The sequence below is a fragment of the Macrococcus bovicus genome, assembly GCF_004359575.1.
GTDB classification, from domain to species: Bacteria; Bacillota; Bacilli; order Staphylococcales; family Staphylococcaceae; genus Macrococcus; species Macrococcus bovicus.
In genome coordinates, this window is sequence record NZ_SCWF01000012.1 from 1 (window position 1) to 57,671 (window position 57,671).

The window sequence follows — 57,671 nt, forward strand, 5'->3', positions numbered from 1 at the left end:
TGGTGACTACATTATATAAGAGAGCTTCTTTTTTTGCACTTAAAAACGGAAATTCCTCAATGGAATTTCCGTTTTTCTTTCGAGTCATTATATAAATCGTAGATTTAGTTATTTATGTCCCAGACTCCTTTGAACAATCTAAAAATAAATTACTTTAGCCATCTCTAATAAATAGATTTAATCAAAATTTCTTGAAAGTTGCGAAGTTACTTTCTTTGTAGTCTCCATTACTTTAAATAGTTGTTTTGAAACTTCTTCTACATCATACCCTTGTCGTTTTTCATCTTGTTTATTTAGCATCCATACTAAATTTCTTACTTGTTGCCACAATAAAAAAATATCATCTTGTAAATTAGTATCTATAGCAATAAATTCCTCACTATTTATAATACGATCTAAGTTTATTGGTACTTCTAATAAATCTATATACTGGTTACTAAAAGTGCTTTTATTTAAAGGATTAAGCTCTAGAGGTTTTACATAATCAGCTAGCTTCACATATTCATTATATCTAACATAAAAATCACTAATTCTTACTACATTTGTATACACAGAATAATAGATTTTCTTCGCCATATCATTCTTTCTAGCGTTCTGTTCCGACTTATAGAGTAAGAGTGCATTATCTCCAGCTACCTTAGCTCCTAAATATGAACCTCCGACAGTACTAAATAAAGCTATAATACTGATGATTACTGTTATCCCTTTTTCATTTACAGCTATATCGTCCATATTAAAAATTGACCCAAAACCAATAAGTAATAGCATCAGGATTATTAATAGAAAAATTGTAAATAACAGCATTTTATTTCTCTTCAAAGTATCACCATCCAATGAATTTAATATAACAAAATTTTTCGTCAATTTGCTAAAAGATACTGATGTTCTAAAATATTATAAAAAACCTCTCTAATCAGAGAGGTTTAATTTTACTGTTTTTTTGGTGTTTAGCTTTATTCTTCTTATTATATCTTTTAATTTGATGTTCTAGCTTCTTTATGGAAGAAATTTCTGGTTTAACTTCAACAATAACTTTACTTTTTAATGCAAAATGTTCTTTAAGTGTTATAGCCATAATTTTACCTCATTTTTATTTTTTTTAGATAACACAAAATAAAAATTTCAAAAAAACATCAAAATAAGGATTAAAACGCCTGTTTTGAAGCCTAGAAATTGCCGTTTTTTTAGCGAATTATTCTACTTTTTTTAATTGCTTACTCTGAATTTTTTTCGAGCGAATTTTGTATGAGTTTGGGGAGGGCGCCGTTGTTTCGGCTTGGTTTCCTAGAAATTTAGTAAGGGGGGTATTAAATAAGTCATTGAGTCAATAGTATTACTTTAAAATTATAGTTTGTGTATGAATTTTAATCATTCATTATTCTAGAAGAAATATATTTTTATAATACGCCTATGCCCTGGCCATACCTTACTCACGATCATGCTCATGCCTGGGCATTACACCTTACTCATGCCCAGGCTCATACCTGGCATCACACCTTACTCATGCCCAGGCTCATACCTGGCACTACACCTTACTCATGCCCAGGCTCATACCTGGCACTACACCTTACTCATGCGTGTGCCTATGCCCTCGGCACTGCACCCTACTCATGCCTGTGCCTATGCCTTGGCATCACACCTTACTCATGCCCAGGCTCACACCTGGCATCATACCTTACTCATGCTTGTGCCTATGCCCTCGGCACCACACCTTACTCATGCCTGTGCCTATGCCTTGGCTCTTTAACTTCTTTTTCATTCATTACTGTATTTTGTGGAGTTGGTACGATTGCCAGGTTATTCATTACTTCACCTCCTCATTCATAGAAAAACATAGCAAATTAGTTAAAAAAAATTTCGTCTATTGTGATTTTCGGAAAAGCTTCTTTTCTAAGTAAATCTCTAAATATTAACATTTCGCTGTTTTTAAACGAGGTTTTTCCGTTCTCTTTCATACGATAAGCTTGAACTGAGATATTATAAACCTTAGCCATATCTTCTTGTGTCATTCCTAACATTTTTCTATATCCTACGACTTTTAACATTAACTCACCTCCAAAACATAGTAAAACATAACTTACAAAAATATTATATTATCTCTTTTGTTTATAGTCAATTAAAACATAGAAAAACATAACTATTTGTTATATAATTTTATTGAGGTGGTATGATGGATAAAAAAGAAGTTGGAAAGTCTATTAGAACTATAAGAGAAAATTTAGGTTTAACAATGGCTCAATTTGGAGAGAAAATAGATGGTGTTAAATCTGGAGTAGTTTCAAATTGGGAAAATGGAAAACAATTACCCAATAAAAAAAGATTAAAAATTATAGCTGATATTGGCGGTATCTCTGTAGAAGATTTACTATATTCTAACGAAAGATTCAAAGATAGATTTAAGAGATTGAGGAATCAAAGCAAATTAACAGCTTCTGAGTTATCTACGTTATTAGATATTGATGAGAAAGAGATAGATTATATTGAGAATAATATGTTACCTTTCATAAAGAATGATCTTATTAATAGTGCAGCTGAAATATTTGGTGTACCCTCTTCATATTTGCTAGGAGTAGATAACAATTTCTTTCAAATAGATGAAAATATTGAAAATTACTTAAAAGATTACTTTTTTATACATCGTCGCAAAGAACTTTTTGCATCTTACATCTCAGATGAGGATATTTTAAAAGCTTATTTTCAATCCTTAAAATTAGCTGCTTTATATCAACCTTATCTTCTTAACAATAATAGCTATGATGGTAAGACTTTGAATGAAAAGTTAGATAGTTTATGCAAAGAAGCCACCGCTTCTGTAATCACTAATGAAGATTATACAAATATCGGTTCTATAAATAAGACAATTTCTTCACTTGAAAACTTATTAGGTGAATTAGAGGCTTACTTTTATGATGGTCGCCATGTTTCGAAAGAGTCACTTATTGTTTACAATCTTCGAGAAAATGCAGATGAAAAATTATATAACGATTTAAAGAGTATTATTAACGAATCAATTTCTAAAGTTAATCTAATTAAAAAATATTATAAAGAATAAGCATCGGAATATTGTTCCGTCCCTACCTATAGGCTCTATAACTAACAGTTACAGGGATCACGATCTTAAATATATAGAAGATAAGGAGGCTCAATATGAAGCGGATAGATCAACAGTTAAATCGTCCTGGCATTGAAATATTTAATCAATCATCACAACTAAACAACAGTCGTTCTGACTTTCCTGTTAAGCTAAGTCTTTTTGTTATGGACTTTTTTAACCGCTTCTAATGGTGTGAATATAAAGCACTACCTACAAGCGTATTTATAACTACACTTGTTAAAAGGGGTCGGCATTTCACCGCTCCCCTCTGTAGCATCATCACTTTTAAAAGTTGATCTGCTCAATGTTCAAATTTGAGCCTTATCATCTTCTATACTGTCAGTCATTTTAGACTAATAGCTCTATAACCAATAGTTATAATGCTCTCACATTTAAGGGCTGTCACTCTAAGATAATCACGCGGGCCATGGTGTCGGTTAACCTATTTTTATATCCAATTGAACTTAAAGCTAAATTAACCTGAGTGCGATATTAACGGACTCAGCCACTAGAAGTAATGTTTCGGATGTATCAGCTGAATATTGCTCCTATCAGATCAGCATCAGTTATCATTTTTTCACTACTGTTATTCAATCAGTCAAACTATTAACGATCTGACCGCTTCTATCGTGGCCAGGCATACTATATAAGGTGGTGTCATATATGTGGAGTGAGAAGTTTACTAATAAAGATGGTCAAGAGCAGTACCGCTTCTATGAGAAGTACAAGGACCCGTTAACGGACAAGTGGAAGCGTGTCAGTGTTGTAATGAACAAGGACACTAAGCCATCTCAGAGAGAGGCTAAAAAGCAGTTAGAAGAGAAGATAAAGAATAAGTTAGATGACAAGACACCTATCTCATTGAAGTCATTGACGTTTCACCAGGCATGTGATGAGTGGTTTGAACGCTACAAAATAATATCGGGGTCTAAGCAGTCCACCATCATAACCAAATATCATCGAGTAGATCATATCAAGCGAAGCATAGACAGCGATATATTAGTTAAGAGCATGAACGCTACCACCTTTCAGCATCTAATAGATAACCTGATAAATGATAATATATGCTATAAAGGCGTCAAGGACTCTATGAGCATCATTAAGAATATAATGAAGTACCTACAGAAGAAATATAAGCTGGCTGATATATCTTATCTTGATGATGTACAGATACCTAAACAGGCAAAGACTCGAGAAGAAGTTAAAGCTAAAAGAGAGAACTATCTCGAAATGAACGAGATCATGCTGATAGTTGATAAGCTGAACGATATGGCCAGCAAGAAGAGAGCTGGAAGCTATATCCGCTCTAATATGATGAGTGCTTATATAGTGGAGTTCATGGCTCTAAATGGCATGCGTATAGGTGAACTGTTAGCTATACAGCCCGAAAATATCGACTTTGAAGCTCAGACACTGGAGATTGATGGAACGATTCACTGGATTCAAGGTGAAGACGGACACGGCACCAAGGACACGACAAAGACAGAGGCATCCTACAGAACTATCTCGCTGACAAGTAGAAGCTGTGACATATTGCGTAAGGTCATGTTAGAGAACAAGAAAGCTATACAGTGGGAGAATGAATATACAGATAGAGGGTTTATCTTTACTAATCACTTTGGCAATCCTATGGGTCTTTCTTCTATAAACCGTAACATCAAGCTGGCTATTGAAGATATTAAGGATGACCAGGGCAAGCGACTGATCACCAAACATGTAACCACTCACACGTTACGACATAGCCATATTTCTTTATTAAGTCAGCTGGGTATATCACTACGGGCCATAATGGATAGAGTTGGCCACACTGACCATAAGACCACATTACAGATATATAGCCATATGACTGAGCAGATGGATAAGGATATGATGACTAAGCTGGAAGCGGTCAGCAATTAGAAAATACTTTAAGTCCATAATCGGACGTAACTATAAAATAAGGAGATGAAGACATGACAGATCCAATTACATTCATATTGACTAGTATCATCATGCTTACAATGTTTGTTGTATTGTTTGCCATTACAGATAGGGCGTTAAATCATTTCTCAAAGGAAAAACACCCCTTTGATTTAAAATTTGCTGTTATAAATGGAATTATAGTAATGATTTTCTATTATATTTTTAGTAGATATCTATAGCTTAAATACTTTTGAATTTAATTTCTAAAGGTCCGGAACTGTGTTCCTATCCTTCATATAAGGGAGTAATAGCTGTTTACTCCTTCTTATATTAATACGCTCAAATATGAGCCTATTCTAGTCCTCTATCAATCGTCCAGGTTATGCGTAAGGATTGTTTACGCTGATCTGCTCTGTACCAGGTAGATGCTATCCTATTTTAGGACTGCACAACTCTTAAAAATCACATGATTATCTCTCAGCGTATCCAGTAGTTAAACAAGTTTGCCCTTTTTCTGCCCTTTTTGATATCAAAAATCACTAAAAAGAATCCTCTAACGCTTATCGTTAAAGGATTCTTTGAATTTTAATTATTATTCACTCGCAATAAAGGAATCATGCACGCGTTTCCAGAAAGGAAATGGACGGAAACGGGCAAATCTTATTTTTTCGTCTGCCACCCGGTACTGGATGGACTTAATACCTTGATGTTCACTTGTGATGTGATCAATCGTCAGCATAAATTTCCCTTTATTCACCGGGGTGACTTGAAGTGTATGATGCTTCGGCAGGATCAGCGGACTGCCGACTGTCCGGAACACGCGGTTGTTGATGGAAGCGATCTCCGTCATCTGCATCGCTTCCAGTGACGGATGCATCAGCGCACCGCCCAGCGCTTTATTATACGCTGTAGACCCGCTAGGCGTGGACAGACAGAGTCCGTCTCCTCTGAAACGTTCAAAGTGCTGGCCACGAATATCCACATCAACGACCAGTGTCGCACCGTTATGGGTTTTGATAGTCGCTTCATTCAGAGCGAGAAATCGTGTTTCGCGTCCCTGTTCGTAACGCACGATTGTTTCAATGAGCGGATACTCTATGCGCAGCATCGGTTCATTCTTGATGGCGATGATCAGCTTTTCGACTTCATGCGGCAGCCAGTCTGCATAGAAACCCAGATGACCTGTGTGAATACCGACGAAGCTGCAGTCATCCAGCCGATGACTGTATGTATGGAAAGCCTGGAGAAGCGTCCCGTCGCCTCCGACAGAAATGACGATGTCCGGCTCCTCAGTATCCTGAATCATATCGAAGTCCTTCATATAACTCATCATCTTCTGTTTAAGGGCATCACTTTTTGAATCGCCTTTAGATAATATCGCAAATTTCATATGCGTTCTCCTTATCGTTCACTTCGTTGTTCGGTATAGAACTTCTGCGCTTCAATAATCTCTTCCCGGATCTCAGACATCTCCTGGTCGAGCAGATAGGCCGCCTCTGCCGCGTTTTCAAGACGCGTCTGAATCTGCGGCGGATAATCACCGTCGTATTTGTAACGGAGCGTGTGTTCAATCGTCGCCCAGAAATTCATGGCCAGTGTGCGTATCTGTATCTCCGCCAGAATAAATTTCTGGCCTTCAAGCGTCTCGATCGGATAGCGGATGATGACATGATAGGAACGATAGCCGCTTTCCTTTGTCTCCTTGATGTAATCCCGCTCCTCAACCACTTCAAAATCTTTGCGGTCACGCAGCAGCTGAACGACTGTGTCAATGTCGTCAACGAACTGACACATCATTCTGAGACCCGCGATATCATACATTTCCTCAGACAGTTTATCGAATGGAATTCCCCTTTGGTTGGCCTTTTCGATGATACTCGGAATCGGCTTCACCCGACCTGTCACAAATTCTATCGGTGAAGAAAGCCCTGCTGACTGATACTGCTTGCGGATCCCTTTTAACTTCATTTTAAGTTCATCTATCGCCTGTTTATAAGGCGCTAAAAATATGTCCCATTGATTCATACGGACTCACCCCTTTATAACGCGAATACCTCTTCTACTTTCTCGGTAAATGCTTTGCCGTAGTTATGGTTATCTTTAATATTGTCGAGTAATAATTCAAATTCCTCAGCGAAACGGATCAGTTCAATCGTTCCGTATAAATACCAGTCTTTGTCCTTGTACTGGCTCATCATCTCCCACGTCTCTTCTACGAAACGGAGATGCTGGTAACGTGCGCCATCATCCAGCTGATAGACGAACTGAAAATGATCGCTGTCTGTAATCATCTGACCGGTCGCTGTCAGCTCGAGTGGCTCCTCTGCAGTAAAGACATGGACCTGATCATCCACTAACTTGATTTCATTAACATGTAAATTCATTATAATCTCTCCTTTGACAAACATATTTTATCACAAAAAAGCGCTTCAATATAGAGAATCCCTCTGACTTTACTTCAAATAGATTGTCCGCCATAATAAGTGTTGGAGGGGATAACGTGGAAGAATTAGAAATTGAATTCAAGAATTTAATCGACTACCCTGTATACGACCGGCTACGCAATACTTATTTTAAAGAAGCGGCAGTGATCACTCAGACGAACTTTTATATAGACAACGCCCATGAAGAGATTGCGGCAGCACGCATTGCGCTTCGTATTCGCGATACAGGTGACAGTCTGATGATGACACTGAAAATCCCGCAGGAAATCGGTAACATGGAATATCACGGCGAGATTCATCCTGCGATTCTCGATGAAGAGCATATCGATGAAAATCAGCTGCCTGAGAATATCAGACAGCAGCTGGAATCACATGGTATTGCGCTGGACTCTCTCTCTATCGTCGGTGCATTGTCGACAGAACGACGCGAGATTCCTTATGACGGCGGCCTGCTTGTACTCGATGCCAGCCATTACCTGGATACAGAGGATTTCGAGCTAGAATATGAGGTGTCAGACTACGAGAGCGGCTTAGAGAAGTTTGAGACTTTTCTCTCACAGCAAGGCATCCAGTCCAAGAAACCCCTCAATAAAATTCAGCGCTTCTACGCCAGACATAAAGCGCTTACAAGCAAATCACTTTCATAATTCCATATAAGTGATATATTAGAGTAAAGGACGAAAAATATGGTTACACCTTATGAAGCAATCGGGCAGGATACTCTTGAAGCCGTCATCGATCGCTTCTACTCTTATGTAGAAGACGATACAAGAATCAATCATCTTTTCCCAGGTGACTTTACCGAGACCGCCCGCAAACAGAAGCAGTTTTTAACACAGTTTTTAGGAGGACCTTCTCTTTATACAGCAGAGCACGGTCATCCTATGCTCAGAATGCGCCATCTTCCTTTTAAAATCACGACATTCGAACGTGATGCCTGGATCGACGATATGACCCGTGCACTGCATGATTTCGATATGGACAGTGAACTCAGAACATTTATATTGGAGCGTCTCAAAATGACTGCCACACATATGGTGAATTCTGAAGAATAAACGCAGGTGATTGCATGAAACCTTTACAGCTTATTGAATGCCAGACGAATATTCCACTGCAGCCGTTAAAGAAGATTGAGATCTACTCTTTTTTCGATCCCTTCTGCAAGGACAGCTGGGAACTGAAGTCTATCCTTCGTAAACTGCAAATTGAATATAACCCGTATATAGAGATCAAGCATATCTTACTGCCGACATTGCGCATCCTGACAAAATGCCAGGCACAGAGCACGACGGAAGATGATAATATCGCACTCGCCTATAAGGCCGCTGAACTCCAGGGACGTAAGAAAGCTGCTATGTTTCTGCGCTACCTGCAGAATGAGACCATGACGAAAAATGATATTATCACGCGCGAGCTTTTGATGCAGTCAGCAGCGAAGGCACAGCTGGATCTTGATACTTTTGCTGAGGACATCAGAAGTATTCATGTCACGAACTCGCTGAAAGTCGACCAGCATATCGCCCGTGAGATGGAAGTGACGATGTCTCCGACGCTTGTTTTCTTCAATGAGAATTATGAGGATGACGGACTGAAAGTAGAAGGCGTCCAGCCGTATGCCATTTATACGTATATCATCAATGAACTCATTGAAATGGACATCGAGAAAGAGCTGCCACCTACCATCTATGATTATATCGCGCAAAATGAACTCGTCAGTGAGACAGAGCTTGATATCATTTATGAATGGCCGAAGAAGATACTGGACCGTGAACTGAAGAAGCTGAAGTTAATGAGTTTGATCGAAGAAGTCAATTATAATGACAACAAATACTGGCGTAAAACAGAGTGATCATCCCGTGTGATGGTCACTCTTTTCTTATTTATGGAATTGTTTGAATATGAGTGGTGCTTTATATGATGTATCGTCCCGCAGATCCCGTTTGCGGGACGTTGCTTACAGGATGCGCTGCGGTTTCACCGTGTATCGTCCCGCAGATCCTGTTTGCGGGACGTTGCTTTACAGGATGCGCTGCGGTTTCACTGGGTATCGTCCCGCAGATCCTGTTTGCGGGACGTTGCTTACAGGATGCGCTGCGGATTCACTGGGTATCGTCCCGCAGATGCCGTTTGCGGGACGTTGCTCAGGCTATCGCTCTCTCTATCCCTTTCTTCCTTAAAAAAAGACAAAAAAAATACCGTGTCTGTATACACGGTATTTTTAACAAAGGGGATGGGAGAAATTTTCACTCAAACAAAGGGGTATGTTTGGTATGTGATAAATTTCATATTGGTAATATATCATGATTTTCATATCATCGCAATAATATATATCCAACTTCACATTATTGTCATAATGAAAGCGTTTTATTAACTGTTATACATTTTTTTGATTAATTTTTCAAACTCATCTAAGCGTGTTTCAAAGACTTTGCAGGCCTGTTCTATAGGTTCGCTCGTCGTCATATCAACACCCGCCTTCTTCAATACCTCGATCGGATAATCTGAGCTGCCGGCTTTCAGGAACTCATTTATATAACGCTCGACTGCCGGCTTTCCTTCAGAGAGAATCTGATTGCTTAAGGCTAATGCCGCACTGTAGCCTGTCGCATACTGATACACATAGTAGTTGTAGTAGAAGTGCGGGATACGGCTCCACTCTTTAGAGATATTGTCGTCTGTTTCCACCGCATCGCCGTAATACTTCTGATTCAGCTTGCCATATTCCGCATTCAGACGTTCTCCGGTCAATGGCTCATTATTCTGGGCAAGTGTATGGATCAAGTGCTCGAATTCAGCGAACATGGTCTGTCTGAAGACGGTCCCTTTAAAGCCTTCCAGCTGATAGTTAAGTAAATATAATTTTTTCTTCTCATCTGTCAGCTTCTGATACATATGATGGGCGAGCAGCGCTTCATTACAAGTTGAGGCCACTTCAGCGACAAAGATCGAGTAGCCAGACATATTGGACGGCTGATTTTTTCTTGAGAAATAACTGTGAGCTGAATGACCGAACTCATGGGTTAGTGTAAAGGTATTGTTCACCGTATCTGTCCAGTTCATCAGAATGAATGGATTCGTGCCATATGAACCAGATGAATACGCACCGCTTCGTTTTCCTTTATTCTCATAGACATCGACCCAGCGATTGTTCAGGCCCTCCTCGATAACAGCTGTATACTCCTCACCCATCGGTTCAAGTGATTCAAGTACCCATTTCTTCGCTTCTTCATAAGTCACTTCAAATTTCTCATCCTGTACGAGCGGTGTGTACATATCGTACATCTTCATCTCTTCCAAGCCGAGCAGTTCCTTACGCAGCTTCGTATAGCGATGTAAGAGCGGCAGATGTTCATGAATCGTCTTGATCAGATTATCATAGACCGCCTCAGGAATATCATTGTTGCTCAGCGCCTGCTGCCGCGGCGAATCATAGTGTCTCACTTTACTTGAGAATACCGCGGCTTTCACTTTACCGCTCAATGTCTGCGACAAGGTATTATTGAACTGGCCATAGGCACGGTACACTTCATTATATGCATTTTCGCGGAGTACGCGGTCTTCTGACTCCAAATATTTGCTGTACGTCCCTTGTGATAAAGGATGCATCTGCCCGTCTTTATCCGCGACATCTTCAAATTTCAGGTCAGCATTGTTGAACATACCGAATACATTACTCGGAGTAGACAGCGCCTCACTCGCCTCAGCTAAAATCTTTTCTTCCTTATCAGACAGGACGTGCGCTTTCTTTTTCATGATACGCTCCAGATCAAACTTGTAGCGCTCAAGCTCCGGCTTCTCCTCTATAAAGCTGGCGATTGTCTTTTCGTCGATCGTCATCAGCTCCGGCAGCATAAAACTCCAGGCGCTGGATAACTTGGCAGCAAGTGAGGCCGCACGCTGTTCCATCCCTGCATAATGGGCATCAGATGTATCCTGATCATGCTTTAAGTGTGCATATGTATAGACCTTGCCTAATTGCTCATCAATCTCACTATCCAGTAGGAGCGCCTGATATAATGTCTCCGCACTGTCTCCGAGGTGGCCCTTGACTTCTTCCTCGCGCCCGATGTAACTTTCCGTCTCTTTCAATGCGGCTTCAAAAGCGGCATCGTCTTTAAAGATAGTGGTTAAATCCCATGTGTTTTCTAATTTCTGTTCTGCTCTAGTGATTAGTTCAGCCATATAATTCCCTCCAAAAAATAGATTATTTTAATTTTCTCACTTTTCAGTCATTAATGCACGCATAAATTCTTATAAGCGGCTAAATACTGTGCGACGAGGTCAGCTGCCAGCTCATGCTCAGTAAAATGCGTATGCACACCGTAATAATCCAGCTGCTCCGCAAATCGTTCCACTGAATAGGTCTTCTTCTTCAGCATCAGAAGCAGGACACTCTGCCAGGTGATGGGATGCGTCCTTATATAGAACTGAAGCGGCACCACAATGCCGATAGATAACGGCAAAGTCCGGTGATTGATGCCCAGCTGATAGAGGGCGCTCAGTGTCGGTTCCCTTATATCCTTCATCTGCAGACAGCGTCTGATGAAACTGTTCTGCAGTGCTCTTGTTATACGATAAGATTGTCTGACAACGGCTCTTTCACGCGTGAACGACTCAAAACCTGTCACCTTATATCGTTCATATGTCACAGCAAGTGTCGGCGTGACATCACACAGCTGATAGCAATAGAACTGATCCTCACTCTTATGGTAGCTGAAGAGCTGCATGCGCTCAGTCGTGACGAGCGAGCGCTGAAATGCTGTCAGCTTCAGGGCCCCGCCTGTCCGCGATAAAGCCTCGTCATCTGTTATCCAGATGACAGCCATATTCAATTGTCTGTACCCCGCGCTCCTGCGTAATATGGCATCGACCGGAATGACAGACAGCTGCAGCTCGACGGCAAGTGTCCTGTCTACCAGGATATCCGGTATCTGTTCGATCTCACTCAGAAAATATTCCATACTGACCTGATGCTCTCTCGCCATATCATAGAGATGATGCTTCCCCTGCAGATGTGCGGGTGATTCTGTCTTATAGCTTGATTTATGACAGTCAATCACACGCTGATGCGAGAAATGTGCAATCTTATAGCGACCCTGCTTTAAGGTCACGGGTTTCAGACATACCGGACAGCGATAGCGAATCTTTAGATCAGCCTGATGTGCATGCGTATAGATGCCCGCTTCTGTGACAGCGATCAACATAAAAACACCCCCTACTTAATAATCGTAGAGAGTGGACATTTTTATTTTTAAAGTTTCTGTAGTTTGTGTAAATTATACTGAGAAATAATGTCTCACTTGACGACGCACATTATAACTCATAATGACTTTACCGTATTCCTCAAGCATCGGATGATTCATCTTAGAAGGATTCGCGTACTCAAACAGATGCGCCACATAGTTGTCCATCGCGTCTTCTGTAGCCCGGTTGTCAAAATGAACATAATAATAATATTTGTTGTCATACATATAGAGCAAGTCTTCCATATCCACTTCCATGCTGTCCGCATGACTGAACTGAATGACTTCTTCCAGGCTGCGGAACTCTGCGACTAATTCACGGCTTTCCTTACGTGTATTTGTTTCTGATGCTCTGTCCAGTAAATCCGCTACGCCGTGGTTATGTTCCAGCGCTTTATTCAAGTATTCATTGACCTGATATTCAAGCTGATCAGCTGTCTCTTCTTCAGGAGGGTGCAGGAAATCATCATGCTTTGACTTCGTCACAACGAATTCGATCCCTTTGTCGAAAGCATGTACCTGAATCCATAGAGGACCTTCGACCGTAAACTCCTCTTCTTCATTGATTTCTTCCATCATGGACCAGAAGAATTCTTCCCCTTTACGACGGTTCATCCACAGGTCATCCTGCCTGAAACCTCGTTCTTCAATATCACGATAAGTCAGATAAAATTTAATCGTTGACTCGTTAATGCGTTCTATTCTCATCCCAATACCTCCTTACCGATGAGTAGTATCATTATTGTATTATACTCACCGGTAAAAACCTAACAATTTGATTAAAAAAAGCTACCTCCAAAGAGGCAGCTTAGTCAACCATACGTTGAGCTTCAAGAAGCTGGAATGTACGGACTTTACGTGGTAGGAAACGACGAATCTCATCTTCGTTATAGCCAACTTGCAGACGTTTTTCGTCCAGGATGATCGGACGACGAAGGAGTCCCGGGTTGTCCTGGATAATCTGATAAAGTTCCTGCAGCGGCAGCGCATCGATATCGACATTTAATTTCTGGAACGTTTTAGAACGTGTTGAGATAATCTCGTCTGTTCCGTCTTCTGTCATGCGTAAAATTGCTTTTATTTCGTCAATGGATAAATTTTCTGAGAAAATATTGCGCTCCGTATACGGAATATCATGTTCTTGTAACCATGCTTTCGCTTTACGGCAAGATGTGCAACTAGGTGAAGTAAATAATGTTACCATACATCTCACACTCCTAATAGTTTTAATTGAGATTAGTGATGAATCATTTAATTCTCTATTCCCTCGTGTCAAGTCATTAAACCTGATACCAGAAATTCCATCTGCTAACCTTATGACTTTATTATAATGAAAGAAAATGAGAATTAAATGAGAAAAATGAATTAATTTTCATTTTTCAATAATTTTTCGCAAAGTCGTCATATTTAACGTCAGGCTGAAATAGTGTACAATATAACAAACACCTTGAAAAGGAGCCTCGCTATGGAAACTTTATTTTCAGGCATTCAACCGAGTGGTATTCCGACAATCGGCAACTACATCGGTGCACTCAGACAATTCGTCGATATCCAGGACGATTACGAATGCTATTTCTGCATCGTCGATCAACATGCTATCACAGTCCCTCAAGATAAGAAGGCACTTCGCAATAATATCCGTTCACTTGCTGCACTCTATCTCGCAAGCGGCATCGATCCTGATAAGGCTACGCTCTTCATTCAGTCGGAAGTACCCGCTCATGCACAGGCTGGCTGGATGCTGACTTCTATCTCGACTATCGGTGAACTGGAGCGTATGACACAGTATAAGGATAAAGCGAAAGACCGTAAAGAAGGCATTCCTGCCGGTCTGCTCACCTATCCGCCGCTCATGGCTGCCGACATCCTGTTATACAGCACTAAGATCGTCCCTGTCGGTGATGACCAGAAGCAGCATCTTGAGCTGACCAGAGACCTCGCAGAACGTTTTAACGCGCGCTATAATGACATCTTCACGATCCCTGAAGTCCGCATGCCGAAAGTCGGGGGTCGTGTCATGAGTCTGCAGGAACCGACTAAGAAGATGAGCAAGTCCGACAGCAATACAAAGGGCTTTATCTCCCTGCTTGATCCACCGGCCACCGTCGCGAAGAAAATCAAGAGCGCCGTTACGGATTCTGAAGGCGTCGTCAAATTTGATACAGAGAACAAACCGGGAATCTCCAACCTGCTGACCATCTACTCTATTTTCAGCGGTGAGACGATTGAAGCGCTTGAATCAAAATATGCCGGCAAAGGCTACGGCGAATTTAAAAGTGATCTCGCTGAAGTTGTCGCAGACTTTATCACACAGTTCCAGGAAAAATATCAGTATTATATGGAGTCGGACGAACTGGATGCCATTTTAGACCGCGGTGCCGAGAAAGCGAGCCTAAAAGCGAATAAGATGCTGAAAAAAATGGAGAATGCGATGGGCCTCGGCCGTAAACGCAAATAAATCACGGTCTTCTGACCGTGATTTTTATATTCAAAAAAGGAGCAATCAGCTGATTGCTCCTTTCATATTATTTCTTGCCTTCGATGTAAGTTTCTTTAAGTGTAGTGTCCCCAGCAAATTTGTGAGTCACATAGTTCTTCACGTAAGGTTGAACTAAACGAGCCGCTCCACGTTGGTACATCGGGATGAGAGCTGCATCTTCTAAGAATAAGTTCTCAGCATCTTGTAATGTAGTCCAGCGTTTTTCTGGATCATCCAGTAAAGTTGTTTTACCTTCTTTAATCAGTTTGTCGTACTCTTTATTAGAGTAGTTCATCTGGTTGTGCGGTCCGCCAGTAACGAACATATCAAGGAATGTCATCGCATCTGGATAGTCAGGACCCCAACCAGAGAATGCGATATCGTAGTTACCTTTAGATTCTAAGTCAAGCTTCTGTTTGAATGGCTGTTGTTTGATAGTGATTGAGACGCCTGGTAAGTTCGTTTCAATTTGATCTTTGAAGTACTCTGCATCTTTCTTAGATGTATCAGCATCATACGTTAATAACTCGAAGTCAAATTTATCTTTACCCAGTTCTTTTTTCGCTGCGTCATATGCTTTCTTAGCTGCAGCTGTATCGTAGTTAAGTGGTGATTTGATGCCGTCATGGAAGTCCTCGCCTGCTTCATTTTTCAGGAAATCTTTCGGTGTTAAGCTGTCTGTCGCTTCAGAACCGTTATTCAATAATGTTTTAACATATTTTTCTTTGTCGATTGATTTTGCTAAAGCTAAACGCAGGTCCTTGTTCGCCAGGTCTTTATTCTTTTCATTCAGACGCATGAAATAAGTAGATGACTGTAATTCAGTTGAGAAGTTTGGATCATTTTTGTACTTAGAAACTTGCTCAGCTGTTAAACCGACACGGTCAACTTTACCAGTTGTGTAAAGGTTAAGACCTGTCTGCTGGTCTTTAACGATTGTGTAGTTCACTTCATCTAATTTTACTTTATCTTTATCCCAGTACTCTTTGTTAGGTGTCAGCTGGAACTTTTCTTCTGTTTTCCAGTCATTCAGAACAAATGGTCCGTTGTAGATGACATCTTCTTTAGATGTTCCGTATTTATCCCCTTTTTCTTTGACGAACTTTTCATTCTGAGGCATGAACGTACCGAACGCTAACAGCTCTTTGAAGTATGGTACGTTTGACTCTAACTGAATTTCAAGAGTATGGTCATCAATCGCTTTAACACCCAGCTCATCAGGTTTCATCTTACCTGAGTTGACTGCTTCAGCGTTTTTCAGGTCATACATCGCGTAGGCATACTCAGATGCAGTTTTCGGATCTAATGTACGTTTCCAGGCAAATTCGAAGTCTTTAGCTGTAACAGGGTCCCCGTTAGACCATTTTGCGTCTTCACGTAATTTGATCGTCCAAGTCTTACCGTCTTCAGACTTTTCTGGTTCGCCTTCTGCCACACCTGGCACCGCTTTGTCATCTTTGTCTAAAGTGTACAGACCTTCATAGACCTGATTGAAGACATTGAATGAAACTTGGTCAGTTGCGATAGATGAGTCAAGAGATGGAATATCTGAACCTTCCAGTAAGTTCAGGACTTGTTTCTCTCCGCCGCCTGAGCCGCTTGATGCATCTTTACTTGCATCTTTATTATCTCCGCCGCCTGATGAACATGCTGCTGTGAAACCTGAAACTGCGATTAATGATGCCAAGAATAATGAACTTTGTTTCTTCATGAGTGTGCCCCCTAATGTTTGATGAAAATCAATCTGTATTGAATTTTCAGAAGATTTGTATTAATTATATTTTAACCATTCTTGTATAGCAATACTTTTTTTAAAAGTTTTTAGAATTTTTTAAAATTTATATAAATTCAAAAATTCAATTATTTATCATAGTCTTTCAGCCACTGGTTCATTCTGGGTATGATGATTGTAATTGGCTTTATGAACTTCATATTCCTTCGGTGAACAGTAGACATAATGATCAGGTGCGACTTCACGTAATTCGAGTACGTCATCTGCTGAATAAGCATGGACATCCGGATTGTATGTGCGACGTACGCGTGTCCGTTCACTCTCCGGATCCGGTAATGGAATTGCTGACAGAAGTGATTTTGTATATTCATGCAGCGGATTGTTGTAGATCGCATCTGCCGGCCCGATTTCAACCAGTTTACCGAAATACATGACTCCGATACGGTCTGAGATATATTTCACCATCGATAAATCATGGGCGATAAAGAGGAAAGTGATACCCCGCTCTTTCTGAAGACGCTGCATCAAGTTGACCACCTGTGCCTGAATCGACACGTCAAGCGCTGAAATCGGTTCATCTGCAATGATAAAGTCAGGTTCAACTGCAAGTGCACGTGCGATACCGATACGTTGACGTTGGCCGCCCGAAAACTCGTGCGGATAACGGTTGGCGTGCTCTTTGTTCAGACCTACTGTCTCCAGTAATTCATAGACACGATTCGCACGGTCTTCTTTGCTCTTCGCAAGCTTGTGAATATCGATACCTTCTGCAATGATATCCATGACTTTCAGACGCGGGTTGAGCGATGCGTATGGATCCTGGAAGATCATCTGCATGCGGCGGTTAAAGTGCAATAAGTCTTTCTTACGTTTAATCGACTGAATGTCTGTACCGTCAAAGAAAACTTTTCCGCCCGTCGCATTATATAATTTAATGAGTGAGCGACCGGTCGTGGATTTACCACAGCCTGATTCTCCAACCAGTCCGAGCGTCTCTCCTTTATAAATATCAAACGAGATATCATCAATCGCTTTTACTTCGTTGGATTTGCCGACATTAAAGTACTGTTTCAAGTTATGAACTTCAATCAGCTTCTCCTTGCCGTCGCCATAATGCTCTGTATAGCCTGCAGCACGTTTTTCTGCTTCTGTCAGTTCCGTCTTGTTCAGTTCACGCTCTGTATATTGATCCGTTGTTTCTACTAGGTCCTTATCACCAACGACTAAAGGCCCATTTTCAATTGTATGTTCTTCAACTGCATCGGGATGAAGGTCTTTATTTAAATCTTCACGCATTAGAAACTTACCCCCTCTACTTGTCTCGGCTTGTCAAATTGACCCGGGAGATTTCGTTGTTTCACTTTTACCATTTCGGGTGGCTCTACTTTCGGTGCCTGTGGATCCATCAACCACGATTTGACAAAGTGAGTCGGTGAAACCTGATACCAAGGCGGCTCCTGTTCAAAATCAATCTGCAGCGCGTAATCAGAACGGCGGGCAAACGCATCACCGACCGGCGGCTTGATCAGGTCAGGCGGTGTACCCGGAATGGCTTTCAGTTCCATATCCTGTGAAGTGTCAAGGCTCGGCATGGAGGACAGGAGACCCCATGTGTAAGGATGTTTAGGGTCGTAGAAAATTTCATCGACCGTGCCTGTCTCAACAATCTGTCCACCATACATAACGGCCACGCGGTCTGCGACATTCGCTACCACGCCCAGGTCATGAGTGATGAAGATAATGGACGTATCAATTTTCTTCTGCAAGTCTTTCATCAGTTCCAGAATCTGTGCCTGGATGGTAACATCAAGCGCTGTTGTCGGTTCATCAGCAATCAGGACTTTCGGGTCGCAGGCCAGGGCGGTTGCAATAACGATACGCTGACGCTGACCGCCAGAGAACTGGTGAGGATAGTTGTTGAAGCGACCTTCCGGATTCGGGAGACCGACTAAGTGCAGAATATCTAAGGCGCGTGCTTTTGCGTCTGCTTTAGACAGCTTCTGGTGCTTGATCAGCGGTTCCATGACCTGTTTACCGATTTTCATTGTCGGATTCAGGGAAGTCATCGGATCCTGGAAGATCATTGAGATATCTTTTCCGCGGACTTTCTGCATTTCTTTTTCAGAGAGTTTCGCTAAGTCTTTACCGTCAAAGAGAATCTGACCTTCTTTAATACGGCTCGGCGGCTCTGGAAGTAGACGCATGATCGCTTTCGTTGTGACTGATTTACCGGAACCCGATTCCCCTACGATGGCCAGCGTCTCAGCTTTATCCAGATGAAAATCTACGCCACGGACAGCCTGTACTTCTCCTGCATGAATGTCGAAGGAAACTTTCAGGTTTCTCACTTCTAAAATTCTTTGTGCCATTTATATTTCCTCCTTGTTATTTACGCATTTTCGGGTCGAAGGCATCACGTACACCGTCACCGAATAAGTAGAAGCATAGAATCAGTAAACTTAAAATAGTGGAAGGCACGAACATCTGATATGGATTGATCATCAGCATCTTACGGCCGTCATTGACAAGCGTTCCTAACGATGCTGCCGGTGGTGGCGCACCTAAACCGATGAAGCTTAAGAAGGCTTCGAAGAAAATCGCACTCGGTACAGAGAACATGGCAGTGACGATGATCGGACCCAGTGTGTTCGGTAAGATATGCTTGAAGATCAAGCTCCAGTTTGTCGCACCCAGTGTTTTAGATGCCATGACATATTCCTGTGTCTTCAGTTTCAGGAATTGACCGCGGACGATACGGCTCATCCCGATCCAGCCGGTAACAGACATCGCCAGAATGATGGTCAATAAACTTGGACCGAAGAATACAACGAATAAGATCATGATGATCAAGTTCGGAATAGAGGCGATGATCTCGATAATACGTTGCATGACGTTATCAACAGTGCCTCCGAAGAAACCTGAGATCGCACCGTATGTAATACCGATGACGACATCAAGGAAAGCGGCGATAAGGCCGATCAGAATCGAAGTCTGCGTCCCTTTCCAGACACGCACGAACAGGTCACGTCCTGATGAATCTGTCCCAAACCAGTGGTACTCCTTGATATTATTTTCTTTGTAAGCATCATAATTATTTTTATCGACACCATCGAACGGTAGGAACGGTACTTTTTCCAGCACCTGAATCTTAGGCGGCAGACTTGTCTTATCCAGATCAATCTTATCGGTGTTAGATGTGATGTGAGGACCGATCAGAGACATAATCACCAGTAAAATAAGGCCGACCAAGCCTAGAATGGCAGCTTTATTGCTTTTCAGCTGCAGCCAGGCATCCTGCCAGAACGTTCTACTCTTACGTTCGATTTTCTCTTCATCTATCTCTTCGCGGTTAGCGAGCACAAAGGGCTGGGCTCTGTTCGTTGATAGTTCCTGATCAACGTCGGCATGTGTATAGACTTCTTTTTCATTGACCATTAATTTTTACCTCCTTGTACTCGGATACGCGGATCAATAATACCGTAAAGTACATCTACAATGAATAATACGAGAATGAATAAGAAACTGATCATAATCGTCAGGGCCATGATAACAGGATAGTCGTTCTGCTGGATCGAACGGACGAACTGTTCTCCGAGACCTGGAATTGCAAAGATTGTTTCGATGGTCAGTGCACCCGTCAGGATACCGACTGCCATCGGTCCAATTAAAGTGATGATTGGAATCAGGGCGTTGCGGAGCGCATGACCAAAGAGCACTTTATTTGTCGAGTTCCCTTTCGCTTTCGCCAGTGTAATATAGTCTGAACCGAGTACCTCAATCATCTCTGAGCGGATATAACGGGCAATAGTTGCAATAACCCCGGCAGATAAAGCAAGTGCCGGTAAGATGGCATAGGTGATATCCTCCCAGCCCGCTGTCGGCAGCAGGCGCCATTCAACTGTGAAATAAAATTGCAGTAAGGCAGCAAGGACGAATGAAGGGACAGAGATGGCGATAACGGAGAAGATAGTCGCTAAATAATCCACCCAGGTGTTCTGCTTGACCGCAGCCACAATCCCGAGAAAAATACCTACGATTGTACCAAAGATGAGTGCATAAGACCCGATCTCAGCCGATGGGCCTAAGCGCGGAAGGATAAGTTCAGTAACCGGTCTATTATCATACTGGAAAGAGTTACCGAAATCTCCTTGAGCCACGTTTTTCATATAGTTGACATACTGAACACCAACAGGGTCATTTAAGCCATATTTCTCATTGACTATCTGCTTTTGTTCAGCCGATAATTTTTCATCATTATAGGGAGATCCAGGCATTAACTTCATCAAGAAGAATGTTGCAGTTGTAACAATAAACAACGTGATGAGCATGAATCCCAGTCTTTTAAGTGCAAATTTTAACATTATAGTTCCTCCTTCTTCATTTTAAGTTAAGCTTAAAAACTATCATAACTAAGTTTTCACAAAATTCATACTACTTTTTGAAGTTTAATCAGAAAAACATGATTATTCTGATAACTCATCCTAAAAAAATAAAACTGTTATATTACAAAAAAAAATTCAGTCACTTACACCTCTTATTCCCTATGATCTTAAAGACTTAAAATCATTATAATGATACATTCTTATTTTTGGCAATACATTTTTTAGAAGAAGAGAGAACTAAAATGTATAAAATTATCCTATTTCAACACGTTAAAGTGTTATTATATCAATATATATTTATATAATTGTATATATATACTTTTAGAAACTGATTTCCTGTTCTATATCACCGATAATCCGACTGTCATACTCAACTTTGATAAACTGTTATACATCAAATCATTTTTACTGTACAATAATATTGGAGTATTAAGTGGAGGTTACATCATGAAAATTAAAATATATACACTCTTAGCAGCAGTCCTGCTCGCTATCAGTTTCCTTTTGACGCTGCTGAGAGGTTTCACGACTATCCATCTGCTCGATAGCCTGTTTATCTTGTCCATGCTATTGCTGTGTCTCGGTCTTCTTCTCTATATGTTTTCAGACGGAGCGTTCAGCATCATGGGTCATTCTTTCAGACGTTTCCACTACGTCACTGCGCCCAGACGCTTGAAAGAGACGATGGCTGATGATGAGCTGTATAATCAGAAGGAAGTCAAGATCCGCAATGAAAAATATCCATTCACTGTTCCCATGATTGTGACCGCCCTTGCCGGTCTCATCATCTCACTCGGACTGTCCTATCTGATCAAATAAAAGAGAAGACTCAGGTTTTACCCTGAGTCTTCTCTTTTATCAGTTAATCATGATATTTTTTGAGGACGAGCACTGCATTATGCCCGCCGAATCCTAAGCTGTTAGATAATGCGTATTCAATATCCATCTCAATTGCTTCGTTCGGAATATAGTCAAGATCACATCCCGGATCTGGTGCAGATTGATGAATCGTCGGTGGCACAGTTCCTTTCTCAATCGCCAGTGCGGTCAATATGGCTTCAATAGCACCAGTTGCGCCGAGCAGATGGCCTGTCATTGACTTCGTCGATGAGATCTTCAGATGCTTCGCTGCTTCGCCGAAAACAGATTTAATGGCTTTTGTTTCATAGAGGTCGCCGATTGGTGTGCTCGTACCATGCGCATTCAGGTACTGAATCTGATCCGGTGTAATACCCGCATCTTCAATGGCCATCTTCATCGCACGTGCACCGCCTTCTCCTTCTGGTGCAGGTGCTGTGATATGGTAGGCATCGCCATTATTGCCGTAGCCGACAATTTCAGCGTAGATATGCGCGCCCCGTTTTCTGGCATGTTCCAGTTCTTCAAGAACGATTACACCTGCACCTTCGCCCATAATAAATCCATCTCGCCCCTCCTGGAAAGGTCGGCATGCTTCGTCTGGATTGTTATGAGTAGATAATGCTTTATTGGCGATGAAGCCAGCGAGACCCATCTTCGTGATAGGGGCCTCTGCACCTCCTGCTATCATCGCATCAGCATCACCATACTGAATGATACGATAAGCATCACCAATACTATTCGTCCCGGTCGCACATGCTGTAACCGTACAGCCGTTCGGACCTTTGGCACCGAGATCAATCGAAATCTGTCCTGAAGCCATATCCGGAATCAGCATCGGTACGAAGAAGGGACTGATGCGGTTAGGTCCACGCTTCAGCATCTGATCATACGCGTTCTCAAAGGATTCCATTCCGCCGATCCCAGAGCCGACCCACACGCCGACACGGGCACTGTTATCATCTGTGATTTCAAGGCCGCTGTCTTTCAGTGCTTCACGTGCAGCCACTACACCGTACTGCGTGAAGCGGTCCATCTTACGCGCCTCTTTTTTCTCCAGATGGTCTTCAATGTTGAAATCTTTCAGTTCTCCAGCAATCTTCACGCTGAAGTCAGAGACATCAAGTCTTGTAATAAAATCGATGCCATTGACGCCTTTAATCGCATTGTTATAAGTGGTAGGTGCATCGTTCCCCAGCGGACTTAACGCCCCTATACCTGTAATCACTACTCTTCTCTTCATATTATCCTCCTATTTACCGTAGACGATTGTAATGGCACCGTATGTCAGTCCGCCACCGAATCCTACGAGTACAATTATACTGCCTTCCTTTACCGTACCTTTTTCGAGTTCATGAAGCAAGGACAGAGGGATAGATGCAGCAGATGTATTGCCATAACGATCGACTGTCACACTCATTTTCTCTTTGTCGATGCCGAGTCTTTGGCGGGACGATTCCATGATCCGAATATTCGCTTGATGCGGGATGAACATATCGATATCATCCGGTTCAAGCCCCGCTTCACTCACCGTCTTCTGCGCCATATCACCCATTATTCTCACCGCAAACTTAAAGACCTCCCGGCCGTTCATGGCGAGCATATGATCTTCTTTTCTGTCGTAGAGATACTCTCCGCCAGTACCATCACTGCCGAGCTGAAAGTCCTTTATGCCGTGTCCTTCGCCGACTTGGCCCATCACGACCGCAGCGGCGCCGTCACCGAAGAGAATAGCGGTATTCCGGTCCGTCATATCTGCTATCTTCGATAATTTTTCCGCCCCGACAACCAAGACGTATTTACAGACCCCTGTCTGGATGAATTGCTGCGCTGTCACCATCGAATAGATGAATCCTGTGCATGCCGCGAGCTGATCCATTGCCGGGACTTGGCGCAGACCGAGACGCTCCTGCAGCTGACAGGCGACAGAAGGAAACCTGTGGTCGCCTGTTGACGTGGCAACGAGCACCATATCTATCTCATTCTTATCAATGCCTGCATCTTCAATCGCACGTTCAGCAGCTCTGACAGCCATGTCACTCGTGTCCTCATCTGGTGCAGCAAATCGTCTTTCCTTGATACCTGTCATTTTTGTGATCCATTCATCAGATGTATCGAGAAATTTTTCGAAATCATGATTGGTCATCCGTTTTTCTGGCACGTAACCACCAATACCGACTATCCCTATATTCACTTCTATCCACCTACTTATAATCTGTTATTATAACCAGGTACTAATTTATCATAGAACAGCTTGGATATCAATCTTGATGGTAAGCATCATGCTCTGCTGGAGGCTCCTGACCGCCAGGCAGCAGATTCGTTTCTTTGTAATGAGCCAGCTCTTTTTTCAGCTGTTGACTGAACTGAGCATCCATCCGTTTAGAGAGTTTACCCATGCCGACTAAGTCCTCTCTTATGCCCCAGTCCAGCTGCCCACCTTGCAGTCTCCCTTCTTCATACAGTTCTGCCACCTTCATGTAAGCTGCGGGAATCTTGACTTGGACACTCATCAATACTTGAGGGCCGTAATTGCTCTGGTCACTGATGAAGCCGATGACATTGATATTGTTATCCCGGGCATACGACATAATGTCGGCATTGATGCCATCACCAGCCGGAAAGAGGACATCCACATTTTTCTTTTTGATGAAATCCTCCGCGATATCAGTGCCGCGGCTGTCATAACTGAAGGTTTTGACATAGTATTCGTGCAGTTTGATCGCTTTATTTTCATATCTTGCGCCGTCCTTGAAACCTTCTATCTCAGGCTGTGTCTTGAAGGAACCGATGACGCCTATATGACCCGTCCTAGACTGATGCGCAGCCGCCATACCGCCCAGATATCCCATGGCATAGGCATCTAAATTAACAATGGTGACATTGTCCGCTTTGGATTCACCGTTAAACACCACAAAATGAATATGAGGATATTTTGCTGCCACCTCATTGAAGGCATCAGAAAACTCCATGCCTTGGCCGTACAGCACCTGCACGTTCCGGTCTGCCATGCGCTTGACAGCAGTCTTGATCTCCTCACTTGTATTGATATTCTGCTCATAAAAGAATGCGGTATCATAAGACTGGGCGATCTCCAGCATGCCTTTATAGCCTTCAGTCCCCCATGTCTGGTCGTACATGGAGTCCGGGAAAAGAAAGCCGATTGTTGCCAGCCGGTGCTGAGGACGGCTGAACATGAAAATGGCAACTAAAAGTACAGCAACAAGGATGAGCAACAGACTGATTTTTTTCATATTTCGCCTCTCATGTAGGGGTATACTTTTTCCATCAACTCTTCTATAATCAATAGTATATCAATTATTGGGGGATTTAACATGCATTATATTATGACGTTTGTATGGGCTTTCATTCTCGTCCATATGATCAATTTCGTACTGATGAGCTTAGGCGGCGGCCATGAACTTCATCTGATGACTGCCAATGTCATGGCTGTTGTCTTCGCTGTCCTGGCACTGATTGTTGCAGCCTTGATTCCGGATGAACCCGTTCCGACAGATCATCACTAAAAAAGCACAGTAGCTTTAAGCTACCGTGCTTTTATTTTTTAATCTCTAGGTCAAGCTGGCCATCCTTCATCGTGATATCGATATGTGCTCCTTCTGCAAGGTTATTCTGCAGCAGAAGTCGCGCGACAGGTGTCTCGATATGTCGCTGAACAAACCGTTTAAGCGGCCGAGCACCGAATTCCGGTGCATATGCTTCTTCAGCGATCCATTCTTTAACCGGCTGAGCGACTGTGACGGACATATGCTGCTCCAGCAGTCGACGGTTCAACTGGTCAACCAGTTTGTCGACAATAAATGTCATATCATTCGCGCTGAGTGGTTTGAAGAGCACGATATCATCCATCCGGTTAAGTATCTCCGGCTTGAAGTACTGATGCAGTGCTTCATCCACCTGACTGCGGGCTTCAGCCGTAATCTCGCCCTCCTCAATGCCATTCAGTAGATATTGAGAGCCGATATTACTTGTCATAATAATAATGGTATTTTTAAAGTCAACGACGCGGCCTTTAGAATCAGTCAGGCGTCCTTCATCCAGGAGCTGCAGCAGGACATTGAAGACATCACTATGGGCTTTTTCGACTTCATCCAGCAGGATGACTGAATAAGGCTGACGTCGAACCGCTTCGGTCAGCTGGCCGCCTTCTTCATAGCCGACATATCCAGGAGGCGCTCCGATTAACCGAGCAACAGCATGTTTCTCCATATATTCACTCATATCAATGCGGACCATATGCTTCTCTGAATCAAACATCGTACTTGCCAGTGCTTTTGCAAGCTCTGTCTTACCGACACCGGTCGGTCCAAGGAAGAGGAAGCTGCCGATCGGCCGGTTCGGATCCTTGATGCCGGCACGCGCACGCACGACAGCATCTGCTACTAAATCTACTGCTTCGTCCTGACCGACCACACGCTCGTGGAGGATGTCTGATAATTTCAGCAGTTTTTCTTTCTCTGTTTCCACTAGTTTAGAGACAGGGATGCCCGTCCATTGAGACACAATATAGCCGATCTCCTCATCTGTTACGACTTCGCGGATGAGACGGTCCTTACCCTTTGTCTCTTCCTGAAAATCTTCCTCCAGCTGGGCCAGCTCTTTTTCAATCTCCGGAATCTTACCGTACTGGAGCTCAGAAGCTTTGGCCAAATCATAATTATTCTGGGCCTCTTCCAGCTGCGTGCGGTATTGATCCAGTTCGGAGCGTTTCTCCTGGACGACCTGAATCTGAGATTTCTCTTTTTCAACTTTGGCAGCCAGAATCTGCTGTCTTTCTTTCTCATCAGCCAGTTCTTTCTGCAGCTCTTCTAACCGCAGACGACTGGCACTGTCTTCCTCATTCTTCAACGCCTTTTCTTCAATCTCCAGCTGGAGCACACGGCGGTTGACTGCATCCAGTTCAGTTGGGTTTGAGCCCATCTCCGTCCGGATGGTCGCACAGGCCTGGTCGACCAGATCAATCGCTTTATCCGGCAGAAAGCGGTCGGTGATATAACGGTCTGACAGTTCAGCTGCTGCGACGAGCGCTCTATCCTGGATCCGCACACCGTGATACACTTCGTAACGTTCTTTCAGGCCGCGGAGAATAGACACTGTATCTTCAACATCCGGTTCTGCGACCATGACCTTCTGGAAGCGACGTTCTAACGCCGAATCTTTCTCAATATACTGACGATACTCGTTCAACGTCGTCGCGCCGATGCAGTGAAGTTCTCCGCGGGCAAGCATCGGTTTCAGCATATTGCCGGCATCCATCGCACCTTCCGTTTTACCGGCGCCCACCATCATATGAATCTCATCAATAAAGAGAATGATCTGGCCGTCGCTGTCTTTCACTTCCTTCAGCACAGCCTTCAACCGCTCCTCGAATTCGCCGCGGAATTTAGCGCCTGCGACAAGCGCACTGAGATCCAGTTCAAATATCGTCTTGTTCAGGAGTGATTCCGGCACATCTTTGCGGACGATACGCTGTGCCAGGCCTTCGACGATAGCTGTTTTACCGACACCCGGTTCCCCGATCAAGATAGGATTATTCTTTGTCTTGCGGCTTAAAATACGGATAGCGTTACGGACTTCTTCGTCCCGACCGATGACAGGATCCATTTTGCCGTTGCGGACTTCCTCCACTAAATCTCTGCCGTATTTCTTCAGCACCTCATATTGTACTTCCGGATTTTGTGATGTCACGTGATGACCCCCTCTAATCTGCTTGATGATTTCTGTGATGACGGCTGATTTGCTGCCGACAAAATCGCGCGTCAGTGTATGTGACTGAACAGCAGCTAAAATGAGATGCTCCACTGATAAGTAGTCATCTTCCATCTCTTGCTGCAGCTGTTCTGCCTTTTGCATAAGTTGATTCAGATCATTGCTTAAATACTGCCCGTACTGCATATTGTCGCCACTGACAGCCGGCAGACTGTTCAATCTCTCTTCTAACCGGGCAGTATAGGCTTTAATATCAAGGTTCGCTCTTTCGAAAACAGTTGACAGCATACTGTCGCTGTCCTGGGCAAAATGCAACAGCAAGCTTTCCGGTTCAATCGTCTGCATGTGCCGTTCAACCGCGTCACTTTGTGCTGCTTCAATAGCAGTCTGTACATTGTATGTCATTTTTTCTGCATTCATCCCTGTCACCTCATTTGACTATGTTTGACCTTTACCCCTATTATATAGCCCTTTTCCGTCTCAGCCAAACATCATGCTCCACCTGCTCAGAAAAATTTAAATCGTGTCATATTATGAAAAATGTCTATGCTATAATAGAAAAAAAGTGGACAAGGATGAACAGGATGGTACAGATTAATTTTCATGAAGCCACGAACGTCGTCAACTATATCATGGATAATGGTAAAGAAGAGTCTTATAAGGCAGGACAATATATTTATCAGGCAGAGGATCCCGCTGATTATATCTATGTCATTAAAAGCGGGGTCGTGCTCATCAACCGCATGGTGGAGGATGGTAAGGAGCTATCGATGAAGATGCTCTCAAGCCGTTCTATTTTTGGTGCTGTGACCCTGTTCTGTGGTCCAAAGAAGCATTCACTGTTCGCGAAGGTGAAATCAGCCGCTGTCGTCCGCAAAATAGAGCTGAAGACCTTTGAGACTGCATTGCTGGCTGATGAAGTCATGAAATACGAATGGATGCTGTGGCAGCAGAATGAAAACAGCAAAAATGAATACAAGATGCGCGATTTATTTACTCTCGGCAAAAAAGGGGCGCTCTATTCGACGTTGATCAGACTCAGCAATACCTACGGCGTCAAGCAGGAGGAAGGTCTTCTGCTGAACGTAGAATTGACCAATAACGACCTGGCCAATCTCTGCGGCACGACCCGGGAAGGTGTCAACCGGATCATCAGTCAGCTCAGGGCTGATGATATCATCAGTGTGAAAGGTAAATATATCGTGCTTAACAACATCCAGTATCTGAAAGATGAGATCAGCTGTGAAAGCTGTCCGGTCAATATCTGCAGAATTGAATAAGACAAAAAAAGCCCGCAGCACGAAGCTGCGGGCTTTCTGATCAGCTGACGCCGAGTGCAATCTTAGCGTAACGGCTCATCATTTCTTTATTCCAAGGTGGATTCCAGACGATATTCACTTCTACACCTTTAATTTCCGGTAATTCACCGAGTGCTGTCTTCACCTGATCAATAATCTGGGGTCCCATCGGACAGCCCATAGATGTTAACGTCATATCAACGGTCACAATGCCGTCATCATCCATATCGACGTGATAGACGAGTCCTAAATTGATGACATCAATACCAAGCTCTGGATCGATGACATTTTCAAGTGCACCGAGAATACTGTCTTTCATTGCTTCTTCCATGCTCTTCACTCCTTTTTCTCTAACTATATCAAATTCCTTAACTATCGCCAATTAAATGATATGATAGAAGGCAGAAAGGATTGACCTGATGAACGATAAACACTTAATCTGCCTCGATCTCGACGGCACTTTACTGACTGATGAAAAAACCATTTCACCTTACACTAAACATGTACTTGAACGCTTGAGAGAAGAAGGCCACGAAGTCATGATTTCAACCGGCCGTCCCTACCGTGCAAGCGAAACCTATTACAATGAGCTCGGTCTCGATTCCCCTATCGTCAACTTTAACGGCGCTTTTATCCATCATCCTAAGGACGACGATTTTAAAGGGGTCCATACGCCGCTCGATCTATCTATCGCAAGAGCTATTTTTGAGCAGCTGGAAGACTTGAACATCCAGAATATCATCGCTGAAGTGAAGGACCATGTTTATTTTCACTATCATGATGAGTATCTGTTCCAGGGCTTCACGATGGGTAACCCTGTCGTCAAGAATGGCAATCTGAATCTTATACTGCAGGAAGGGCCGACCAGTATTCTGATACAGGCCGAGGATGAGCATGTGCCGGCAATCCGCGAACACTTAAGTCACGTCTATGCCGAACAGGTCGAACATCGATGCTGGGGCGCCCCTTATCCTGTCATTGAGATCGTCAAAAAAGGAATCAATAAAGCAGTCGGCATCCAGTATGTCTCTGAAAAATTAGGCATCAATCAGAAGAATATCATTGCATTCGGTGATGAGGACAATGATTTTGAGATGATTGAGTATGCCGGCACAGGTGTTGCCATGGCTAATGCCATCCAGGAACTGAAGATGCGCGCTGATAAGGTGACGCTCTCTAACAATGAAGATGGCATCGGCGTATTTCTGGCTGATTATTTCAATCTTGAAGGGAGAGCATAATATGAAGATTGTTGTTGTAGGCGGTGTGGCTGGCGGTGCTACTGTCGCCTCACAAATCAGACGTGAACTGCCTGATGCAGAGATTGTCATCTACGAGAAGGGCCGCGATATGAGTTTTGCCAACTGCGGACTGCCCTATTATCTCGGCGCTGAGATAACAGACCGTTCTGAACTGACTCAGGCATCAGCTGCGACATTCAAGGAACAAAAAGAAATCACGGTCAAGCTGTATCACGAAGTCATAGCAGTTGAGCCAGCGCATAAAACCGTGACGATTCTTAATCACCTGACCCAGGAGACAACAGAAGATACATACGATCAATTGATCTTAAGCCCGGGCTGTCAGGCCGTTCGTTTGCCGCAGCTGGCAGATTCAGATATCGCCTTTCCTGTCAGAACACTCGAAGATACGGATATCATCGAACAGCATATAGAACAGTATGATGTGAAGAAGGCGTTGATTATCGGGGCCGGCTATATCAGCCTTGAAATGGTTGAAAACCTTAAGCACTGTGGACTTGACGTGACACTTCTCCATCGCAATGAACGTCTGCTGAAGACCATGGATGGACAGTTCTTGCCGCATCTGATGAACTGCCTCAAGGAAGCAGCCGTCAATATCCAGCTCAATGATGAAGTAGACCGTATAAAGGGTAAAACTGTCACGTTTAAATCCGGGCTATCAGCTGACTATGATCTCATTATTGAGGCGGTCGGAATCACGCCGAACACGGAATTCTTGGCCAAGAGCGGCATTGAATTGAACGACAAAGGGTATATCGTGACCGATCAATATTTCCAGACCTCCGTCCAGGATATCTATGCACTCGGTGATGCCATTGAAACATTCTATATGCACACCGGTCAGAAGACAACCGTCGCCCTTGCATGGGGTGCGCACCGTGCCGCAAATCTGATTGCCGGCAATCTTGCTGGTCATAAACAAGCGTTTAACGGCCTGCTCGGGACTAATATCATCCGCTTCTTTGACCATGCCATTGCAAGCGTCGGCATCAGCGAAAAAGAAGCACAAGAATGCGGGGCAGCACATCTCTCGTTCGATCAGTATCCGCAGGCAAGATATATGCCTCGTTCTCATCCGATGCATATCTCAGTCTATTATGACCCAGATACCCGTCAGATCCTACGTGCCTGCTTCTTCGGTAAGATGGGAGTAGATAAACGCGTGGATGTCATAGCGACTGCTATAATCGCTAAGATGACGATTGATGATTTAAAAGATATTGAGATTGCCTATGCCCCTCCTTTCTCATCCCCGAAGGACATCATCAATATGATAGGCTATCGTGCGAAATAATAGGAAAGACCGCATGCCGGGGGCATGCGGTCTTCTATTTGCTGCGAGTTGTGCTGCGAGTTATGAGCGATATTTGTCGTTTATCGCTCATAACTCACAGGAACTCAAGGCTTCAGCCTCATTATGAGCGATATTTGCTGTTTATCGCTCATAACTTACAGGAACTCAAGGCTTCAGCCTCATTATGAGCGATATTTGTCGTTTATCGCTCATAACTCACAGGCACTCAAGGCTTCAGCCTCATTATGAGCGATATTTGTCGTTTATCGCTCATAACTCACAGGCACTCAAGGCTTCAGTCTCATTATGAGCGATATTTGTCGTTTATCGCTCATAACTCATATTTTTCAGCTATTTATTGCGCTTTGATTTTCTGGCTGCAAGTATAATAAACAGGGTAAATGCGATAATCACCCCGACTGATGCGATAATATAGCCGATATTAAGTCCTCTGTCCTTGATGATGGCATAGAGCTCTGCTTCTTCACGATTGGTGATTAAATCAAACTGACCATCTTTTTCATGAATAGCATCGCCGATCAGCAGTCCACTTAACATTTTTCCTTCAGGGACCACATCAGTACCCAGCTCAACTTTCGTGGCTTTATCTGTATTGTTGAGATTATAAATAAAATCCACCTTATCAGTATCATAATGAATGACCTGATTGCCGTTTTTATTCATCAGCACCTGCATCTTGCCGTCAAACATTTCACGGTATTTATCGAAGACGCGTGAGGTCTCCTGCAGGTAATCTGTCACTTCTTTTTCCGTCCGGAAATCCAGCAGCTGGTGCATATCAGGCATCTGTCCACCGTTCATGGCAATCTCCGTCCCGTATGTCATGCTCATCGGCTGATTCTGACTGAGCAGATAGCTGAGCAGTAACTTAATACGGGTGCCCGGGAACATATTTTCATCAGCAGCATATTTCGTGAAGCGCGGCATAAAGAAATTATCTGCCGCGAGTAATTCATTTTTACCGAATGAATCTGGCAGTGGCTGGTTCGTTGTCTTAAAGCCGTTCGCCAGCTTTAAGGTTGACTCCTCTTTTTGGATATAATCAAAATTCTTGGCGGCCATGCCTTTGTTCAGAATAGCGATATTCAGCGGCAGGTCAGGCATGATTTTCTGGGCATCAATTCCGTCCTGCAGCGTATACATGGAAAGACCATCTACCTGATAAGTCTTGACGAAGGCAGCCATTTTTTTCTTGTATTTCTCTTGGTTGGCCGCATTCTGCAGGTCGATAATCTGGGTATTGCCGTAATAGGCTTTCTGGATCTCATTCATCGCAGGAGACTTCAAAGGCGTAAATTCCTTTGTGGCAACGACCGGCATATCCACGATAATCTTCATCTTGTTATCGTGAATCTTCTTGACCAGTTCCTTGAAATCCTTGTCACCACCATAAACAGAATCAATAGTATCGTAGTTTGAGACTTTATAGCCTAGATAGTCATTCTGCTCATGCTTGAATATCGGCGAGATATGGATGACGTTGAAGCCCATATCCTTAATATAATCGAGCTTGCTTTCAATCCCCTGAAAATCTCCACCGTAAGGCAGATGATCGTCATCGTCATTATGGATATGCGCATTATTTTTTTCTGTGCCGTTCAAGAAACGGTCTACGACTAGACTATAGACCCTCGGCTGCTGTTTCTCTTGTGCTTGTGCTACCGGCGTGACCAGCAGGCCTGCCATCAGCAGTAATATCATTTTCTTCATTTCTATCCCTCTATTCGCTTAATACTTAAATTATACTTGAAGTGACAGAAATTGTGACTTAATTCATAAAAAGTTCATAAGAAAAAGCTGACTCCGAGGAATCAGCTTAGTTGAACATGGCAGTAATAGGTCCCATTGGCAACCAGATACCCATGCCTATTGTCAGTATTGCGAATAAGACGACTAAGTAGAAGAAAGTACGAGAAGGTTTCTTCTTTTTCTTTTTAGCGAGCGTCATTTCCATCAGGCCGATAGTGACCAGACCCAACAGGAATTTAATACCATACTGAGCTGCCATACCGCCGCCCATTGTCTGGAAGAACACGACACCACCACTGATCAGTGTCAGCAATAAAAAGACTCGCAGTACCATATGCAGCGGTTTGAAGTATTGACTTGGTCCTTGGCGATCAGAGAAATTCTGATAAGCAGCAAAGAAAAGAATGATAGCTAGAATCCAGCTTAAAATATGAAGGTGTAACATCTGTATCCTCCTTTCATGTATTTGTTATCAGTTTAACATAATTAATGGCAAAAAAGAAAAGAGCTGACGCTCTTTTCTGTTCTCTTCCTTATTCAGCAATCGTATTGACCAATGTACCGATGCCATCGATGGAGACTTTGACTTCATCCCCTGCCTTCAGGAAGACCGGTGGATTCATGCCAGCCCCCACTCCAGCTGGTGTACCTGTCGCAATCACATCACCTGGATGGAGTGCCACATATTTGGACACTTCAGCAATCAGATCATCGATTTTCAGGATCATATCTGATGTTGAGCCGTCCTGACGGATCTCGTTGTTGACTTTCGTCACGATGTTAACATTCTCAGGATTCGGCAGCTCATCTTTCGTCGCGATGTAAGGGCCCATCGGACAGCCGCCGATCAGGCTTTTACTCAGGAAAGCCTGCAGATGCTCTTTCTGGAGGTCACGTGCTGTGATGTCATTGATGATGGTGTAACCATAGACATAATCAAGCGCAAGACCTTTTGGAATCTGGTGACCATATTTACCGATGACGATACCGAGCTCTCCTTCATAGTCCAGCTGGCTTGTCACATCTGAGTGCAGCGGAATTGCGTTGCCATCGCCTATTAAGCTTGATGGTGCTTTAGTGAAAACGTAGAGACGATCGACTGCATTGTTCAGTTCTTCTGCATGCTCTTTATAGTTACGACCGACCGCAATCACATTGTTCGTCGGTGTCACCGGTGGCAGGAATTTGATGTCAGCAAATGGCGCTTTATAACTCTCTTTATCCCCTTGCTGTTCTGCTTTAGAGACTACTTGGCGTACAGCCTCCTGAAAATCAATCTCTGCATTTTTCTGCAGCCCTTCAAGCAACGTTTTCGGATAGTCAGCATTCCCGAACGCTTCAAAGACTTTAGGTAAGATCCATGCTGCTTCCTCGCGTTTTACTTTAACACCATATGTTTCTTTGCCTTGGTACTCAAATGAAAGAAATTTCATTAAGGTCACTCCTTCTATGTTTGTTCTTTATTATACAGAATATTTGGATTATTAGCATGCATTTTCCGCTGCAATACAAAATAGATGACGGCAGTGATGATAAAAATAACAGTCCCCCGTATCAGCACGATATCGACAGCGAGATTTTTATAGTCTCCGATGCCGAGTGCTGTAAAGACGAAGAGCGTGATAAGCGAGCTGCTGATAAGAGCGGGCACCAGTGCCAGTCCAGCCGCTCCGCGCAGCAGCAGATAAAGTGCAACCCCTTGCAGCAGGCCGCCTATCAGCGTCAATATAGTGAAGGCAAGCACAGATTCTGTACTGATGATCAATGTCTTCAGCATGATGCCGGCAGAAAACAAGATTACTGCAGGCATGACTCGATACTTCAAGCCACTGAGATCAATCAAGAGTAACGGGGTGATGACGAATAAAGCCATGACAACGATGAATATATAATCTGTCTGTAAACTATGTGTCACGTAACCCAGATAATCATGAGAGCGGTAGAGTGTGACGAGTTCCTGGAACTTTGCTGCATCCATAAATGTCTCACTTGAGAAATATAAAATCAGCAAAGGGATCGCCACAGCAAATAAACCGAGTGCGAGAAGTACATAACCCATGCTTTTTCTTAGAAACTTTGCACAGAAGAGGCCGAGGCCAAGTGCCAGCACGTAGCCTGTTGAACTGAACAGCCACTTATCCAGCAGACCGCAGCCGATTATGATCATAATGGCGCGCAGCGACAGTGACAGCTCCCTCAGGGCAAGGGGGATCACCGCCTGTCCGACGCCGAATGCCAGAATAACAGTGAGCAGGAATGTCGAACGTTCAGGCTCGGCAAAATATGCAGCAGGCGCTGTTATCATAAATGGATGAGCCATTTTCAGGCTAGTCTCCATTAGTAAAGCAAGTAAACCGATTAATACTAGCATATGTTTCATGATTCAACCTCTAGTTCTTTGTAGTCGAAGAAATAAAGATAGCCTTTGACCGGCTGTTTCAGCATTTCCTCCAACGCTTTCTGATAGTAGTGCATCTGGACGGTATAACGTTGACGCACAGCCAGTGCGGCATCATGCACGGACCCACCTAGTCTCGGAATCAGACGGTCTGTCTTGAAGTCCACAAAATAATACTGATCATCAAGCCTGTAGACACAGTCAATCATCCCTTGAACAAGGGGCTCGACCGGTGCGTCTTCAATCACTCGTCCAGTCAGATAAGACTTGCCGATGACAAAAGGTAATTCAGTATAGCGTTCTCCTCTCGACATCTGCTGATAAAGTTCTGAAGATGAAAAACGGATCAGCGCTTCCTGATCAACCAGTTTGCTGTCCTCTTCTGAGATGATGCGTTTGTCCACGAGTGTGAGCAGCAGCTTCTTAATATCTGCGTGACTTTTGACGGTGCCGTCATAAGGGAAATGCTGCATGACCGTATGCATCAAAGTTCCACGTTCCGCTGCTGTCTTTTTCACTTCAGACATGAATTTCGGCCGCTCATAGCTCGCCCGTTCCAGCTGATACTGATTGACAATCGTCCAGGTTGTCGCATCATCATCGACTTCAGTCTGACGTTTAATATCCGATACAGATTCTTTAGTCGGCAGCTTGTTGAGTTCAAGGTAAGGATACTGATAGTCCGCTCGCTCAACAAGCCAGTCAGGTGAACGGGACGTGATGACTGTATCAACCGCCGCTTCCTCCTGGGCTATATCATCCAGTTCCCGGATGACCTGAATATCCAGTGCATCCGCTGCCACTATCAGTTCAAGTGGTTTCGTCGCATTCAGTCTGACATACTCATCTCCAGCATCCTGCTGCTGCCAGGTTTCAAGTTCTTTTTCTGTCGCTGAACCGACTAGAATCAACTGTTCTTTTGCACGTGTGAACGCCACATACATGAGTCGCATCGATTCAGAAATACTTTCGCGCCTGCCTTCCTTCTTAAAGTACTGACTGAAGAGTGTCGGATAACTATAATGCTCTCGCTGATCATAATAAGTCATGGCAATCCCGAGCTTCTGATTAGGAATCACTGCACCGGACAAGTCCAGCATATTGAACTTTTTACCTAGCTCTGAATAGATGACATATGGGAACTCAAGCCCTTTACTCGAATGAATCGTCATCAGTCTGACGACATCAGCTTCCTCAGATAATATATTCACTTCGCCGAAATCCTTATTCTTGTCTATCATATTGTCTACATATCTGATGAACTGGAAGAGGCCCCGGTAGCTTGAGCGCTCAAAATCTTCAGACTTGGCGAGCAGCCCTAGTAGGTTAGCCCGTCTCTGCTCACCGCCTACCAGCATTGAGAATTTCTCGACGACATACTGCTCCTCATAAATCATTTCGAGCAGCGGTCTGACCCCGATCGTCCGGGCTGCGCTGCGGTAATGATCCAGCGTCGTGATGAAGTGCTTGACTTTGTCAGCAAGTGGTGTGCGGTAAGTCTCCGCATATGCCAGCATATCCTGATAGAAATACTGACCGGATTGTCTCAGATCCACCAGTTCTTCTTCATTGAACTGATAGAGAAGTGAACGCAAGACACCCACCAGATGGTTATCCTGCAGTGGGTTGTCGATGATACGAAGCAGACTGATCATCGTCCGTATTTCATCTGTTTCAAAATAGCCGCTGCGGCTGTTGACATGAAACGGGATGCCGTATTTCTTGAATATCTGCTGAAGTTCTGCACTATTTGAAATCTGGCGCTGCAGTATGACGATATCGCGGTAAGAGGCTGGCCGGTAGACGCCGTTGTCATAGACTTCAGCGTGCGCCACAATGTCCATGATTTTGCGGGCTATCCATTCGCTTTCCAGCGGTTCATCATTCTTGATGATGACATTCAGTTCTGTCGGGTGCGGTGTGTCATCGAATGATGCTCCGAAGTACAGCTGCTGGCGTTCATCATAATCGACTTCGCCTACAGCTTCGTCCATTATTCTGCTGAAGACCGCATTCGTGTCGTCAATCACTTCTCGTCGTGAACGGAAGTTGCGTGATAGATCGATGACCTGGCCGCTCTTGCCGTCGAAACGTTTATATTTATCAAGAAAAAGTCCCGGTTCTGCCTGGCGGAATTTGTAGATGGACTGCTTGACATCCCCCACCATAAAAAGATGGTCATGGTTGATGCTCTGCAGGATCGTCTCCTGCACACGGTTGGTATCCTGATACTCATCGACCAGAATCTCCTTATACTTCTGCTGTAGATTAAGCGCGATCGGTGTCGGCTGTCCGTCTTTCAGCAGGATGTCGAGAGCCAGATGTTCATAATCCGTAAAATCCAGAATCTTACGCTCACGCTTGCTGCGGCTGAACGCCTCAATCAGTTCAATCGTCAGCTGAGCGAGCAATGCCACCTCGTCTGCCATAGCATGCAGGTCATCTATCATCTCTTCAGGAGGTGCGAAGAAATAATCGGTCTTAACTGCATTCAAGATCTCTTTCGCCTGGTTGAACTGTGCTTTAATCCGTTCTTCTTCAGCTGTATCTAGACGCATATCTTCGAACTCTTTCTTGAATCTGAAAGGCGGCGTTGACCAGTTATCGAGCGCAGTCAGCCGGTGATAAAGCGCTGTATAGTCACCGCTGACCTGCTCCAGTTCAGCAATATAGGCTTCAGCTTTTAAAAATTGCTTTTCGTAGACCGGGCTATCCAGTTCAGCTGCCGCCTCCCTGAAGAGCATGAGTGCCCGTTCAACTTCACTGATAACGGCTGACTCCATAGATTGAATAACAGGGTGACGGAGTGATACTTCTCTGTAGAGTGCCGGAAGATCCGTCAGCCATTCCTCCGGTGCTGGATTTGCCACGGCAAAATAATAGAGCTTCAGCACTGCATCCCGGAGAGACTGGTCACTTCTGTCGCTCGACAGATGGAGATTCGTCTTCAGAAAAGCATCAGACGGGTTTTCGTAGTGTTTCTCCATGATTTCATCGAGTGACTGCATCAGAAGCAGCGTGCCTTCCTCATCGCTCGCAGTACGGAATACAGGATCTAAGTCAATGGTGTAGTAATACTGTTCAATAAGGTTCAGGCAGAATCGATGTAAGGTTGAAATCTCAGCTGCATGAATTTTAACCAGCTGTTCCTTCAGATGATCAGTCGGCTGATTGATGACTTCCCGCTTGATCGCCTGCTGGATTCTCTCCTTCATTTCTTTGGCACTGGCATTGGTGAAGGTCACAATCAGTAGCTCATCCAGACTCATCTCTTCATAGATAATCTTGTGGATGATCCTTTCAACCAGGACCGCCGTTTTACCGCTTCCTGCGGCTGCAGCAACCAGGATATCTGTACCGTTTGCTGTGATAGCCTGCCACTGCGCATCTGTCCACTGGGCATCAATCGGTTTCGTTCTCATCTGTCTCTCCTTTCAGAAGTGCTTTGACATCTATCTTCTCATCGACATGTCTGACATCATCGCCGTTGAGCAGCGGGTCGATATGACACGTTGACTTGAAGTTACAGAACTGACAAGGCAGCTGTTTGTTGAATTCAAGCGGTGCTACCTTTGTCTCACCATCCATAATAGCTGTCGCCGTCTGGATGTAATTCTTTCTGTTGATCTCTATGAGTGCCAGTATTTCGTCTTTCGTCAGCCGTTTTGACCGGCTGTCGAACAGGCCTTTTTTCGTCATCGTCACCGGAATCACACTCGACTTGACACCTGCTGTCAGTTCAGTGTCAAGCTTGGTCGCTATATCCAGATCGTCCACGACAAAACCTTCCAGTTTATAGGCTTCCACATAACGCCGGGCATGCTCAGCTGCCTCCTTCTTCAGCCCGTACTTCAGATAAGGCTGCTGAACATGGAAATAAAGCATAGCCGCCGGGTCCAGCGCATGCTGTGTCAGCTGGTCCGCATTCTGCAGGACAACGTCCATATAAGTCAGCATCTGCATCTGCTTGCCGTAATAGACTTCATTCAAATGCAGTGCATGACCAGATGACTTATAATCGATGATACTGACATAGTCGCGGTCTGTTCCCTGCAGAAGGTCAATGCGGTCTATCTGGCCTCTGATGGAGATCGGTACGCCCTGCTCTGTATATATCTTTGCAGCGCGGAACTGCCCTTTACGTTGCGGATCGCCGGAGAAACTCTGCTCAAACCGAGCCATCCGGAAATGCGAGCGGGACTGCTGCAGCTGAATAACAGAAAGAGTTTCCGTCAGAATCTTGGTGATCTGACGCACCATATACTGATAATAAGCTTTAGAATAGAGCACTTGGTACTGAACATCCGGAATTAAACTCTGCAATGTGACTTCAACATACTGCTGCAATTCCTTCTTATCCATCATGACAATCCGGTCTTTAATTTCCTCGGAAATGATCTTGAGCGCATGGTGGAAGATATTGCCGAGTTCGAAGTGCTGGAATTCAAAGGGCTGTCTGATATTGAGAGCAAGGCCATGCGCTGCAAAATGCTGGAACGGACAGTTATTATACGTCTCAAATCGGGACACACTGGCCTTGATCTCATTGCCATATATTTTCCGCGTCCGTAAGTCATCCAGTTGAACAGTCTGATTACGATAATCACTGATGCGCATAATACGCTGGAAGACAGCGAACTGATTCATCCATTCCTTCACGTAGTGCCATTCAGGATTGGCCTGCTGCTCAATCACGTGGCTGACGCCCGCAGCGATGGTCTCAATTAAATCTTCGGGCTTATGCTGTGCGTTCAGATAGTTGACTTCAAGCGCCGGAAAAATAGCTTGCAGCTGGCTGAGATAGCTGGAGGGCTGTCTCGCATTTCCGCTCTCATCCATCAGACTGTAGGTGATATGCAGTGTCTCTGACGCATTCGTCAGCACCTGATAGGCCACAAAGCTTTCATCTATTGTGAGGGCTAGACTTGAGGGTGCCAGTCTGATATCGGCCGCTGCTTCGACCACTGCCTTATCCTGGTCTGTGATCAGCACGTTATCTTTAGATGCTCTCGGCAGCACATCCTCATTAAATCCGACAGCGAAGACGCATGGCGTATTTTCTATACGCGCGAGATCCATATTCAAAAGCTGCACCTCGTCCAGTGCCTGAGGAATACTCGAGAACTCCAGTGTCGTCAGACCGACATCCATCATGTCCTTCATCGTCTGAAAATCCGTTTCTTTATCTGCAAGCATTTCCACCAGCTCATCCAGCAGACCGATAATACCTGTATAGACCTGCTCATACTGCAGTGCCTCACCGTTCAGCCCTTGCTTGGTCAGCCGGTCTTTCTCAGCCATAAGATAGTCCGGCAGCTTGATCTCTTCCAGAAACTGATAGAGTCGTAACGCGAAATCATGTGCGTTCGTGACATCCTGCAGAGTCAGAATCTGTGTCATCAAAGGGATGATATAAGTTCTGAACTGGTTCATCTGCTGCCATTCTTCTTCGCCGTAGGGTTTGCGCTTATCATAGAAGAAGCGTTCATCTTCCAGCCAGCGGTTGAAAGCAAGACCGCGTTCGATCACGGTATTTTCAAGCATATCAATCAGCAGCTGGTCATCCGCGATATCAAACCGGCGTGACAACAGCCCTGTCTTCAGTACACGGAATAAATGTTCCGTCTGCCACGGCTGACTGATGAAATCAAGTAATGACCGTACCAGTTCTACTGCGGGGTGGTGGATCATCTGTTCCTTCCGGTCGGTATAATAGGGAATGTGATATTTTGAGAAATATTCCTTGAAGAGATTGATGTAGCTGTCGTCCCGATAAAGAATCGCTGTATCTGCATAGCGGTAACGGCCTGTTCGAGCTTGTCTATGGATCATTCTGACGACATACTCCACTTCTTTACGCATGCTCGGCGCTTCACTGACTGTCACACCCTCAGCCTCGCCTGGCGCAGGCAAGAGCGCATCGAACTGCTGCTCAAGTAATGCAAGCGACGGATTTTTAAATCTGGCTGTGTCTGACAGCTGTTCAACATGGACGTCTATAGCTGCACGATGAAATGCCTCCGTCAGCAGTTGATAAGTTTCAAAAGTCTTTCTGAAGGTTTCATTCATTGCCGTTAAATCAACGGTCAGTGTGAGCGTCATTGATTTTGCATACTTAGCCAGCTGCTGAATGACCTGATATTCAAGCGCTGTAAAGTTGTGAAATCCGTCGATATAAATATCCGCTTTCCGAATTGTTGCAGACTGCGGAATTCTATCATAGAGAAAGTTCAGAATATCTTCTGCCTGGGTATAATGGCCTGCCAGCTCAGTCTCAAGTAGGCTGTATATCAATGAAATATCCTGTAATTTATGCTGTGTTCTGACCGGGAACGTCTCGTCTCCGCTCAGATCTTCAAGCATCTCCGCGCTAACACCATATTTCTTAAAGTCTTTGATGGCTTCTGTCACCTTCTGGCTGAAACCATAATAGCGTGCAGACGACCGGTATAACGCCAACTGCTCCTGCTGCTCTTTTAAGATCATATGAACCAGCATCTCCACACCGGAACTTGATATCATCTCTTCAGTCAGACCGCCCTCTTCACTTAGAATACGCCAGGATAAGCGGTCAAAACCATAGACGGAAGCACGCAGGCTGCCTTTTATTTCCGGGTCCCGCGCTAACTGCTGCTCAAAAGTATACGTGCTCTGCTTCGGTGTGATAATGATGATCGGATCACCCAACGGTACTTCTCGAATAGCGTCTTTAACAGATTCCATAATACGATGTGTTTTACCGCTGCCTCGCCGACCAAGTATTAATTGAACTGTCATAATATCCCCCTTATTAAAAAACACTTTTTATACGGGTATAAAAAGTGTCTGCTTCTTATTGAGCTGGATCAAAATTATAATGAAAGACGTTGAATGGCCAGAAACGAAGGGCGACTTCACCCACGACCTGCTTCTCATCTATCAGTCCGAAATATCTGCTATCCTTACTGACTTCCCGGTTATCGCCTAGCACCAGCAATTTACCTTCAGGTATCGTATCTACTGACGGAGACGTAATATCCTTGACCGAGAAGTTCTCAGTCAATTGAACGTTTGTTTTAGATAGCTTATTTTCATCTAGGTAAGGCTCATCCACTTTTTTGCCGTTCACATAAAGGTTATCATCTTTATACATGACTTTATCGCCGCCGGTACCGATGACTCGCTTGACGTAATCATCTGTCTTGTCTGCATGGAAGACGACGACATCTCCTTTATGAATATCTCCGACTGTATAACCGATTTTATTGACGATGACTTTCTCACCGTTTTTCAGTGTGGGATGCATCGAATCACCGTTAATCGTATAAACTAAGAATAAAAACTGATGGATGACAAAGTAAAGTGCGACTGCAACGATAATCGCAAACAGCCACTCAAAAAGCTCTTTTTTCAAACAAGACACCTCATTCATTAAATTTCAGGTCTAAGTGACCTATTACTTTACCCATAATCTCATGTTCGTTCACACAGCCAAATGTTCTTGAATCGACACTCTCTTTCAGATTATCTCCTAATACAATATAACATTTTTCAGGGACCACTTGCCCGTTATGTCCATTGATATTCAGCAGCTCCTGATAATCCGCCTGCTGTTCTGAATACCTTTCTCCGTTGACATAGAGATATTGATGATGCACTGACACATAATCATGCGGTGTTGCGACCACTCTTTTGACGAACGTCTGATCATTGACCTTGAAGAAAATAATATCATGCGTCTCAACAGGATGTATGATATCACCTATCACATTAATAAAGGCGAGCTCTCCGTCCCGTAATGCAGGCTCCATCGACCGGCCGTCCACTACATACGTGGTCAGCAGAAAAGTACGAAAGATAACGAGGAAGACGAGACAACTTATCGTGTACCAGAGCCATTTCTTCATCGTCTGCCACCGTGCGCGTGATAATATTCTTCTACTTTCTTACCGATGAACCACAGTGCAGCAAGTACAGCCATGACAACTACAGACTTCAGCGGCTGCGTGATAAACGACCTTAAATCGGCACCGATATAACTCAGAAGCAGTAACATCACTGCTTTACCTGTCATTGTAGCGAGGAGATAATGACGCTGTCTGATATTAGAGAGCGCGCCGACTATGTTGATCAGAAAGGACGGTGTAAACGGGAAACACAGCAGGACAAAAAGCGGGATGACCCCCTGCTCATTGATGCGCCACATCATTTTCTCGACATAGGGATGACGGTTGAGTTTTTTGACGAAACGATTCTGCCCATAGCGCCTGACGATAAGAAATACCGCATAGGCACCTGTTACTGCCCCTGACCAGGTCAAGAGAAAGCCGAGCGGCAGACCGAATGCATTGACATTTACCACTGCAAAAACGACAATCGGCAGCACAGGCAGAAAGGCTTCAGCAAAAGGAAGGAAAAAGCCGAGAAGCAGTCCCCATATCGGATGCTGTTCAACCCAGAACTGCAGGGTCTCAGGAGAAAATAAATCATGAAACATGAGCTGACCCTCTTTTACGTATTTATTACTAGTTTATACTATCCGCCCAAAAATAAAAAGAAAACCGCTATACGCGGTTTTCTTATGAATATTATTGATTCAGACGTTCTTCCAGTTCCTTTTTCTTATCTTCAAATCCCGGTTTGCCGAGAAGTGCGAACATGTTCTGTTTATAGGCTTCAACACCCGGCTGATTAAATGGATTCACACCGAGCAGGTAACCGCTCATGGCACAGCTGAGTTCGAAGAAGTAGACCAGATAGCCGAATGTGAAGGCATCAAGTTTCGGCACTTCCACGACTAAGTTCGGTACACCGCCGTCTGTATGGGCGAGAAGAGTCCCTTGGAACGCTTTCGTGTTAACGAAGTCCAGTGTCTCTCCCGCCAGGAAGTTCAGTCCATCCAGATCATTGTCATCTTTTTCGATGGTAATGTCGGCACGTGGCGATGCTACTTTGACGACCGTCTCAAAAATATCGCGTCGCCCTTCCTGGACGTATTGCCCGAGTGAATGAAGGTCAGTAGAGAAATTGGCGCTTGATGGATAGATTCCTTTGAAGTCCTTCCCTTCTGATTCGCCGAATAACTGTTTCCACCATTCATTGAAATACACCAGGCTCGGTTCATAGTTGATCAGCATTTCAATTGTGTAGCCTTTGTTATACAGGATATTGCGAATCGCTGCATATTGATAACTGATATTATCTTCAAGTTCTGAACTTGACAGATCCTTACGCGCAGAAGCTGCACCTTGCATCATCTCATCAATGGAAATACCTGCAGCTGCAATCGGCAGTAAGCCTACAGCCGTCAGAACAGAGTAACGGCCGCCGACATCATCCGGCACTACAAACGTTGCATAGCCTTCTGTATCTGCCAGTGATTTAAGTGCCCCTTTCGCTTTATCAGTTGTCGCATAAATACGAGATTTAGCTTCTTCTTTACCGTATTTTTCTTCTAAAATCTTCTTAAAGATGCGGAATGCCACAGCTGGCTCTGTAGTCGTACCTGATTTAGAGATGACATTGATTGAGAAGTCCTTGCCATCAATATACTGAATCAGGTCGCTCACATATGTGGAAGACAGATGATGACCGACAAAGATAATCTGTGGACGACCTTCTTTCGGCGCAAAATTATCGAATGTGCCTGATAACATCTCGATAGCTGCACGGGCACCTAAATATGAACCCCCAATACCGATGACGAGCAAGATTTCACTATCTGACTTGATTTTCTCCGCTGATTCCTTGATGCGTGCAAACTCATCTTGATCATACGCCTCCGGCAGATTCACCCACCCAAGGTAGTCGCTGCCGGCACCAGAACCCTCATGAATGGTGTGATGCGTATTTTTGACAAGATCTCTCATCTGATCCAGTTCATGCTGGCCAAGAAAGGTTAGAGCTGTTTCATAATCAAATTTGATATGTGTCATCTGAATAGCCTCCTGTAATTAATTTCCCCTTCATTTTACTTGAAACTCTCCTACTTCTCAACGAATGTAGAAAAGGAATATGTCGATTTATCAACAGATAGAGTAGTTTAAGTGGCGCGGGTGACGCCACTCAGATTGAATCCGCGCTTTGAGTGGCGCGGGTGACGCCACTCAGATTGAATCTGCGCTTTGAGTGGCGCGGGTGACGCCACTCAGATTGAATCCGCGCTTTGAGTGGCGCGATGCAACCAGTCTCCAGCTCTTATTAAAAACACCAGCTGGCCATTCAGTGGCTGGTCGAACAAGGTTACGAGGTCATCGCCTGCTGTCTCAATGTCGGCGAAAATAAAGATCTTACACTTATCAAAGAGAAAGCCCTAAAAGTCGGCGCTTCAGAATCCATCATGCTGGATAAAGTAGACACATTTGCTGATGAATATTTAAGCTACGCCATTAAAGGTAATAGCCTTTATGAACAGACTTATCCGCTGGTTTCCGCTTTAAGCCGTCCTCTCATTGCCAAGGAACTTGTTAAAATGGCACAGGAGAAAGGCGCCGAGTACATCGCGCATGGTTGTACAGGTAAAGGTAATGACCAGGTCCGTTTTGAGGTTGCCATTCACAGCATCGATCCATCACTCAAAACACTGGCACCTGTACGGGATTGGGGCTTCAGCAGGGAAGCAGAAATTGATTATGCGCTCAAGCATGACATCCCTATTCCAATCGATCTTGATTCACCTTACTCCATTGACCAGAATCTCTGGGGCAGAAGCAATGAGTGCGGTATTCTGGAAGATCCTTATGCAGAGCCGCCGGAAGATGCATATGAACTGACACAATCCATAGCAGATTCTCCCGACGAACCGTCAGTCATTGAACTGACATTTACAGCAGGCGTTCCCACGGCCATCAATGGTGAACAAATGGCGCTTCATGAACTCATTGCCAGTCTGAATAGCTTAGGAGGCATTCATGGTGTCGGGCGTATTACTCACGTGGAAATGCTTGCACAGTGCGGCATCCTGACGCACTCTGAGAAAGACCTTATCCATCAGGGTCTCAGAAGCATTGAGGCAGACTATGAAAATGGTGATGTAGTCTTTACAGCAGCGGCAGAAGATATTCATTTAAACATTGAAAAACTGCTCATTGAGAAAATCGGTCCGACTGGCGGTAAAATGCATACCGGCAGATCGCGCAATGACCAGGTCGCTACAGATATGCATCTTTATATGGTTAAAGAGGTCAATGCCATCGTCCATCTTATCGAACAGTTACAGACGACAATAGCAGAGAGAGCTGAAGAGAATATAGATGTCATCATGCCCGGTTATACACACCTTCAGCGCGCACAACCTATTCTTTTCGCTCATCATATCATGTCATACTTCTGGATGTTGCAACGTGATAAAGAACGTCTGACAGACAGTCTGAAACGCATCAGTCTCTCTCCTCTCGGTGCCGGTGCCTTGGCAGGAACGACCTATCCGATTGACCAGCCAATGACACGGACGCTTCTCGGTTTCAGCGGACTCTACATGAACAGCATGGACGCGGTATCTGACCGGGATTATCTGCTGGAAACGATGAACAACCTCAATCTGATCATGATGCACCTCTCCCGCTTCAGTGAAGAGATTATTCTCTGGTGTACACATGAGTTCAATTTCATTGCTTTGAGCGATGCTTTTTCGACCGGCTCATCCATCATGCCCCAGAAGAAAAATCCGGATATGGCTGAGCTTATCAGAGGGAAGGCCGGGACAGTTGCGGGACGTTATATGGGTCTCCTGATGACGATGAAAGGCTTACCGCTTGCTTACAATAAGGATATGCAGGAAGATAAGAAGCCCTCCTTTGAAGCAGTGGCAGATACGAAGAAAAGTCTCAATATCTTTAACGGTATGATCCGCACAATGACCCTCAACAAAGAGGAGATGGCACTGAATGATTTCTCGAATGCCACAGAGTTTGCTGATTACCTGGTGACACTCGGCGTGCCCTTCAGAGAAGCGCATGCATTAACCGGCCAGCTGGTCTATTCATGTATACAGAAGAATCAGTTGCTGATGGATGTGCCGCTGGAAACCTATCGTTCCATCCATCCCTCAATCACCGAAGAAGTCTATACATCTCTCACGCCTGCTGCAGCTGTCAACAGACGCCAGAATCTGAACGGTACTGGTACAGATGCGGTGCTGCAGCAAATAAAAGAAGGGAAGACGCTCATCTCACGATAGCGTCTTCTCTTCTTTTTATTCAGCTAACTTATAGATGGCGATAACGGCTTCTTTATCTAACTGATAGAAATTACCGAATGGCCCATTGAACAATGTCTTGTCTGCAAATGTCTCAAAATCATCTGCCGCAATATCAAAATCACTGAGTCTGCTCGGTGCGCCGATGGACTGCCAGTAATCTTCAAGACCTTTAATACCTGCCTCCACTTTCGCACTTTCAGATAGCTGCTGATCCACATCGAATACGTCCTCCGCAAACTGTGCAAAGCGTGCCGGTTGATGCTGACTGACATATTTCATCCAGGCCGGGAAGAGGATCGCCAGTCCTGCACCGTGCGCGATATCATGTACGGCACTGACTGCATGCTCCAGGTTATGCGTTGCCCAGTCTCCGTTGTATCCCATACGCATAAAGCCGTTTAAAGCGACCGTTGCGCCGAGCATCAATGTCTCGCGTGCCTCGTAGTTATCAGGTTGTGCTAAAGCGACACGTCCTGCTGCCATGATCTCCTTCATGACACCCGCAATCATGGCATCGCCAATCGCGCTGTTGTCTGCTTCATTGAAATACTGCTCAATTAAATGGCTCATTGAATCCACGATACCATTAACCGTCTGATTCGCAGGCAATGTATACAATACTTCCGGATTCAGCAATGAGAACTTAGGGAAGACGAGCGGTGAGCCCCAGCCCAGTTTTTCATTCGTTTCCCAGTTCGTGATGACTGAGCCTGCATTCATCTCAGAACCAGTCGCGGAGATTGTCAGGATAGTTCCGAACGGGACGACTTCTGTCGGTGTGACTTGACGTGTCACGATATCCCACGGGTCATTGTCCAGCTTACTTGCAGCAGAAATCAGTTTGGTACCGTCAATCACACTGCCGCCGCCTACTGCGAGAATAAAGTCGATGTCTTTGTCCTTAACAACCGCTACTGCTTTTTTTACGGTTGAAAGACGGGGGTTCGGTTCAATACCGCCGAATTCATATACTTCATAGTCTGCCAGCAAGTTCATGATACGTGTATGCAGGCCGGATTTCTTGATGCTGCCACCCCCATAAGTGACCAGGATTTTTTTGCCGTCTGTAAACTGGCTGATCATCTGGGGCAGTTTTTCGATACTGTCTTTACCGAATACGAGTTGTGTCGGATTGTAAAATGTAAATGAATTCATGATAGACCTCCTCTGTTAAGTACTTCTATTGTAGACGCCTCGCACCATTCTAAGAAATAAACTGCTCAAAAAAGAGAGGCCCCTTAGCAGGGAGCCTCTCTATTATGCCCAGCCGCGGTAACGTGCAGCTTCAGCTGTACGCTTGATACCGACGATATAAGCAGCAAGTCTCATATCAATATTTCTGGTCTGCGCGAGGGAATAGATGTTATCAAATGCTCGTACTAATTTCTCACGAAGTTTTTCGTTAACTTCTTCTTCAGTCCAGTAGTAACCTTGGTTGTTCTGTACCCATTCGAAATAAGAGACCGTTACCCCGCCGGCACTTGCCAGAACATCAGGAACCAGCAGGATGCCGCGTTCTGTCAGAATCTTCGTCGCTTCCATCGTCGTTGGACCGTTAGCCGCTTCGACAACGATTTCCGCTTTGATATCGTATGCATTGTCCTCTGTAATCTGGTTGGAGATTGCAGCAGGGACTAAGATATCGCAGTCCAGTTCAAACAGTTCTTTGTTAGTGATTGTATCTTCAAATAGATTTGTCACTGTACCGAAGCTGTCACGACGGTCAAGTAAATAATCAATATCTAAGCCGTTCGGATCATGAAGCGCGCCATGTGCATCAGAAATAGCAATGACTTTAGCGCCTGCATCGTAAAGGAACTTCGCTAAGAAGCTACCTGCGTTACCGAAACCTTGAATGACAACACGTGAATCTTTAATTGTTTTGCCACGACGTTTTGCTGCCTCTTCAATCGCGATGACAACACCTAGTGCTGTAGAGCGGTCACGACCCTGAGAGCCACCGAGTACAATCGGTTTCCCTGTAATGAAACCTGGTGAGTTGAACTCATCCATTTTACTGTATTCATCCATCATCCACGCCATGATCTGTGAGTTTGTGAAGACATCCGGTGCCGGAATATCTTTAGTCGGTCCTACAATCTGTGAGATTGCACGCACATAACCACGTGATAAACGCTCAACTTCATGAATACTCATCTGACGAGGGTCACAGACGATACCGCCTTTACCGCCCCCGTAAGGTAAGTCGACAATACCACATTTCAGTGTCATCCACATCGATAATGCCTTTACTTCATCTTCATCTACGTCAGGGTGGAAACGTACGCCCCCTTTAGTGGGACCCACAGCATCATTATGCTGTGCACGGTAACCTGTGAATGTCTTCACTGTCCCGTCATCCATACGAACCGGGATGCGCACAGTGAGCAAACGCATCGGCTCCTTCACTAATTCGTACATACCCTCATCAAAACCTAATTTATCAAGCGCATCCTTTATGATGATCTGTGATGATTTTACTAAGTTTTCGTGCTCTGCCATATCCTCTTCGCCTCTTTTTTCAATACTTTAGTTCTCAATTATTGTAACATATTTAATTCACAATAACAGACTTAACTCAAATTTTTTGAAAACGCTACCAATCTATTTAGCAAATACTTGTTTCACGCGTTCGAGTGCCCAGTCAAGTTCGTCTTTCGTAATGATCAGAGGCGGTGCAAAACGAATCACTGTGTCATGCGTTTCCTTACATAAGAGCCCCAGTTCTTTTAACTGTTCACAGTATGGACGTGCATTCTCAGTTAATTCAACACCGATGAAGAGTCCTTTGCCGCGTACTTCTTTGATGACTGGATTATCAATCTTCTGAAGCTCCGCTTTGAAGTATTCTCCCAGTTCAAGTGAACGTTCAGATAATTTCTCATCAACCAGTACGTCAAGCGCTGCGATGGAAACGGCACAAGCAAGTGGGTTACCACCGAATGTCGAGCCGTGTGAGCCCGCATTGAATACTTCCAGAATCTCTTTATCTGCTAATACACATGAGATCGGGAAGACACCGCCGCCGAGTGCTTTACCTAAAATATACATATCCGGTTTAACATTATCCCAGTCTGTCGCAAAAAGTTTACCTGAACGGCCAAGACCTGCCTGGATTTCGTCAGCAATGAAGAGAACATTGTTCTCATCACAGACTTCACGCACCTGTTTCAGGAAGCCGTCAGCCGGAATGTTGATACCTGCTTCACCTTGGATAGGCTCAAGTAATACGGCAGCTGTGTTCGGTGTGATGGCTGCCTTGATCTGCTCGATATCACCGAAGTCAACCAGTTTAAAACCGCCGAGTAACGGGCCATAGCCACGCTGATACTCCGCTTCACTTGATAAAGAAACTGCTGCCATTGTACGACCATGGAAGTTGCCTTTCATCGCAACGATTTCTGCCTGATCCTTCGCAACGCCCTTGACGTCATACGCCCAGCGTCGAGCCGCTTTAATCGCGGTCTCAACTGCTTCAGCACCTGTATTCATCGGCAGTACCATATCTTTTCCTGCCAGTTTACAGATTTTTTCATACCATGGGCCGAGCTGGTCGCTATGGAATGCACGAGAAGTCAATGTGACGCGATCGGCCTGATCTTTTAATGCCTGGATGATCTTCGGATGACGGTGACCCTGGTTAACTGCTGAATAGGCAGATAACATATCCATATATTGATGGCCTTCCGGATCTTTTACCCAGACGCCTTCCGCCTCAGAAATAACGATTGGCAGTGGATGATAGTTCGGTGCGCCGTAATGATTTGTCTGTTCAATAATTTCAGCTGATTTAGTCATAATTATCCCCTTTTAGTAAAACAGTAGTGCTCAACAAGCACTACTGCAGTTTTTAAGTATTAAAGCATTTCAGATGATGTACGACCTTGCATATGAAGGACTAAGTAATCAGGACCGCCCGCTTTAGAGTCTGTACCTGACATTTTGAAGCCGCCGAACGGCTGGTAGCCGACGATTGCGCCTGTACAGCCACGGTTGAAGTAAAGGTTACCGACCATAAAGTCACGGCGTGCCTCTTCAAGATGCTCACGGTTATTCGTGATAACAGCACCTGTTAAACCGTAATCTGTATTGTTCGCAAATTTAATCGCTTCTGTGAAGTCTTTCGCTTTAGCGATACCGACAACTGGTCCGAAGATTTCTTCCTGCATGATGCGGTCATCGTGGTTAAGTCCGATAAAGACTGTTGGATGTACGAAGTGGCCTTCTTCTTCGTCTGTTGTACCGCCGACAAGCAGTTCACCTTCCTGCTTACCGATTTCAATATATTCCTTGATTTTGTTAAGAGAATTTTCATCGATGACAGGACCCATGAAGTGTTCATTTGTCTCAGGGTTACCGACTGTTAATTTTTCTGTTTTTTCTTTTACTTTAGCCACGACTTCATCATAAACATCTTCTACGATGATGACACGTGAACATGCTGAACATTTCTGACCAGAGAATCCGAATGCTGATTTAACGATTGATTCAGCTGCCAGCTCAAGATCTGCTTCTGAGTCAACAACGATTGTATCCTTACCGCCCATTTCAGCAATCACACGTTTTAAGTTCAGCTGACCTTCGTGTACTTTCGCTGCGCGTTCATAGATATGGACACCGACGTCACGTGAGCCTGTGAATGAGATGAAACGTGTATCAACATGGTCAACGATGAAGTCACCGATGTCACGTGAAGAACCAGGGATAAAGTTAACAACCCCTTTAGGCATACCCGCTTCTTCTAATACTTCCATGAATTTGTAAGCCACAACCAACGTGTTTGAAGATGGTTTAAGAAGCACTGTGTTACCTGTTACTAAAGGTGCTACAGTCGTTCCTGCCATGATGGCAAACGGGAAGTTCCAAGGTGAGATAACAACACCCACACCTAATGGAATGTAATCGTAACGGTTGAATTCACCTGGACGGCTTTCTACTTTAACACCGTCTTTAAGACGTAACATTTCACGGCCGTAGAACTCAAGGAAGTCGATTGCTTCTGCTGTATCCGCATCTGCTTCGTTCCAAGGTTTCCCTGCTTCTTTGATGAGAAGGGCTGAGAACTCCCATTTGCGGCGACGGATGATCGCAGCTGCACGGAATAAGATATCTGCACGGAATTCAGGTGCGGATGTTCTCCAGGTCTCAAACGTTTCTTTAGCCACAGCCATCGCTTGTTCAGCATGCTCCTGTGTTGCTTTAGAAATGTAACCGATTGTTTCATCTTTTTTAGATGGGTTGTATGAACGAACTTTATCTTCTGTCATGATGCGTTCGCCACCAATGACCAGTGGATAGTCCTGACCTAAGTAGTTATTAACTGTTTCAAGGCCTTTTTTCATTGCTTCCTGATTTTCTGCAACAGTAAAATCAGTAAATGGTTCATGTTTATATGGAATCATTATTGTCCCTCCTAAAATTAGGTTCATAGAAAACCCTTACATCCTTAATAATGAACAAAAAGCGTTTTACTTTCAAGTCCTTTGCAATAAATTGTGAAGAAAAATATTTATGCTTATTTCAGGTTAAACATACAAAAAAGAACATCACCCGCATTCAGTCATGTTCTCAGTATAAATCTGACTTATTGATCCATTCCGGCAGCTTCTGCCGCAGCGATTCAAAGCCAATCGTCTGTTCCTGGTTGATCTCATCCAGTACAGATTTCTTCTCTTTTTTGCGTTCCTGACGTCTGAAATAATCATTTTCTTTGAGAGTCAGATTGAGTTTCCCATCAGATGACACATCGAGTACCTTCGCCTTCACAATCTGGCCGACTGATAAGAAGACGTTTAAATTATGGATATAATCATTCATGACTTCTGAGATGTGAATCAGTCCTTCGACGTGGTCCAGTGTTTCTACAAATGCACCATATGGCTGGATGCCCGTCACCTTCACTTTGACGAACTGACCCTTATGATACTTCGTCATCTTCATCCCTCCTTTTACTCTTTTATCGACACTATCAGTGTATCATAAAGAGGTATGGATGAACTAGAGCGCGCACGTCTGATTGAGAAGATCCACCTGGTCAAGAACCCGCTCTACGTCTTCTTCTGGCGGTGCACTCAGAAACGCGTAATCATAAATCGCCCGGATGCCTTCAATAGTTTCTGCTCTGCTCTTCTTCTGATGAATCAGTTCCATACAGTCATATATTTCCTGGTCGCCCATTGTCGGATCCTCAAGATGCATCGGATTCCAGTCTGCGAGTAGTTTATAGAGTTCAATGTTAAATTCTGCGTTCATTTTTCAGTTCCTTGTTCTCAAGTTTTCTCAGGACATCCTGCTCGAATGCTTCCATTTTTGCTTCTTCTTTTGAAGCATGATTTCTGAAATAACGGAATGTGACGTATGCCATCACCATGAATATAACCAGCGTAATGACAGCTGGGATATATTCCATTTTATTTTCCGGAAAATATAGAAATTCCATCATGATTCATCATCTCCTCATCCTTCAAAAATTATAGCACGCTATAATTAAAAAAAATCAATAAGTCATGAACATTTCATGACTTATTGATTCACTCGGATTTACTTGATGATCTCAACTTTTTCAATGACGACATCTTCAACCGGTTTATCCTGTGGTCCTACTTTGACAGCTGCAATCGCTTCTAAAACGTCAAAACCTTCGATGACCTGACCGAAGACCGTATGCTTCTGGTCTAACCAAGGTGTTCCGCCTTTTTCGCCATAAGCCTCGACGATTTCTTCAGGCCAGCCTCCCTGCTTTAACTGTGATAACATTTGAGCCGGGACATCTTTCATCTGAACGATGAAGAACTGTGAACCGTTCGTATTAGGACCGGCATTTGCCATTGACAGTGCGCCATACAGATTGAATGCTTCCATTGAGAATTCATCTTCAAAGGAATCACCGTAGATACTTTCGCCGCCCATACCTGTGCCAGTCGGGTCGCCCCCCTGGATCATGAAGTCATTGATGACGCGATGGAAAGTAATCCCTTCATAATAGCCTTTTTCGGCCAGGCCGATAAAGTTTGCGACAGTTTTTGGCGCTAGTTCAGGGAATAACTTGATTTTCATCGTTCCCATTGAAGTCACCAGATTGACTGCGCGTTCGTTTTCTGCAATTTCGTGATTTAATTGTGGAAATTGTGTCATGATGAATACTCCTTCGTGATATGATAAGTACCATAATATATTAACATAAAGGATGATGAATATGTATTATCAACTCCCCTTCAAAACAGGGCGCTATATAGTAGAAAAAACCGGCGAGCATCCGAACGGTGTCCTCGTTCAAGTACTGGCGGTCGTCCACCATCCTAAACAAGGTGACCTGCACGCACCCGGCGAGACCGACGTTTTTTTCCATGAACGAAAAGCATTAGCCTATAAGGAGAAGCGGATTGTACATCCTAACCTGCTGAAACCTCACGACGGTGAGCTTCCTGATTACAATGTTTCTCTTAAAGAGGCGGTCGGTCGTCTGGAAGACAAATTAACGGCCGAAAACACGCCTTATCATCAGCAGGCTCTGGCAGCATTAAACAATCTGAAGGAAGAATATCGTCATTACTATCACATCATTTTTTGACATTTCTGTGAACATTCATTCGCTTTCTTCCTATTTAAGAACAGCGGATAATCCGTTGTCCCCTTGTTTGAAGGCGACTCATTTTTCTGTATACTGATGACTATGCTAAGGAGGTCAAATATGCATTTGTTACAGCTCGCAGTTCTTCTGCCTTTTCTAGGTGCCGTTATCGTGCCGCTTATTTATCGTTATCTTAAAAGACTACATCCGGGATATATCGCATTATTATTTCCGGTATCAGCTGCCCTTATACTCATCAGCGCAAAATTTAGCGGTCAGGCCGTCAGCTCATTCAGCTGGATGCCGAAAATAGGACTGAACCTGGACTTTCACCTTGACGGCTTCAGTTTTTTATTTACGATGCTGATCACAGTGATCGGGACGCTTGTCGTCTTCTATTCCATTCATTATCTGGGACGTCAGGAAGCACTCGGTCATTTCTACTGTTATCTGATGCTCTTCATGGGTGCGATGCTCGGCGTTGTGCTGAGCGATAACGTCCTCGCACTCTATATGTTCTGGGAACTGACCAGTATATCAAGCTTTCTGTTGATCGCATTCTGGAATCAGAAAGAGAAGTCCATACAAGGGGCCCTGAAATCCATGCTGATCACTGTCTTTGGCGGTCTGATGCTGCTCGGTGGATTGCTGACACTGGTGACGATCACCCATACTTTCAGCATTCGTGACATGTTTACGATGCAGGAGACCATCGCTCAATCTCCGCTGTTCCCCGTCGCACTCTGCTGCATGCTGCTTGCCGCCTTTACAAAATCAGCGCAGTTCCCGTTCCATATCTGGCTGCCGGATGCGATGGAGGCACCGACGCCTGTCAGTGCCTATCTGCACTCCGCGACAATGGTCAAAGCAGGGATCTATCTGGTGGCGCGCTTCACGCCGATCTTTGCCGTCTCAGCGCTCTGGATCTATGCGGTCACCTTTGCAGGGGCCGTGACGCTCTTCTGGGCCTCGTTCAATGCTGTAAAGCAGCAGGATTTAAAAGGGATCCTCGCCTACAGCACCGTCAGTCAGCTCGGCCTGATGATGACCCTGCTGGGTGTCGGGGGCATCAGCCTGCATTTTCAGCATGACGAAATTTTCTATCTCAGTATTGCAGCCTGTGTTTTTCATATCTTTAACCACGCTTCATTTAAAGGGGCGCTGTTCATGATCGTCGGAATTATCGACCATGAAACAGGAACGCGTGACCTGCGTAAGCTGTCGGGTCTTCTTCAGCTCATGCCGATCACTTTTACAGCAGCAGTCATCGGTGCACTGAGTATGGCAGGGCTGCCCCCATTTAACGGCTTCCTGTCCAAAGAGATGTTTCTATCCAGTATGTTCGACACACGTTATACGGATTTATTCAATCCCCTGATGGTCTTCGTGCTGCTTGCCCTCATTATTGTCGGCAGTCTGTTCACGTTTATCTATTCAGTCAAAATGATCAAAGATGTCTTTTTCGGCGAGAGAGGCGAACTACCAGAAGGCACCCATGAGGCTCCGCTGCCGCTGCTCATTTCACCGCTTGTCCTCGTGACTATTGTTGTAGTGACCGGACTTATCCCGGGCATCCTGACACCGATGATTCAGTCAGCAAGCCATGCTATCTTAAATAAGCCGCTTCACGCTATTCATATCGTCCATTGGCATGGTTTCAATCCGGCGCTGCTGACGACACTGCTCATTGTTATTGTCGGCAGTGTCATGGTCTACTTCTATGCCAAGTGGCAGCGTGTCTATCAGCTGCAGCCTGAACACGTCACCTTTAATCATCTGTACCAGGCGACCTTGAAGAAAGCTGAAGAATTCGCTTACCTGCTTAATCATCGCATCATCAAGGCAGGCAGCAGATTCCATATCATCTTGATTTTCTGTACATTGATTTTTCTGACGGCTGTCAGCTTCATCCTGCAACCTATTGATTTCGGTCAGTGGCAGCTGGCTGATATGCGTATTTATGAGATGATACTGCTCGTTATCATCCTGATTGCCACCTTGATGGTGCTGAAAGCAAAATCACGTCTTTTCAGC

54 protein-coding genes (1 of these 54 running past the window's edge) are annotated in these 57,671 nt (G+C 44.3%); 16 read left to right on the forward strand and 38 right to left on the reverse strand.

Annotated elements, in window-relative coordinates; translation table 11 throughout:
* Positions 1-177: 177 nt before the first annotated feature.
* From ERX55_RS09425 to ERX55_RS09430, 3 genes are all read right to left on the reverse strand, one after another.
* Positions 178-804 carry a hypothetical protein gene (locus tag ERX55_RS09425; RefSeq protein ID WP_133452326.1) on the reverse strand — a complete coding sequence of 209 codons (627 nt, stop codon included), beginning with the start codon at positions 802-804 and terminating at the stop codon, positions 178-180.
* Between the two features lie 109 nt (positions 805-913).
* Positions 914-1,075, reverse strand: coding sequence for a hypothetical protein (locus ERX55_RS11460; RefSeq protein ID WP_165983770.1), 162 nt, complete (start codon positions 1,073-1,075; stop codon positions 914-916).
* A 766-nt stretch (positions 1,076-1,841) separates the two neighbouring features.
* Positions 1,842-2,045 (reverse strand): helix-turn-helix transcriptional regulator, encoded by a 204-nt coding sequence (locus ERX55_RS09430; RefSeq protein ID WP_133452327.1) that lies wholly within the window; start codon positions 2,043-2,045, stop codon positions 1,842-1,844.
* A gap of 125 nt (positions 2,046-2,170) precedes the next feature.
* On the opposite strand from ERX55_RS09430, the gene ERX55_RS09435 reads away from it, so the two are divergent.
* The 4 genes from ERX55_RS09435 to ERX55_RS09445 all read left to right on the forward strand — a co-directional run bounded on the left by ERX55_RS09435 (position 2,171) and on the right by ERX55_RS09445 (position 5,235).
* Complete coding sequence (locus ERX55_RS09435) at positions 2,171-3,052, forward strand: helix-turn-helix domain-containing protein (RefSeq protein ID WP_133452328.1); 882 nt, start codon at positions 2,171-2,173, stop codon at positions 3,050-3,052.
* Between the two features lie 95 nt (positions 3,053-3,147).
* A complete protein-coding gene (locus ERX55_RS11630; RefSeq protein ID WP_279512559.1) occupies positions 3,148-3,282 on the forward strand; it encodes a hypothetical protein in 135 nt (44 codons plus the stop codon).
* 475 nt (positions 3,283-3,757) lie between these two features.
* Positions 3,758-4,993, forward strand: coding sequence for a tyrosine-type recombinase/integrase (locus ERX55_RS09440; protein WP_133452329.1), 1,236 nt, complete (start codon positions 3,758-3,760; stop codon positions 4,991-4,993).
* Positions 4,994-5,046: 53 nt separating this feature from the next.
* On the forward strand, positions 5,047-5,235 hold the full coding sequence (locus ERX55_RS09445) for a hypothetical protein (RefSeq protein ID WP_133452330.1): 189 nt from the start codon (positions 5,047-5,049) through the stop codon (positions 5,233-5,235).
* 353 nt (positions 5,236-5,588) lie between these two features.
* Here ERX55_RS09445 and ERX55_RS09450 read toward each other — a convergent pair whose 3' ends face one another.
* Genes ERX55_RS09450 through ERX55_RS09460 form a run of 3 tightly spaced genes read right to left on the reverse strand, consistent with a single transcriptional unit; the run spans position 5,589 to position 7,380 of the window.
* Positions 5,589-6,386, reverse strand: coding sequence for an NAD kinase (locus ERX55_RS09450; RefSeq protein ID WP_133452331.1), 798 nt, complete (start codon positions 6,384-6,386; stop codon positions 5,589-5,591).
* A gap of 11 nt (positions 6,387-6,397) precedes the next feature.
* Complete coding sequence (gene yjbM / locus ERX55_RS09455) at positions 6,398-7,021, reverse strand: GTP diphosphokinase (protein WP_133452332.1); 624 nt, start codon at positions 7,019-7,021, stop codon at positions 6,398-6,400.
* Positions 7,022-7,035: 14 nt separating this feature from the next.
* On the reverse strand, positions 7,036-7,380 hold the full coding sequence (locus ERX55_RS09460) for a UPF0738 family protein (protein WP_133452333.1): 345 nt from the start codon (positions 7,378-7,380) through the stop codon (positions 7,036-7,038).
* Between the two features lie 116 nt (positions 7,381-7,496).
* On the opposite strand from ERX55_RS09460, the gene ERX55_RS09465 reads away from it, so the two are divergent.
* Genes ERX55_RS09465 through ERX55_RS09475 form a run of 3 tightly spaced genes read left to right on the forward strand, consistent with a single transcriptional unit; the run spans position 7,497 to position 9,289 of the window.
* A complete protein-coding gene (locus ERX55_RS09465; protein WP_165983771.1) occupies positions 7,497-8,087 on the forward strand; it encodes a CYTH domain-containing protein in 591 nt (196 codons plus the stop codon).
* Positions 8,088-8,126: 39 nt separating this feature from the next.
* Positions 8,127-8,495, forward strand: a complete 369-nt coding sequence (locus tag ERX55_RS09470; protein ID WP_133452335.1) for a globin domain-containing protein — start codon at positions 8,127-8,129, stop codon at positions 8,493-8,495.
* Between the two features lie 14 nt (positions 8,496-8,509).
* Entirely contained in the window at positions 8,510-9,289 is a 780-nt protein-coding gene (locus ERX55_RS09475) for a DsbA family protein (protein WP_133452336.1), read from the forward strand.
* A gap of 518 nt (positions 9,290-9,807) precedes the next feature.
* Here the strand turns inward: ERX55_RS09475 and pepF are convergent.
* The 4 genes from pepF to spxA form a co-directional block, all read right to left on the reverse strand.
* Positions 9,808-11,622 (reverse strand): oligoendopeptidase F, encoded by a 1,815-nt coding sequence (pepF, locus tag ERX55_RS09485; RefSeq protein ID WP_133452338.1) that lies wholly within the window; start codon positions 11,620-11,622, stop codon positions 9,808-9,810.
* Between the two features lie 50 nt (positions 11,623-11,672).
* Positions 11,673-12,644 carry a competence protein CoiA gene (locus ERX55_RS09490; RefSeq protein WP_133452339.1) on the reverse strand — a complete coding sequence of 324 codons (972 nt, stop codon included), beginning with the start codon at positions 12,642-12,644 and terminating at the stop codon, positions 11,673-11,675.
* Between the two features lie 72 nt (positions 12,645-12,716).
* Positions 12,717-13,391 (reverse strand): adaptor protein MecA, encoded by a 675-nt coding sequence (gene mecA / locus ERX55_RS09495; protein WP_133452340.1) that lies wholly within the window; start codon positions 13,389-13,391, stop codon positions 12,717-12,719.
* 100 nt (positions 13,392-13,491) lie between these two features.
* The gene (gene spxA, locus ERX55_RS09500) at positions 13,492-13,887 is read right to left on the reverse strand and encodes a transcriptional regulator SpxA (RefSeq protein ID WP_133452341.1); all 396 of its coding nucleotides are present in this window, start codon (positions 13,885-13,887) and stop codon (positions 13,492-13,494) included.
* 261 nt (positions 13,888-14,148) lie between these two features.
* Here spxA and trpS point away from each other — a divergent pair, with 261 nt between their 5' ends.
* A complete protein-coding gene (trpS, locus tag ERX55_RS09505; RefSeq protein WP_133452342.1) occupies positions 14,149-15,141 on the forward strand; it encodes a tryptophan--tRNA ligase in 993 nt (330 codons plus the stop codon).
* A 67-nt stretch (positions 15,142-15,208) separates the two neighbouring features.
* On the opposite strand, the gene ERX55_RS09510 is transcribed toward trpS, so the two are convergent.
* The 5 genes from ERX55_RS09510 to opp3b form a co-directional block, all read right to left on the reverse strand.
* The gene (locus ERX55_RS09510; protein ID WP_133452343.1) at positions 15,209-16,873 is read right to left on the reverse strand and encodes a peptide ABC transporter substrate-binding protein; all 1,665 of its coding nucleotides are present in this window, start codon (positions 16,871-16,873) and stop codon (positions 15,209-15,211) included.
* Between the two features lie 156 nt (positions 16,874-17,029).
* On the reverse strand, positions 17,030-18,190 hold the full coding sequence (locus ERX55_RS09515) for an ABC transporter ATP-binding protein (RefSeq protein ID WP_243721494.1): 1,161 nt from the start codon (positions 18,188-18,190) through the stop codon (positions 17,030-17,032).
* The gene (locus ERX55_RS09520) at positions 18,190-19,263 is read right to left on the reverse strand and encodes an ABC transporter ATP-binding protein (RefSeq protein WP_133452344.1); all 1,074 of its coding nucleotides are present in this window, start codon (positions 19,261-19,263) and stop codon (positions 18,190-18,192) included. The genes ERX55_RS09515 and ERX55_RS09520 overlap by 1 nt, the downstream gene beginning before the upstream one ends.
* 16 nt (positions 19,264-19,279) lie before the next feature.
* On the reverse strand, positions 19,280-20,329 hold the full coding sequence (gene opp3C / locus ERX55_RS09525) for an oligopeptide ABC transporter permease (RefSeq protein ID WP_133452345.1): 1,050 nt from the start codon (positions 20,327-20,329) through the stop codon (positions 19,280-19,282).
* On the reverse strand, positions 20,329-21,255 hold the full coding sequence (gene opp3b, locus ERX55_RS09530; protein WP_133452346.1) for an oligopeptide ABC transporter permease: 927 nt from the start codon (positions 21,253-21,255) through the stop codon (positions 20,329-20,331). Before opp3b ends, opp3C begins: the two co-directional genes overlap by 1 nt.
* A 468-nt stretch (positions 21,256-21,723) precedes the next feature.
* Here opp3b and ERX55_RS09535 point away from each other — a divergent pair, with 468 nt between their 5' ends.
* The gene (locus tag ERX55_RS09535; protein ID WP_133452347.1) at positions 21,724-22,095 is read left to right on the forward strand and encodes a DUF3899 domain-containing protein; all 372 of its coding nucleotides are present in this window, start codon (positions 21,724-21,726) and stop codon (positions 22,093-22,095) included.
* Positions 22,096-22,138: 43 nt separating this feature from the next.
* Here the strand turns inward: ERX55_RS09535 and fabF are convergent, their stop codons facing one another.
* The 3 genes from fabF to ERX55_RS09550 all read right to left on the reverse strand — a co-directional run bounded on the left by fabF (position 22,139) and on the right by ERX55_RS09550 (position 25,388).
* Positions 22,139-23,377, reverse strand: a complete 1,239-nt coding sequence (gene fabF / locus ERX55_RS09540) for a beta-ketoacyl-ACP synthase II (protein ID WP_133452348.1) — start codon at positions 23,375-23,377, stop codon at positions 22,139-22,141.
* A 9-nt stretch (positions 23,378-23,386) separates the two neighbouring features.
* A complete protein-coding gene (locus ERX55_RS09545) occupies positions 23,387-24,328 on the reverse strand; it encodes a beta-ketoacyl-ACP synthase III (protein ID WP_133452349.1) in 942 nt (313 codons plus the stop codon).
* 67 nt (positions 24,329-24,395) lie between these two features.
* Entirely contained in the window at positions 24,396-25,388 is a 993-nt protein-coding gene (locus tag ERX55_RS09550; RefSeq protein WP_133452350.1) for a BMP family ABC transporter substrate-binding protein, read from the reverse strand.
* An 81-nt stretch (positions 25,389-25,469) separates the two neighbouring features.
* On the opposite strand from ERX55_RS09550, the gene ERX55_RS09555 reads away from it, so the two are divergent.
* Positions 25,470-25,661 carry a YjzD family protein gene (locus ERX55_RS09555; protein WP_133452351.1) on the forward strand — a complete coding sequence of 64 codons (192 nt, stop codon included), beginning with the start codon at positions 25,470-25,472 and terminating at the stop codon, positions 25,659-25,661.
* Positions 25,662-25,692: 31 nt separating this feature from the next.
* Here the strand turns inward: ERX55_RS09555 and clpB are convergent, their stop codons facing one another.
* Positions 25,693-28,284 (reverse strand): ATP-dependent chaperone ClpB, encoded by a 2,592-nt coding sequence (gene clpB / locus ERX55_RS09560; protein WP_133452352.1) that lies wholly within the window; start codon positions 28,282-28,284, stop codon positions 25,693-25,695.
* Positions 28,285-28,448: 164 nt separating this feature from the next.
* Between clpB and ERX55_RS09565 the strand changes: the two genes are divergently transcribed.
* Positions 28,449-29,144, forward strand: a complete 696-nt coding sequence (locus tag ERX55_RS09565; protein ID WP_133452353.1) for a Crp/Fnr family transcriptional regulator — start codon at positions 28,449-28,451, stop codon at positions 29,142-29,144.
* 40 nt (positions 29,145-29,184) lie between these two features.
* Here the strand turns inward: ERX55_RS09565 and ERX55_RS09570 are convergent, their stop codons facing one another.
* Positions 29,185-29,493: a metal-sulfur cluster assembly factor gene (locus ERX55_RS09570; protein ID WP_133452354.1), complete on the reverse strand. Its 309-nt coding sequence runs from the start codon at positions 29,491-29,493 to the stop codon at positions 29,185-29,187.
* Between the two features lie 88 nt (positions 29,494-29,581).
* On the opposite strand from ERX55_RS09570, the gene ERX55_RS09575 reads away from it, so the two are divergent.
* Positions 29,582-30,403 (forward strand): Cof-type HAD-IIB family hydrolase, encoded by an 822-nt coding sequence (locus ERX55_RS09575; RefSeq protein WP_133452355.1) that lies wholly within the window; start codon positions 29,582-29,584, stop codon positions 30,401-30,403.
* A 1-nt stretch (position 30,404) separates the two neighbouring features.
* Positions 30,405-31,721 (forward strand): CoA-disulfide reductase, encoded by a 1,317-nt coding sequence (locus tag ERX55_RS09580; RefSeq protein WP_133452356.1) that lies wholly within the window; start codon positions 30,405-30,407, stop codon positions 31,719-31,721.
* A 351-nt stretch (positions 31,722-32,072) separates the two neighbouring features.
* On the opposite strand, the gene ERX55_RS09585 is transcribed toward ERX55_RS09580, so the two are convergent.
* The 10 genes from ERX55_RS09585 to ERX55_RS09630 all read right to left on the reverse strand — a co-directional run bounded on the left by ERX55_RS09585 (position 32,073) and on the right by ERX55_RS09630 (position 45,803).
* Entirely contained in the window at positions 32,073-33,452 is a 1,380-nt protein-coding gene (locus tag ERX55_RS09585) for an alpha-amylase family glycosyl hydrolase (RefSeq protein WP_133452357.1), read from the reverse strand.
* 106 nt (positions 33,453-33,558) lie between these two features.
* Positions 33,559-33,936 carry a YisL family protein gene (locus ERX55_RS09590; RefSeq protein WP_133452358.1) on the reverse strand — a complete coding sequence of 126 codons (378 nt, stop codon included), beginning with the start codon at positions 33,934-33,936 and terminating at the stop codon, positions 33,559-33,561.
* A gap of 88 nt (positions 33,937-34,024) precedes the next feature.
* On the reverse strand, positions 34,025-34,924 hold the full coding sequence (locus tag ERX55_RS09595; protein ID WP_133452359.1) for a fumarylacetoacetate hydrolase family protein: 900 nt from the start codon (positions 34,922-34,924) through the stop codon (positions 34,025-34,027).
* Between the two features lie 14 nt (positions 34,925-34,938).
* Positions 34,939-35,871 carry a hypothetical protein gene (locus ERX55_RS09600; RefSeq protein ID WP_133452360.1) on the reverse strand — a complete coding sequence of 311 codons (933 nt, stop codon included), beginning with the start codon at positions 35,869-35,871 and terminating at the stop codon, positions 34,939-34,941.
* Positions 35,868-39,311, reverse strand: coding sequence for a helicase-exonuclease AddAB subunit AddA (gene addA / locus ERX55_RS09605; protein ID WP_133452361.1), 3,444 nt, complete (start codon positions 39,309-39,311; stop codon positions 35,868-35,870). Before addA ends, ERX55_RS09600 begins: the two co-directional genes overlap by 4 nt.
* Positions 39,292-42,666, reverse strand: a complete 3,375-nt coding sequence (gene addB / locus ERX55_RS09610; protein WP_133452362.1) for a helicase-exonuclease AddAB subunit AddB — start codon at positions 42,664-42,666, stop codon at positions 39,292-39,294. The genes addA and addB overlap by 20 nt, the downstream gene beginning before the upstream one ends.
* 55 nt (positions 42,667-42,721) lie before the next feature.
* Positions 42,722-43,282 (reverse strand): signal peptidase I, encoded by a 561-nt coding sequence (lepB, locus tag ERX55_RS09615; RefSeq protein ID WP_165983772.1) that lies wholly within the window; start codon positions 43,280-43,282, stop codon positions 42,722-42,724.
* 10 nt (positions 43,283-43,292) lie between these two features.
* Complete coding sequence (lepB, locus tag ERX55_RS09620; RefSeq protein ID WP_133452364.1) at positions 43,293-43,775, reverse strand: signal peptidase I; 483 nt, start codon at positions 43,773-43,775, stop codon at positions 43,293-43,295.
* Complete coding sequence (locus tag ERX55_RS09625; protein WP_133452365.1) at positions 43,772-44,365, reverse strand: TVP38/TMEM64 family protein; 594 nt, start codon at positions 44,363-44,365, stop codon at positions 43,772-43,774. The genes lepB (ERX55_RS09620) and ERX55_RS09625 overlap by 4 nt, the downstream gene beginning before the upstream one ends.
* A 91-nt stretch (positions 44,366-44,456) precedes the next feature.
* Positions 44,457-45,803 carry a glucose-6-phosphate isomerase gene (locus tag ERX55_RS09630; RefSeq protein ID WP_133452366.1) on the reverse strand — a complete coding sequence of 449 codons (1,347 nt, stop codon included), beginning with the start codon at positions 45,801-45,803 and terminating at the stop codon, positions 44,457-44,459.
* 284 nt (positions 45,804-46,087) lie between these two features.
* On the opposite strand from ERX55_RS09630, the gene argH reads away from it, so the two are divergent.
* A complete protein-coding gene (gene argH, locus ERX55_RS11635) occupies positions 46,088-48,046 on the forward strand; it encodes an argininosuccinate lyase (RefSeq protein WP_341777470.1) in 1,959 nt (652 codons plus the stop codon).
* Positions 48,047-48,061: 15 nt separating this feature from the next.
* On the opposite strand, the gene ERX55_RS09640 is transcribed toward argH, so the two are convergent.
* The 8 genes from ERX55_RS09640 to ERX55_RS09675 all read right to left on the reverse strand — a co-directional run bounded on the left by ERX55_RS09640 (position 48,062) and on the right by ERX55_RS09675 (position 55,201).
* Complete coding sequence (locus ERX55_RS09640) at positions 48,062-49,222, reverse strand: iron-containing alcohol dehydrogenase (protein ID WP_133452368.1); 1,161 nt, start codon at positions 49,220-49,222, stop codon at positions 48,062-48,064.
* A gap of 102 nt (positions 49,223-49,324) precedes the next feature.
* Entirely contained in the window at positions 49,325-50,569 is a 1,245-nt protein-coding gene (locus ERX55_RS09645) for a Glu/Leu/Phe/Val family dehydrogenase (RefSeq protein WP_133452369.1), read from the reverse strand.
* 102 nt (positions 50,570-50,671) lie between these two features.
* Complete coding sequence (locus tag ERX55_RS09650) at positions 50,672-51,865, reverse strand: ornithine--oxo-acid transaminase (RefSeq protein ID WP_133452370.1); 1,194 nt, start codon at positions 51,863-51,865, stop codon at positions 50,672-50,674.
* A 59-nt stretch (positions 51,866-51,924) separates the two neighbouring features.
* On the reverse strand, positions 51,925-53,469 hold the full coding sequence (pruA, locus tag ERX55_RS09655) for an L-glutamate gamma-semialdehyde dehydrogenase (protein ID WP_133452371.1): 1,545 nt from the start codon (positions 53,467-53,469) through the stop codon (positions 51,925-51,927).
* Positions 53,470-53,635: 166 nt separating this feature from the next.
* On the reverse strand, positions 53,636-54,001 hold the full coding sequence (gene ygs / locus ERX55_RS09660) for a S1 domain-containing post-transcriptional regulator Ygs (protein ID WP_133452372.1): 366 nt from the start codon (positions 53,999-54,001) through the stop codon (positions 53,636-53,638).
* 63 nt (positions 54,002-54,064) lie between these two features.
* Complete coding sequence (locus ERX55_RS09665) at positions 54,065-54,319, reverse strand: DUF1871 domain-containing protein (protein WP_133452373.1); 255 nt, start codon at positions 54,317-54,319, stop codon at positions 54,065-54,067.
* On the reverse strand, positions 54,303-54,509 hold the full coding sequence (locus ERX55_RS09670) for a hypothetical protein (protein ID WP_133452374.1): 207 nt from the start codon (positions 54,507-54,509) through the stop codon (positions 54,303-54,305). The genes ERX55_RS09665 and ERX55_RS09670 overlap by 17 nt, the downstream gene beginning before the upstream one ends.
* Before the next feature lie 98 nt (positions 54,510-54,607).
* Positions 54,608-55,201 carry a peptidylprolyl isomerase gene (locus ERX55_RS09675; protein WP_133452375.1) on the reverse strand — a complete coding sequence of 198 codons (594 nt, stop codon included), beginning with the start codon at positions 55,199-55,201 and terminating at the stop codon, positions 54,608-54,610.
* A 61-nt stretch (positions 55,202-55,262) separates the two neighbouring features.
* Between ERX55_RS09675 and kapB the strand changes: the two genes are divergently transcribed.
* Both kapB and ERX55_RS09685 read left to right on the forward strand, forming a co-directional pair.
* Entirely contained in the window at positions 55,263-55,637 is a 375-nt protein-coding gene (gene kapB / locus ERX55_RS09680) for a sporulation phosphorelay system protein KapB (protein ID WP_133452376.1), read from the forward strand.
* A gap of 120 nt (positions 55,638-55,757) precedes the next feature.
* On the forward strand, positions 55,758-57,671 hold the 5' portion of the coding sequence (locus tag ERX55_RS09685) for a Na+/H+ antiporter subunit A (RefSeq protein ID WP_133452377.1). It continues 456 nt past the right edge of the window; only the first 1,914 of its 2,370 coding nucleotides appear in the window; the start codon lies at positions 55,758-55,760; the stop codon falls past the right edge of the window.

Coding starts and splice junctions, on each gene's coding strand:
- ERX55_RS09425 (WP_133452326.1), bottom strand. CDS start 804: ATGCTGTTATTTACAATTTTTCTATTAATAATCCTGATGCTATTACTT.
- ERX55_RS11460 (WP_165983770.1), bottom strand. CDS start 1,075: ATGGCTATAACACTTAAAGAACATTTTGCATTAAAAAGTAAAGTTATT.
- ERX55_RS09430 (WP_133452327.1), bottom strand. CDS start 2,045: ATGTTAAAAGTCGTAGGATATAGAAAAATGTTAGGAATGACACAAGAA.
- ERX55_RS09435 (WP_133452328.1), top strand. CDS start 2,171: ATGGATAAAAAAGAAGTTGGAAAGTCTATTAGAACTATAAGAGAAAAT.
- ERX55_RS11630 (WP_279512559.1), top strand. CDS start 3,148: ATGAAGCGGATAGATCAACAGTTAAATCGTCCTGGCATTGAAATATTT.
- ERX55_RS09440 (WP_133452329.1), top strand. CDS start 3,758: ATGTGGAGTGAGAAGTTTACTAATAAAGATGGTCAAGAGCAGTACCGC.
- ERX55_RS09445 (WP_133452330.1), top strand. CDS start 5,047: ATGACAGATCCAATTACATTCATATTGACTAGTATCATCATGCTTACA.
- ERX55_RS09450 (WP_133452331.1), bottom strand. CDS start 6,386: ATGAAATTTGCGATATTATCTAAAGGCGATTCAAAAAGTGATGCCCTT.
- yjbM (WP_133452332.1), bottom strand. CDS start 7,021: ATGAATCAATGGGACATATTTTTAGCGCCTTATAAACAGGCGATAGAT.
- ERX55_RS09460 (WP_133452333.1), bottom strand. CDS start 7,380: ATGAATTTACATGTTAATGAAATCAAGTTAGTGGATGATCAGGTCCAT.
- ERX55_RS09470 (WP_133452335.1), top strand. CDS start 8,127: ATGGTTACACCTTATGAAGCAATCGGGCAGGATACTCTTGAAGCCGTC.
- ERX55_RS09475 (WP_133452336.1), top strand. CDS start 8,510: ATGAAACCTTTACAGCTTATTGAATGCCAGACGAATATTCCACTGCAG.
- pepF (WP_133452338.1), bottom strand. CDS start 11,622: ATGGCTGAACTAATCACTAGAGCAGAACAGAAATTAGAAAACACATGG.
- ERX55_RS09490 (WP_133452339.1), bottom strand. CDS start 12,644: ATGTTGATCGCTGTCACAGAAGCGGGCATCTATACGCATGCACATCAG.
- mecA (WP_133452340.1), bottom strand. CDS start 13,391: ATGAGAATAGAACGCATTAACGAGTCAACGATTAAATTTTATCTGACT.
- spxA (WP_133452341.1), bottom strand. CDS start 13,887: ATGGTAACATTATTTACTTCACCTAGTTGCACATCTTGCCGTAAAGCG.
- trpS (WP_133452342.1), top strand. CDS start 14,149: ATGGAAACTTTATTTTCAGGCATTCAACCGAGTGGTATTCCGACAATC.
- ERX55_RS09510 (WP_133452343.1), bottom strand. CDS start 16,873: ATGAAGAAACAAAGTTCATTATTCTTGGCATCATTAATCGCAGTTTCA.
- ERX55_RS09515 (WP_243721494.1), bottom strand. CDS start 18,190: ATGCGTGAAGATTTAAATAAAGACCTTCATCCCGATGCAGTTGAAGAA.
- ERX55_RS09520 (WP_133452344.1), bottom strand. CDS start 19,263: ATGGCACAAAGAATTTTAGAAGTGAGAAACCTGAAAGTTTCCTTCGAC.
- opp3C (WP_133452345.1), bottom strand. CDS start 20,329: ATGGTCAATGAAAAAGAAGTCTATACACATGCCGACGTTGATCAGGAA.
- opp3b (WP_133452346.1), bottom strand. CDS start 21,255: ATGTTAAAATTTGCACTTAAAAGACTGGGATTCATGCTCATCACGTTG.
- ERX55_RS09535 (WP_133452347.1), top strand. CDS start 21,724: ATGAAAATTAAAATATATACACTCTTAGCAGCAGTCCTGCTCGCTATC.
- fabF (WP_133452348.1), bottom strand. CDS start 23,377: ATGAAGAGAAGAGTAGTGATTACAGGTATAGGGGCGTTAAGTCCGCTG.
- ERX55_RS09550 (WP_133452350.1), bottom strand. CDS start 25,388: ATGAAAAAAATCAGTCTGTTGCTCATCCTTGTTGCTGTACTTTTAGTT.
- ERX55_RS09555 (WP_133452351.1), top strand. CDS start 25,470: ATGCATTATATTATGACGTTTGTATGGGCTTTCATTCTCGTCCATATG.
- clpB (WP_133452352.1), bottom strand. CDS start 28,284: ATGAATGCAGAAAAAATGACATACAATGTACAGACTGCTATTGAAGCA.
- ERX55_RS09565 (WP_133452353.1), top strand. CDS start 28,449: ATGGTACAGATTAATTTTCATGAAGCCACGAACGTCGTCAACTATATC.
- ERX55_RS09570 (WP_133452354.1), bottom strand. CDS start 29,493: ATGGAAGAAGCAATGAAAGACAGTATTCTCGGTGCACTTGAAAATGTC.
- ERX55_RS09575 (WP_133452355.1), top strand. CDS start 29,582: ATGAACGATAAACACTTAATCTGCCTCGATCTCGACGGCACTTTACTG.
- ERX55_RS09580 (WP_133452356.1), top strand. CDS start 30,405: ATGAAGATTGTTGTTGTAGGCGGTGTGGCTGGCGGTGCTACTGTCGCC.
- ERX55_RS09585 (WP_133452357.1), bottom strand. CDS start 33,452: ATGAAGAAAATGATATTACTGCTGATGGCAGGCCTGCTGGTCACGCCG.
- ERX55_RS09590 (WP_133452358.1), bottom strand. CDS start 33,936: ATGTTACACCTTCATATTTTAAGCTGGATTCTAGCTATCATTCTTTTC.
- ERX55_RS09595 (WP_133452359.1), bottom strand. CDS start 34,924: ATGAAATTTCTTTCATTTGAGTACCAAGGCAAAGAAACATATGGTGTT.
- ERX55_RS09600 (WP_133452360.1), bottom strand. CDS start 35,871: ATGAAACATATGCTAGTATTAATCGGTTTACTTGCTTTACTAATGGAG.
- addA (WP_133452361.1), bottom strand. CDS start 39,311: ATGAGAACGAAACCGATTGATGCCCAGTGGACAGATGCGCAGTGGCAG.
- addB (WP_133452362.1), bottom strand. CDS start 42,666: ATGACAGTTCAATTAATACTTGGTCGGCGAGGCAGCGGTAAAACACAT.
- lepB (WP_133452364.1), bottom strand. CDS start 43,775: ATGAAGAAATGGCTCTGGTACACGATAAGTTGTCTCGTCTTCCTCGTT.
- ERX55_RS09625 (WP_133452365.1), bottom strand. CDS start 44,365: ATGTTTCATGATTTATTTTCTCCTGAGACCCTGCAGTTCTGGGTTGAA.
- ERX55_RS09630 (WP_133452366.1), bottom strand. CDS start 45,803: ATGACACATATCAAATTTGATTATGAAACAGCTCTAACCTTTCTTGGC.
- ERX55_RS09640 (WP_133452368.1), bottom strand. CDS start 49,222: ATGAATTCATTTACATTTTACAATCCGACACAACTCGTATTCGGTAAA.
- ERX55_RS09645 (WP_133452369.1), bottom strand. CDS start 50,569: ATGGCAGAGCACGAAAACTTAGTAAAATCATCACAGATCATCATAAAG.
- ERX55_RS09650 (WP_133452370.1), bottom strand. CDS start 51,865: ATGACTAAATCAGCTGAAATTATTGAACAGACAAATCATTACGGCGCA.
- pruA (WP_133452371.1), bottom strand. CDS start 53,469: ATGATTCCATATAAACATGAACCATTTACTGATTTTACTGTTGCAGAA.
- ygs (WP_133452372.1), bottom strand. CDS start 54,001: ATGACGAAGTATCATAAGGGTCAGTTCGTCAAAGTGAAGGTGACGGGC.
- ERX55_RS09665 (WP_133452373.1), bottom strand. CDS start 54,319: ATGAACGCAGAATTTAACATTGAACTCTATAAACTACTCGCAGACTGG.
- ERX55_RS09670 (WP_133452374.1), bottom strand. CDS start 54,509: ATGATGGAATTTCTATATTTTCCGGAAAATAAAATGGAATATATCCCA.
- ERX55_RS09675 (WP_133452375.1), bottom strand. CDS start 55,201: ATGACACAATTTCCACAATTAAATCACGAAATTGCAGAAAACGAACGC.
- kapB (WP_133452376.1), top strand. CDS start 55,263: ATGTATTATCAACTCCCCTTCAAAACAGGGCGCTATATAGTAGAAAAA.